The organism is Variovorax sp. Soil_C_39 (genome assembly GCF_057656815.1).
In genome coordinates this window covers 111,710-165,014 of the sequence record NZ_JBDGJQ010000001.1, presented here as the reverse complement: position 1 = coordinate 165,014, position 53,305 = coordinate 111,710, and the positions used below count along the sequence as shown (strand labels likewise).

Here is a 53,305-nt window from a genome sequence, read left to right as displayed (position 1 = left end):
GCTCGCTGATCGTGGCCAACACGCCCGAGCAGTTCGCCGCGCAGATCAAGGCCGAGTACGAGGTGTACAAGCAGGTGGTCGTAAAGCAGAAGCTCAAGCTCGAATGATCCGCCTCGCCTGAAAAAAGGGCCGCCCGCGCACGGGTGGCCCTTTTCTTTTGTTCTTCACCGTTTTCTTTTTGCTATCTTGCCGCCATGACCGAGGCCGCCGCCCCGCCCACTCGTGGAATCGACGACTTTATCGACGCCCTCTGGCTCGAGGACGGGTTGTCGAAGAACACGCTTGCCGCCTACCGGCGTGACCTAGCGCTGTTCGCGCAGTGGCTGCACAAGGAGCGTGCGGGACTCGCGCTCGAGGCGGCGAAGGAGAGCGACCTGCAGGCCTACATGGGTGCGCGCCTGTCCACGCGCGGCAAGGCCACGTCCGCGAACCGGCGGCTCACGGTGTTCAAGCGCTACTACCGCTGGGCCCTGCGCGAGCGGCGCATCGTGGCCGATCCGAGCCTGCGGCTCGCGCCGGCGCGCCAGATGCCGCGCGCGGTGAAGACGCTGTCGGAGAAGCAGGTCGACGACCTGCTCGCCGCGCCCGACGTCGACACGCCGCTCGGGCTGCGCGACCGCGCGATGCTCGAGCTGATGTACGCGAGCGGGCTGCGCGTGAGCGAACTGGTTTCGCTCAAGGTTACCGACCTGAGCCTCAACGACGGCGTGCTGCGCGTGCTCGGCAAGGGCAGCAAGGAGCGGCTCGTGCCCTTCGGCGGCGAGGCGCGGCGCTGGATCGAGCGCTACCTCGAGGAATCGCGGCCCGACATCCTCGGCGGCCAGCAGACGCAGGACCTGTTCGTGACCGCACGCGGTGCGGGCATGACGCGCGTGATGTTCTGGATGATCGTGAAGAAGCAGACCACCGCGGCCGGCATCCATGTGCCGCTGTCGCCGCACACGCTGCGCCATGCGTTCGCCACCCACCTGCTGAACCACGGCGCCGACCTGCGTGCGGTGCAGCTGCTGCTCGGGCATGCCGACATCTCGACCACCACCATCTACACGCACGTGGCGCGCGAGCGGCTCAAGCAGCTGCATGCGCAGCACCATCCGCGCGGCTGATCCACTCGGCCGGGCACGGCGCGTGGGCCGAAGTGAAGATGTCGGCGTCGCTGCACGCCGCGTGCTTACCATGCGGGGATGCTCCAGGCCATTCCCGCCGACCCCGCACGCATCGGCTGCGCAGGCTGGAGCCTGCCGCGCGCGATGTGGCCGCACTTTCCTGCCGAGGGGTCGCACCTTGCGCGCTATGCCCAGCGCTTCGACACCGTCGAGATCGACAGTTCCTTCTACCGCCCGCACCGCGCCGAGACCTACGCGCGCTGGGCCGCCGCCACGCCCGAGGGATTTCGCTTTGCCGTCAAGCTGCCGCAGGCCATCACCCACGAGCGCCGGCTCGCCGGCGCGATGCCGGCTTTCGACGATTTCCTGGCGCAGGTCGAAGGCCTGGGTGCGAAGCTCGGCTGCCTCGTCGTGCAACTGCCGCCGAGCCTGGCATTCGAGCCTCGCACAGTGCAGCGTTTCCTGGCGGCGCTGCGCCGCAGGCATGCCGGCGCCGTGGCACTCGAGCCGCGCCACCGCAGCTGGTTCGCGCCGGCCGTCGACGCCCTGCTCGCGCGCTTTGGCGTAGCGCGTGTGCTGGCCGACCCGGTGCTGTTCGACGAGGCGGCAGCGCCCGGCGGCTGGCCCGCGCTGGTGTACCTGCGGCTGCACGGTTCGCCGCGCCGCTACTGGTCGGCCTACGACGATGCGCTGCTCGCACGCCTCGCCGAGCGATTGCAGCGTGCGCGCGAGGAGGGTGTGCAGTGCTGGTGCATCTTCGACAACACCGCTGGCGGCGAAGCGGTGGGCAACGCGATGACGCTGGCCCGCCGGCTTCGCGTCGCCGATGCGGCAGAATCCCGCGCGACATGACAGAACTTTCTTCTTCCTCCTCCTCCCCTGCGCGGCGCACCGCCGTGCTCGCCCTGCTGGCTGCGGCCGGCACGCTCCTGTCCGGCGCCGCGGTCGCGCAAACCGCGCCCGCACCGCCCAAGACGCTGAAGCTGATCGTCGCCTACCCGGCGGGCGGCGTCAGCGACGTGGTCGCACGTGCGCTCGGCGACCGTCTCGCGGCGCAGATGGGCGTCACCGTGGTGGTCGAGAACCGCGCCGGCGCGAGTGGCGCGATCGGCATGGACGCGGTTGCCAAGGCCGCGCCCGACGGCGCCACGCTGGGCTTCTCGGCCATCAGCCCGCTGGTGCTGAGCCCGCACCTGGGCAAGCTGCCCTTCGATCCGCTGAAGGACGTGGCGCCGGTCGCGAGCGTGATGTATTCGCCCGTGCTGCTGGTCGCCACGCCCGCGAGCAAGGCGCGCGATTTCCGCGCACTGGTCGCCGAGGCCAAGGCGCAGCCCGGCGCGGTGCGCTGGGCCACCTCCGGCCCGGCCTCGCTCGGCCACATCGTGCTCGAGCAGGTGCGCGCCGCGACGGGCGTGGACATCACGCACGTGCCGTACAAGGGCGGCGGCCAACAGCTCAACGACGCACTCGGCGGGCAGTTCGAGATTCTCTCGACCAATGCCAGCCCGACGCTCACCTCGCACATCCAGTCGGGCAAGCTGCGCCCGCTCGCAGTCGGCGCCCCGGCGCGGCTCGACAGCCTGCCGCAGGTGCCCACGCTCGGCGAACTCGGCTTCAACGCGGCCAACATCAGCTCGCAGTTCGGCGTCTTCGCGCCGGGTGCGATGCCGCCCGCCCTCGTGGCCCGCTACAACGCCGAGATCAACAAGGCGCTGGCAAGCCCCGAACTGCGCGCCAAGCTCACCGCCACCGACAACGTGCCGACCGTCGGCACCCCGGCCGCCTTCGCGAAGGAGATCGCGATCGAGTTCGAGAGCAACGCTCGGATCGTCAAGGCGGCAAACATCAAGGCCGATTGACCCTCCGGCTTGCAGGCTCGCCATTCCCTACCTTATAGTAGGTAGATGTCCACCAGAGCTACCGCCCTTGCCGCCGGCAGCACCCGCGAGCAGATCCTCGCGGTGGCACGGTCGCTGATCGAGACGCGCTCGTACCTGGGCTTCAGCTTTCAGGACGTGGCCGACACCATCGGCATTCGCAAGGCGAGCCTGTACCACCACTTTCCGACCAAGGAAGCGCTCGGCATCGCGGTGATCCGCCAGGCGACCCAGCAGTTCAAGGATTGGGACGCAGCGCGGGTGCGTGCGCCGAAGGAGGCGCTCGAATCCTATTTCCGCATGTACCGCAACACGCTCAAGGCGGGTTCGGGCATGTGCCCGGCGGGGGCACTCACGCCGGGCTGGGATTGCATCGAGTCCGAGCTGCGCCAGGCCGTGCAGGACCTGCGCAACACGCAGGTGCTGTGGCTGACAGGCGTGCTCGGCGCGCTGGCGCCGCAGCAGCGGCAGACGCCGGGCGCGCCGTCGGCCGCTTCGCTGGCGGCCTATGTGTTCTCTGTCTGCCAGGGTGCGCTGCTTGCTTCGCGCATGACGGGACGGGCTGAGGACTTCGACGAGGCCATCGCCCAGCTCAGGAGTTCATTGTCCGCCTGAGGCGGGCGAACAGCGGGCGCAGTGCGCCCATTTTTTGGCCCAGAGTGCCTACCGATTGGATGGTAGGTTTGTTGCAACGAAGGAGTCTCCGATGAAAGCCGTGATATCTGCCTATGCCCGCTCGCCATTCCATTTCGCCAAGAAGGGGGCGCTCGCCGAAGTGCGCCCCGACACGCTCGCCGCCGGCGTGGTCCGGGGCCTGCTGCAGCGCACCGACCTCGACCCCGCGCTGCTCGAGGACGTGATCCTGGGCTGCGCCTACCCCGAGGCGTCGCAGGGCAACAACCTCGCGCGCATCGTTGGCCTGCTGGCCGGGCTGCCGCATGAAGTGGGCGGCATGACGGTCAACCGCTTCTGCGGTTCGTCGATGCAGGCCGTGCACATCGCCGCGGCGCAGATCGAGGCCGGCATGGGCGAGGCGTTTCTCTGCGTGGGCGTGGAGTCGATGACGATGGTGCCGCAGGGCGGCTTCAACTTCTCGCCACACCCCGATCTGCAAGCCGGCACCGATGCCTACATCTCGATGGGCGAGACGGCCGAAAACGTCGCCGCGCGCTGGCAGGTGAGCCGCGCCGACCAGGAGGCGTTCGCTGTCGAATCGCACCGCAAGGCCGCCGCCGCGCGCGCCGAGGGTCGGCTCGCGGGCGAGATCGTGCCGGTGCGCCTGGCGTCGGGCGAGCAGGTCGAGGCCGACGGCTGCATCCGCCCGACGACCTCGGCCGAAGCGCTCGCGAGCCTGAAGCCCGCGTTCCGGCCCGACGGCGTGGTGACGGCCGGCACCTCGTCGCCGCTGACCGACGGCGCGGCGGCGGTGCTCGTGACCAGCGACGCCTTCGCCGCCAAGCACGGCCTGACGCCCCTCGCGCGCATCCGTTCGTTCGCGACCGTGGGCGTCGACCCGGCCGTCATGGGCATCGGCCCGATTCCCGCGACCCGCAAGGCACTCGCGCGCGCGGGCCTTGCTGCGGCCGACCTCGACGTGATCGAAATCAACGAGGCGTTCTCGTCGCAGGCGCTGGCCTGCATTCGCGAGCTCGGCCTCGATGCCGCGAAGATCAACCTCGATGGCGGCGGGCTCGCGATCGGCCATCCGCTCGGCGCGACCGGCGCGCGCATCACCGGCAAGGCGGCTTCGCTGCTTGCGCGCGAGCACGGCCGCTATGCGCTCGCCACGCAGTGCATCGGCGGCGGGCAGGGCATCGCGACCATTCTCGAGCGCGCCTGATCGCCCGAGAATGGCGACCATCACCACACGGAGGCCCCATGGCTGCAATTCCTGAAGCGGGCGCGGCGCGCAAGCTCTACCTTGATGACCTGTCGGTCGGCGACCGTTTCCGAAGCGGCGAGCATGCGCTGGATGCCGCGCAGATCAAGGCCTTTGCGTCGCAGTTCGATCCGCAGCCGTTCCATACCGACGAAGAGGCCGCGAAGGCCACCTTCTTCGGTGGCCTTGCGGCGAGCGGATGGCACACCGCGGCGCTGACGATGAAGCTGCTGGTGGAAAGCGGCGTTCCGCTCGCCGACGGCATCATCGGTTCAGGCGGCCAGCTTCAATGGCCGAAGCCGACGCGACCGGGCGACGTGCTGCATGTGGTGAGCGAGGTGGTCGAGATCGCGCCTTCGCGCAGCAAGCCCGGCCGCGCGATGGTGACGATGCACTGCCAGACGTGCAACCAGCACGGCGAGGTGCTGCAGGACTTCAGGCCGAAGCTCGTGGTGCACGCTCGGCCGGCGTAGCGCTTCAGCCCTTGCCCGTGCCCGCAGCCAGCGCGCGCAGTTCCTCGTCGCTGAAGCCGGCGCGGCTGCGCGCCTCGAGGTTGAACGGCGGCTTGTGCCGCGGGGCATCGTAGTGCGCCACGAGCTCGGGATAGCTCGTTTCGGGGTCGCGGCCCGCGCGCTCGCAGAGCCAGCGGTACCAGCGGTTGCCGATCGCGACATGGCCGATCTCGTCGCGCAGGATGATGTCGAGGATCTCGACCGCGCGCAACGCATCGGGCGTGTTCACGCGCCGCAGCTTGGCCTGGATCAGCGGGGTGGCGTCGAGGCCGCGGGCCTCGAGCGTGCGCGGCACCAGCGCCATGCGCGCGAGCACGTCGTCCTTCGTTTTCTCGCACATGTTCCAGAGCCCGTCGTGGCCCGGGAAGTCGCCGTAGCGCCAGCCCATGTCCTGCAGGTGCGCATGCAGCAGCGTGAAGTGCTGCGCTTCCTCATCGGCCACGCGCAGCCAGTCGCGGTAGTAGGACTCGGGCATGCCGTCGTAGCGCCACACCGCATCGAGCGCGAGGTTGATCGCGTTGAACTCGATGTGACAGATCGAATGGACCAGCGCGGCGCGGCCTTCGGGCGTGAAGGGCGAGCGCTTCTGCACCTCGGTCGCGCTGACGCGCAGCGGGCGCTCGGGGCGGCCCGGCACGCCGGTGTCGTCGCCTGCCGTGCGAATGGGTATCGGTGCTATGGATTCGGTAGCTGCGAGCGCAACGGTCGCGCGCGTTGCCGCCACCTTCTGTTCGGGATCGGTGAGGCGCAGCGCGGCCAGGGCGCTCAATCGGGGGTGCATCCCTACAATTCTAGTTTTGGCCCCGGAGACCCCACGATGGCGATTTATGAACTCGACGGCATTGCACCCAAGCTCGGCAGCGGCGCATGGGTCGCCGACAGTGCCGAGGTGATCGGCAACGTGCAGCTGGGCGAGAACGCGAGCATCTGGTTCGGCGCGGTGCTGCGCGGCGACAACGAAACCATGACCATCGGGCGCAACAGCAACGTGCAGGACATGTCGATGCTGCATTCGGACCCGGGCTCGCCGCTCACCATCGGCGAGAACGTCACCATTGGCCACCAGGTCATGCTGCACGGCTGCACCATCGGCGACAACTCGCTGATCGGCATCCAGGCGGTGGTCTTGAATAACGCGAAGATCGGCCGCAACTCGATCGTCGGTGCCGGCAGCGTCGTGACCGAGGGCAAGGAGTTTCCCGACAATTCCCTGATCTTCGGTTCGCCCGCGAAAGTGATGCGCACGATCAGCGACGAGGACGCTGCCCGCCTGCGCCATGGCGCCGACCATTACGTACAGAACGCCGTTCGCTATGCGAAGGGCCTCAAGAAAATCGCCTGACCTGCGCAGGCCCCACAGAAAGAATCCGTTTTGAGCGAGCTGCACAAATTCCTGTTCGATGGCCTGCCGGTGCGCGGCATGATCGTGCGCCTGACGGATGCGTGGCAGGAGATCCTGGCGCGGCGCGCCTCCAACACCGCCACCGGCGCCTACCCGCCGCCCGTGGCCGAGCTGCTCGGCGAAATGACGGCCGCGGCCACGTTGATGCAGGCCAACATCAAGTTCAACGGCGCGCTGATCCTGCAGATCTTCGGCGATGGCCCGGTCAAGGTCGCGGTCGCCGAGGCGATGCCCGACCTGAGCCTGCGCGCCACCGCCAAGGTGATCGGCGACCTGCCGGCCGATGCACGCCTGCCCGAGATGGTCAACGTGGGAAACAAGGGCCGCTGCGCGATCACGCTCGACCCCAAGGACAAGCTGCCCGGCACCACCCCGTACCAAGGCGTGGTGCCGCTGTTCGACGACGAGGGCGAGAAGCTCGGCAGGCTCAGCGACGTGCTGCAGCACTACATGCTGCAAAGCGAGCAGCTCGACACCACGCTGGTGCTCGCGGCCGACGACAAGGTGGCCGCGGGCCTGCTGATCCAGCGCCTGCCGGTGAAGGGCGGGTCCAACCTCGAAGGCACCTCGGGCCGCGACCACGACCAGGCCAACGAAGACCAGATCGGCCGCAACGAGGACTACAACCGCATCGCGATCCTCGCTTCGAGCCTCACGCGCGACGAGCTGCTCACGCTCGATATCGAGACCATCCTGCGGCGCCTGTTCTGGGAAGAGAAGCTGCTGCGCTTCGAGCCGCAGGCCGGCCCGGCGGGCCCGCACTTCGCCTGCACCTGCGGGCGCGAGCGCGTGGCCCAGATGATCCGCGGGCTCGGCGCCAAGGAAGCCGAGGAAATCCTCGCCGAGCGCGGCGACATCGAGGTGGGCTGCGATTTCTGCGGCAAGCAGTACCGCTTCGATGCGGTCGATGCCGCGCAGCTCTTCAAGCCGCCCGGCGACCAGATCCCGGGCAGCTCGGTGGTTCAGTAGCGCCTTTCTTTCTCACGCGGGCTGGCGCAGAACCTTCACCATCGCGGCGAGCCGCTCGTTGGCGAAGCCCGCGTCGAGCGCACGTTCGAACAGCCGCATCAGGAAGTCGGGAAAGCTCGTGTCGAGCTTCGCTTCGCGCGCCTGCTTCACGAACAGGCGGCCCGAGCCGGCGCAGGTGGCCATCGAACTTTCGGGCTCGCCGTAGCGGTTGGCGTGGATGTCCTCGCCCTCGGAGCGGATCATCTCGCCGAGCACCGGCGAAATGGCGCCGATCATGCGCGCGAACTCGTCCACGCGCAGGCCCTCTGATTCGCAGATGCGCGCACCATGGAAGAACCCGCTCATGGCGCCGAACATGCACGAGAGCGTCGCCAGGTCCCACGCGGCCGCATTGCCGATGGGCTCGCCCATGTAGAGGATGTTGCCGGCGATGGTTTCGAGCACCGGCCGCGCCGCCTCGAGCGCGCGGGCTTCGCCCGAGACGAACAGCGGCGTGTCGGCCCGGCCGATCTGGCTCGGCGTGGCGAGCAGGGCGCCGTCGAGGTAGGCGCAGCCGTCGGCCGCGGCCCAGGCATCGCGCGCGTCCTGCGGCGTGCCGGTGCTCAATTGCACCAGCAGTTTGCCGCGCAGCGCCTCGGCCATGCCGGGCGCGGCGAGGATCGCGCGGCTGGCGGCGTAGTCGGCCACGCAGACCAGCACCACCGGGCTTGCCTCGACCGCCGCGCGCGCATCGGGCGCGAGCTGCGTGCCCTGGTTCAAGAGCGGCTGCGCGCGTGCCGCGGTGCGGTTCCACAGCGTGAGGGTGAACTTCGATTGCAGCGCGCGCGCGAGCGCCACGCCCATGGGGCCGAGGCCGATGAGGGAAACGTCTGTCATGTGCATCTTCTTTCTGCGCGTGGACGGGCTCAACCGGCGGCGAGCGTGAGGTTCTGGCCGAGCCCGCCGTCGACGGTGAGCCGCGCGCCCGTGGTGAAGGTGGCCTCGAAGGCGAGGAACAGCACGGCACGCGCCACCTCCTTGGCGCTGCCGTGCCGACGCATCGGCGTGATCTGGTCGCCCAGGTTCATGAATTCCGCCCGCTCCGCGGCGGTGGCGTCGGTCACGCCGAGGGTCGGCGTGTCGATGAAGCCGGGGCTCACCACGTTCACGCGGATGCCCCGCGTCACGAGCTCGGCCGCGAAGCCGGAGGCGAGCGAACGCAGCGCGGCCTTGGTGGCGCTGTAGACGCTCAGGCCGTGCATGCCGCCTTCGTCGGCGATCGACGAGGTGAAGACGATCGCGCTGCCCGCGGGCATCAGCGGCGCCAGGCGCTGCACCGTGAAGAACGGCCCCTTGGTGTTGACCGCGAAAGCCGTGTCGTAGGCGGCTTCGCTCACCTGCTCGAAGGGCTCCAACGCCGAGATGCCCGCGTTGATGTGCAGCAGGTCGATGCGGCCGAGCTTTTCGCGTGCCAGCGCCGCGAGGGCGTCGATGTCGGCCAGCGAGGCTGCATCCGATGCCACCACGTGGGCGCGCGGGCCGAGGGTGCGCCGCGCGGCCTCGAGGTTGTGCGGATTGCGGCCGGTGACGAGCACGTCGGCCCCGCCGTCGAGCAGCGCCTGCGCGGTGGCAAGGCCCATGCCGATGGTGCCGCCGGTGATGAGCGCCTTCTTGCCGGCGTAAGGCGCGAGGGAGGAGGAATGGTTCGTGGAGTTCATGGCTGCGATGATCGGCATCGCGCCGCCGGCCGTCGCGCACGATCAGCCGTGCGCGAGCACAAACGGCCGATGACATGCGGGGTGGCCGCGGCCGATAATGTTTCGATGCGCGATACCGACCTGGAAACCGACTTCCGCGGCGCGGGCCTGGGGTCCGACGTGGTGCTGCCGGACGACGGCTTCGCCGCGCCGCCGCCCTCGGGCGGGCTGCGCGTGGACCTGCGGCAGACGCCCGGCGGCGAGGTCGCGTACGAGGCGCTGCCCGACCATCGCATCAAGTTGCATGCGGGTGCGCCGGTCGCGGGCGCCTGCCAGTACCACCGCTTCGTCTACACGCGCGGCGACCTCGACATCGTGCCGGCCGGCACCAGCGACATCTGGCACGAGGCATCGCCGAGCACCTCGGTCGTGGTGCGCATGGCGCCGGCGCTGCTCGAGCGCACGGCCGAAGAAATGGGGCTGCCGGCCGAACGTGCACGGCTCGGCGAGCGCCACCAGTTCCGCGACCCGCAGATCGAGCACATCGCCTGGGCGCTCGACGCCGAGCGCCGCGCGGGATTTCCGAACGGCCGGCTCTACACCGACAGTCTCGGCACCGCGCTGGCGGTGCAACTGGTCGCGACCGGTCCGGTGCGCTCCGCAAAGTCGGCCGCGCAGGGCCTGACCCGGCTGCAGCTGCAGCGCGTGACGGCCTACATCGAGGACCACCTCGACGGCGACCTGTCACTGGCTGCGCTGGCCGGGGTGGCGGGCCTGAGCGCCTCGCACCTGAAGACGCAGTTCAAGCGCTCCACCGGGCTGCCGGTGCACGAATACGTGGTGCATCGCCGCGTCGATCGCGCGCGCAGCCTGCTGCTGACGAGCGAACTGCCCGTGAGCCTCGTCGCGCTGGAGAGCGGCTTCTCGCACCAGAGCCACATGGCGCGCTGCATGCGCCGCGTGCTCGGCGCCACGCCGGGCGAGGTGCGGCGCGCGCGCTAGCTAAAGGCCGCGCGCCGGCGCTCAGCGCGCGGCGGCGTCGTCGAAGCCGCCGAACAGGATGTCGGGCGCGCTCGTGTTGTGCTTCGAGGGCAGGCTGCGTCCGAAGCGGAACTGCGTGGCGTCCAGCGTCTTCACGTCGGGCAGCGGCAGCGCCTGCTCGGCGGCTTCGGGCGATGCCTGCCAGCGCACTTCGCTCATGTCGGCGTTGTCGGGCGCGACGTACATCGAGCGCAGCACCGCGAACGGGCGCCCCTTCGCGGTCGGCGACGAAAGCCGCACGTCGAGCGCGGTGCGCGTGCGGCTGATCTCGGTGGCCTTGACCACGGCGCTGCCGCCGCGCGTGAAGCGCAGGTGGATCGACAGCGGCTGCGCGACGATGCGGATCGAGGCGATGTCCACCACCGGCCGGCCGGCCTGCTCGACTGGGCCCAGCAGGAACGAAGAGCCGTACACGCCGTCGCCGAAGCGGGCCTCGGGCAGTGGCTTGATGCGCCAGTAGCCGTCGGCCGGGTAGAGCACCATCGCCTCGAGCGCCTTGCCGTCTTCCTTGCGAAACACCTGCAGCAGGTGAAAGCCGCGGTCCTTGCGCGCACCCACGCGCACCGGCACCTGTTGCGGCCGCCAGAAGCTAGCGAGCGTCATGCCGACGATGCGCCACTGTGCGTCCTCGTGCAGCACCACGGTGCGGGGCTCGAACTTGTGCGCGGGATCGGTGGGATGGGCGCCACCATCGAAATTGCAGTTCGAGAAGTCGGGCGCGGTCGTGTCGGTGCGGATGCTGTCGAGATAGGCCGGCTGCAGCGCCTCGATGCGCAGCCGGCGGATGCCTTCGCCGCGCAGCACCAGCGAGACGTTGTCCTCTTCCGCGCAGGCGGTGGGGGTGGTACCGTTTTCCACGGTGGCTGCCACGGGGGCGGCCGTTGCGGCACTCGTGGCCAGCCATGCGGCAAGCAGCAGGACGCGAGAAACGTGGGGGGACATCAGATCTCCGGACTGTGGGGGGTGGTGGATGGCGGGTCGCCGCGGCGTTCGAGCAGTTCGCTGAAGAGGCGGTGCTCGCACGCCGGGTCCGAGCATTTGTCGCAGGCCCACGACCAGCGGGCGGGTGTCGGTTCGGCCTGGCCGCGCAGGCCGGCGGGCGCTTCGTGCCCGGCGCTGGCAAGGATGGCATTCCAGGCACTGGCGAGCCTTTCGCCTCCGCTGCCGTGGACCACCGCGAACGACAGCCCGGCGCCCGACAACGCGGCGCGCAGCAGCCGGTCGGTCGGCTCGCGCGCATGGTCGCCGTCGCGCAGCGCGTCGGCCACCCAGGGAATGTCGAGCGCGGTGAGCAGCGTGATCGCGCAGCGGCGCTGGGCGGCGAGGGCGTCCGGGTAGAGCGAGGTGTCGCCGAACAGCTGTTCGCTGTAGACGGCGGTCATGAGCGCCGTCGTGTCCGCCACCACGACGCCAGACGCTGCCGCGGCCTCGATGCGGCGGGTCTGCTCGTCGGCGATGGCCCGTTGCTCGTCGGGGCGCGGCGTGCGGCCTTCGCGCTCGCACCACTCGCGCAGGTATTCGCCCACGAAGGTGGCGGCCGTGCCGCGGGCCTGCAGCCGCTCGGCGAGCGCTTGTGCGAGTTCGGTCTTGCCGGTGCTTTCGGCGCCCACGAGCGCAATCACGCAGCCGACGGGCAGCACGGGCGTCATGCGCGTGCGGCCCCGCCGTGCAAGCGCATCCGCCAGGCCAGGAAGCCGGCCACGCTGAGCACCGCGAACACGGCGTAGAGCCCGACCGTGAGCCACAGGCCCTTGTGGATGAAGAGGCCCACGCTCACCACATTGACCGCGAGCCAGACCAGCCAGTTTTCAATGAACTTGCGCCCGAGCAGGAACTGGCCCACGAGGCTGAGCCCGGTCGCGAAGCCGTCCCACCAGGGCACGTCGGAATCGGTGAAGCGGCGCAGGAACAGTGCCACCGCGGGCCATGCAATGGCGCAGGCGGCGAGTGCCAGCGCGATGCCGCGCGGCGAAAGCCGGCTCACGCGCAGCGTGCTGCCGTCGGCGCGGTGGCCGCGCAGCCACTGGAACCAGCCCCAGAACGCGACGACCGCGAAGAACACCTGGAGCGAGGCGTCGCCGTAGATGCGTGCCTCGGCGAACACCGCCACATAGAGCAGCGAGCTGACGATCGCGAGCGGCCAGCCCCAGTGGATCTCGCGCATGTTGCAGCCGACCATCGCGAGCGCGAGCACGGTGGCCACGAGTTCGAGCCAGCTGACCGGGGCGCCCCAGATCGCGAAGGCGGGGGCCGAGAAGAACTCCGGCATCGGCAGCGGCCGCGCGTTACCTGGTCACCTGAACGAACACTTCGTTCGGCTTCACCATGCCGAGCTCCTGCCGCGCGCGCTCCTCGACCATCTCGAGGCCGACCTTGAGGTCGTTGACCTCGGAGGCGAGCCGCTCGTTGGTCACGGCGGCCTTGGCGTTCGCATCCTTTTGCGCCGTCAGCTTGTCTTGCAGCTGCGTGACCTCGGGAACGCTTCCGCGCCCGCTCCACAGCTGCCACTGCAGGATGACCAGCAGCAGCAGCAGCACGATGGGTGGAGCGAGTCGCGAGCGCATTGCCGCCGGCTACGGGCGCTACTTGAGGTTGTAGAAGGCGCCGCGGCCCGGGTAGCTTGCGATGTCGCCGAGGTCTTCTTCGATGCGCAGCAGCTGGTTGTACTTGGCAATGCGGTCCGAGCGCGAGAGCGAACCGGTCTTGATCTGGCCCGCGTTGGTGCCCACGGCGATGTCGGCGATGGTGCTGTCCTCGGTTTCGCCCGAGCGGTGCGAGATCACGGCCGTGTAGCCGGCGCGCTTGGCCATCTCGATGGCGGCGAAGGTCTCGGTCAGCGTGCCGATCTGGTTGATCTTGATCAGGATCGAGTTGGCGATGCCCTTCTCGATGCCTTCCTGCAGGATCTTGGTGTTGGTGACGAACAGGTCGTCGCCCACCAGCTGCACGCGCTTGCCGAGGCGATCGGTCAGCAGCTTCCAGCCGTCCCAGTCGCCTTCATGCATGCCGTCCTCGATGCTGATGATCGGGTACTTGTCGACCCAGGTCGCGAGCATGTCGGCCCAGTTGCCGGCCGACAGCGTGAGGTTCTCGCCCGACAGCACGTAGTTGCCGTCCTTGTAGAACTCGCTGGCGGCGCAGTCGAGTCCGAGCGCGATCTGCTCGCCCGCCACGAACCCGGCCTTGTCGATGGCCTCGAGGATCAGCTGGATCGCCGCTTCATGGCTCTCGACGCTGGGGGCGAAACCGCCTTCGTCGCCGACGGCCGTGCTGATGCCGCGGTCGCCCAGGATCTTCTTGAGCGCATGGAACACCTCGGCGCCGTAGCGCACGGCCTCGCGGAAGCTCGGCGCGCCCACGGGGATGATCATGAACTCCTGCAGGTCGAGGCTGTTGTTGGCATGCGCGCCGCCGTTGATGACGTTCATCATCGGCACCGGCAGCTGCATGCCGCCCATGCCGCCGAAATAGCGGTACAGCGGCAGGCCCGACTCTTCGGCCGCGGCACGTGCCACGGCCATCGACACCGCGAGGGTGGCATTGGCGCCCAGGCGGGCCTTGTTGTCGGTGCCGTCGAGGTCGATCATCGTGCGGTCGAGGAAGGCCTGCTCGCTGGCATCGAGGCCGAGCACGGATTCCGAGATCTCGGTGTTGATGTTCTCCACGGCCTTGAGCACGCCCTTGCCGAGATAGCGGTTCTTGTCGCCGTCGCGCAGCTCGATGGCTTCGCGCGAACCGGTCGATGCGCCCGAGGGCACGGCCGCGCGGCCCATGGTGCCCGATTCGAGCAGCACGTCGCATTCAACGGTGGGATTGCCGCGGCTGTCGAGGATTTCTCGGCCGACGATGTCAACGATTGCACTCATGCGTTTTTCTCTTTCCTTGGAGTCTCGAATTCTTCAGGTATAGCTCACAAGCCTTCGACGGCGACCATGCGCATCACGGCCGCGCCGGCACGCGCCTCGCGCGCCTTGAGGTACTCGGGCGTTTCATAAAAGGCCTTGGCCTTCTCGAAGCTCGGGAATTTCAGGATCACGATGCGCGAGGGCGTCCAGTCGCCCTCGAGCACCTCGACCTGGCCGCCGCGCACGCACACTTCGGCGCCGTGCGCCTGCATCGCGGCGCCCGACCATTTCTTGTATTCCTCGTACTGCGTCGGGTTCGTGACCTCGACGTGGGCGATGACGTAACCACTGCTCATGATTGAAAGGTGTCCTCTAGAAAAGCGTTCTTCTTCGTGACCTGGTCGAGCGCCAGCAGCGTTTCGAGCAGGGCCTTCATGTGCTTGAGCGGCACCGCGTTGGGGCCGTCGCTCAGTGCCTTGGCGGGATCGGGGTGCGTCTCCATGAAGAGCCCGGCCACGCCCACGGCCACGGCCGCACGCGACAGCACGGGCACCATCTCGCGTTGGCCGCCCGAGGTCGTGCCCTGGCCGCCCGGCAACTGCACCGAGTGGGTCGCATCGAACACCACGGGCGCGCCGGTCTCGCGCATGATCGCGAGCGAGCGCATGTCGGAGACGAGGTTGTTGTAGCCGAAGCTCGCACCGCGTTCGCAAGCCATGAAGCTGTCTTCGTCGAGGCCGGCTTCCTTGGCTGCCGCGCGCGCCTTGTCGATCACGTTCTTCATGTCGTGCGGCGCGAGGAACTGGCCCTTCTTGATGTTCACGGGCTTGCCCGACTGCGCCACCGCGCGGATGAAGTCGGTCTGGCGGCACAGGAAGGCGGGCGTCTGCAGCACGTCGACCACCTTGGCGGCCTCGGTGATGTCGTCTTCGGTGTGCACGTCGGTCAGCACCGGCAGGCCGAGCTCGCGCTTGACCTTGGCGAGGATCTCCAGGCCCTTGTCGCGGCCCGGGCCGCGAAAGCTCGTGCCCGAGGAACGGTTGGCCTTGTCGAAGCTGCTCTTGAAGATGAACGGAATGCCGAGCGAGGCGGTGATCTCCTTCAGCGTGCCGGCGGTGTCCATCTGCAGCTGCTCGGATTCGACCACGCAGGGTCCCGCGATCAGGAAGAAGGGCTGGTCGAGCCCGATGTCGAATCCGCAAAGTTTCATGCGACGACCTTCAGGTTCGTTGCGCCGCCCGCGCTCTGCGCCTTGTGCTCGAGCGCTGCCTTGATGAAGGCGTTGAAGAGCGGATGGCCGCTCCACGGCGTGGACTTGAACTCGGGGTGGAACTGCACGCCCATGTACCAGGGGTGCACGTCCTGCGGCAGCTCGACGATCTCGGTCAGGTGCTCGCGCTGCGTGAGCGCGGAGATCACCAGGCCCGCGGCGCGCAGCTGGTCGAGGTAGTTGACGTTGGCTTCGTAGCGGTGGCGGTGGCGCTCGGTCACCACGTCGCCGTAGATGCTGTGCGCGAGCGTGCCGGCCGTGACGTCGGAGCTCTGCGCGCCCAGGCGCATCGTGCCGCCGAGGTCGGACTTCTCGTCGCGCGTCTTCACCGTGCCGTCGGCGTCCTTCCACTCGGTGATCAGCGCGATCACGGGGCAGGGCGTCTCGGGGTCGAACTCGGTGCTGTTGGCGTTCTTGAGGCCCGCCACGTGGCGCGCGTATTCGATCGTGGCCACCTGCATGCCCAGGCAGATGCCGAGGTAGGGCACCTTGCTTTCGCGCGCGAAGCGGGCGGCGGCGATCTTGCCTTCGACGCCGCGCTGGCCGAAGCCGCCCGGCACGAGGATCGCGTCGTACTTGGCGAGGCGCGAGACGTCTTGCGCCGAGATGGTCTCGGAATCGATGTAGTCGATCTTCACGCGGGCATGGTTCTTCATGCCGGCATGGCGCAGCGCCTCGTTGAGGGACTTGTAGCTGTCGGACAGGTCGACGTACTTGCCGACCATGGCGATGGTCACTTCCTGCTGCGGATGCTCGACCTCGTAGACCAGGTCGTCCCAGCGCTGCAGCTTGGCCGGCGGGGTGTTGATGCGCAGCTTGTCGCAGATCAGGCCGTCGAGGCCCTGCTCGTGCAGCATGCGCGGCACCTTGTAGATGGTGTCGACGTCCCACATCGAGATCACGCCCCATTCGGGCACGTTCGAGAACAGCGAGATCTTGGCGCGCTCGTCGTCGGGGATCGGGCGGTCGGCGCGACACAGCAGCGCATCGGCCTGGATGCCGATGGCGCGCAGCTCCTTGGCGGTGTGCTGCGTGGGCTTGGTCTTGAGCTCGCCGGCAGCGGCGATCCAGGGCACATAGCTCAGGTGCACGAAGGCCGAGTTGTTCGGGCCCATGCGCAGGCTCATCTGGCGCACGGCCTCGAGGAAGGGAAGCGACTCGATGTCGCCCACGGTGCCGCCGATCTCGACGATGGCCACGTCGACCTCGTGCGCGGTGCCGAGGCCGGCGCCGCGCTTGACGTACTCCTGGATCTCGTTGGTGATGTGCGGGATCACCTGCACCGTCTTGCCGAGGTAGTCGCCGCGGCGTTCCTTCTCGAGCACGGTCTTGTAGATCTGGCCGGTGGTGAAGTTGTTGGCCTTGCGCATCCTCGTGGTGATGAAGCGCTCGTAGTGGCCGAGGTCGAGGTCGGTTTCGGCGCCGTCGTCGGTGACGAACACCTCGCCATGCTGGAACGGCGACATCGTGCCGGGGTCGACATTGATGTACGGATCGAGCTTGATGAGGGTGACCTTGAGGCCGCGCGATTCAAGGATCGCGGCGAGGGAGGCGGATGCGATTCCCTTGCCAAGGGAAGATACGACACCACCGGTGACGAAGACAAATTTGGTCATGCCAGTTCCGGACGCTGTAAATCCGGGCAGTGGGAAATTGCGATTGTATATGCCGGCCCCGTGCTGCCGCGAACCGCAAGCGGCATCTCCTTCGCGGCGGGCCGGGTCATTACACTCCAGCGCTATGCAAGATCTCGCCGGCAAGCACATCGTTCTCGGTCTCACGGGCGGCATCGCCTGCTACAAGTCGGCCGAGCTGTGCCGGCTGTTCGTCAAGGCGGGTGCGACCGTGCAGGTCGTGATGACCGAAGCGGCGGAACAGTTCATCACGCCGGTCACGATGCAGGCGCTCTCGGGGCGCAGCGTCTACACCTCGCAGTGGGACGCGCGCGAGCCCAACAACATGCCCCACATCAACCTGAGCCGCGAGGCCGATGCGATCGTGCTGGCGCCCTGCAGCGCCGATTTCATCGCGCGGCTGGTGCAGGGCAGGGCCGACGACCTGCTGAGCCTGATGTGCCTCGCGCGTCCGGCCGACCGCGTGCCGCTCTTGATCGCGCCGGCCATGAACCGCGAGATGTGGGCTCATCCCGCGACCCAGCGCAACCTGATGCAGGTGGCCGCCGACGGTGCCACGGTGCTCGGCGTCGGCAGCGGCTGGCAGGCCTGCGGCGAGACCGGCGACGGCCGCATGCTCGAAGCGGCGCAGCTGCTCGAGGACGTCACCGCCTTCTTCCAGCCCAAGGTGCTGGCCGGGCAGAAGCTGCTCGTGACCGCGGGGCCGACCTTCGAGGCGCTCGACCCGATCCGCGGCATCACCAACCATTCGTCGGGCAAGATGGGCTTCGCGATTGCGCGCGCGGCGCGCGAGGCCGGCGCGGAGGTCACGCTGGTGGCCGGCCCGGTCCACCTGCCGACGCCGCGCGGCGTGAGCCGCATCGACGTGCTCTCGGCCCAGCAGATGCTCGAAGCGACAATGGCGGCGGCCCAGGCTGCTAGCATTTTCGTAGCAACGGCGGCGGTCGCCGACTGGCGCCCGGCCACCCACAGCGAGCAGAAGATCAAGAAGGACGGCAGCGGCAACACGCCGGTGCTGAACTTCGTCGAGAACGCCGACATCCTGCTCACCGTGGCGAGCAGCGAACGCGCAAAGAGCCGGCAGCTGTTCTGCGTCGGCTTCGCGGCCGAGAGCGAGAACCTCGTCGAACATGCCAAGGCCAAGCGCGCACGCAAGGGCATTCCGCTCCTGGTCGGCAACATCGGCCCGCTGACTTTCGGCCAGGACGACAATGCGCTGCTGCTGGTGGATGCCAACGGCGTGCGCGAGCTGCCACGCGCACCCAAGCTCAGGCTCGCGCGCGAGCTGATGGTCGAAATTGCCGCACGACTTCCTGAATGGAGAGCCTGATGAACACCACGAACAACACCGACTGGAACACGCCGCCCAACGGCGACTTCGCACGCTACGTGGAGCAGCTGTCGGCCCAGGCCGCGCGCCGCGTGGTGGCGCAGGGCAACCCCGAGATGGACGCCGGCATGACGGCAGCGAGTCCGGGCGCGGTGCTCACGCCCGCGCAGCAGCAGCAGCGTCGGCGCACACCGGCCGGGAACGGCGCCGCAGCCGCGAAGACCGCCCTCGGGTCCACGGGTTTCAAGATGCTCGCGGGCATCGGCGCGGTCGTCTTCCTGGTGCTCTGGGCGGCCGGCGTGCCTTTCGGTGCGCTGGCTGTTGCGCTGGCCGTCGTGTTCTGGCTCGGCAGGGGCCTCGTCAAGGGCCTGGCCTCGCCCGGTGTCGCCAAGTGGCAGCAGGTGCTCGAAGAAGCCAACCGCAATCAAAGAGAACAGCCAACCAAGTAAGGCAGCAACGAAGTGAAAGTCGACGTCCGCATCCTCGATCCCCGCATGGTGGATCAATTGCCCACCTACGCCACGCCCGGCAGCGCGGGGCTCGACCTGCGGGCCTGCCTCGATGCACCGCTCACGCTGGCGCCCAATGCCTGGCAGCTGGTGGGCACCGGCATCGCGATCCACCTGGCCGACCCGGGTTTTGCGGCAATGATCCTTCCGCGCTCGGGCCTCGGCCACAAGCACGGCATCGTGCTCGGCAACCTCGTCGGCCTGATCGACAGCGACTACCAGGGCGAGCTCAAGGTCAGCGCATGGAACCGCAGCAGCACGCCCTTCGTGCTCGAGCCGATGGAGCGGCTTGCGCAGCTCGTGATCGTGCCGGTGGTGCAGGCGCAGTTTCAGGTCGTCACCGAATTTTCAGCTTCGCAACGCGGCGAAGGCGGCTACGGGTCGACCGGCAAGCACTGACGAACGCATGGCGGCGGCTTCATGTCGTAGCCGTAAAGACCGGAACCCGAAGCGCGCGGCATGCTCCTACATCGTGCTGTGTGTCGGGCGTCATCTCGCTGGCGGCCAGAACGTTAGACACAGGCTTGGTGCAACGGATGCACCCACCATTTCGAGGAGCCTCCCATGAAAATCTCAACGCGCTTCGTTTCCATTGCCGCCTCGGTGGTGGCCCTGGCCACGCTCACCGCCTGCGTCGCGCCGGCGCCGGTCTATCACACCACGCGCTATCCCTACCAGGCGCCGCCGCAGGCGGTGCCCTACCAGGAAGCGGCCTACGTCGACTACGGCCACGTGGCCAACATCGAGGTGCTGCGCAGCGAAACCGGGGGCACCGGCCCCACGGGCGGCGGCGCCGTCGCGGGTGGCGTGCTGGGCGGCGTCGTGGGCAACCAGTTCGGCCACGGCAGCGGCCGTGCGGCCGCCACGGCGCTCGGCATCGTGGGTGGCGCGCTGCTGGGCAACACCATCGAGTCCCAGAACAACGGCCCGCGCGCCTACGAGAGCTACCGCATCTCGGTGCAGACCGACCGCGGTGGGTATCGTGCCTTCGACGTGCCGCACCCGGGCGACCTGCGCGTCGGCGACCGCGTGCGCATCGACAACGGGCACATCTCGCGCATGTAGGCGCATCCGTCCGCCAGCAGAAAAGCCGGGCGCTGCCCGGCTTTCGCTTGTGTGCCTTCGACGGACGAGGCCCGTCAGTGCAGCAGGTCGTTGCCGGGCGCCGTCGGCGGCACCTTGAAGAAGGCGGTGCCCGCAGTGCCGCTGCCGATCTCTTCCTCGGTCGCTTCGCGCACCGAGCGCACCGTGATGTCGAGCCGCACCGCGATGCCGGCGAGCGGATGGTTGCCGTCGAGCACGAGGTGTTCGGGGTAGATCTCGGCCACGGTGTAGATCACGTCCTTGGGCATCGCCTCGCTCACGCCCTTGGGCAGCGCGGCGCCGTCGAAGGTCATGCCTTCTTCAGTCCCCTCGGGGAACAGCGCGCGCGGCTCCAGGAAGAGCAACTGGTCGTTGAAGTCGCCGAAGCCCTGCTCGGGCTCGAGCTGCAATTGCACGCGTGCGCCGGGCTCGTGGCCCTGCAGCGCCGCTTCGATCACATCGAAGAGGTCGTCGCCGCCGACGAGGAACTCCACCGGCTCGTCAAGCACGTCGAGCACCTCGCCGAGGGTGTCTTTCATGGTCCAGGTCAGGCCGACCACGCATTGTTCAGAGATTTCCATTGCAGAATTCTCCCATGGAGATCACACAACCGCTGCCGCTGCTCGGCGGCCTGAGCGCCGCGCAGTTCATGCGGCGACATTGGCAGAAAAAGCCGCTGCTGGTGCGCCAGGCCGTGCCCGCCATGGTGCCACCGATAGCGCGCAGTGCGCTCTTTGCCCTTGCCGGGCGCGAGGAGGTGGAGTCCCGGCTCATCCGCCATGGCAGGGCCGGCTGGACCCTGCGGCACGGCCCCTTCGGGCGCCGCGCCCTGCCGCCGCTTTCGCAGCCCGCATGGTCGCTGCTGGTGCAGGGCGTCGACCTGCACGATGACGGGGTGCATGCACTGCTTCAGCAGTTCCGCTTTTTGCCCGATGCGCGGCTCGACGACCTGATGATCAGCTATGCGAGCGACCAGGGTGGGGTCGGCCCGCATTTCGACAGCTATGACGTGTTCCTGCTCCAGGCGCAGGGCCGGCGCCGCTGGTCGATCGGCAGGCAGGACGACCTGCGCCTGCAGCCCGGCGTGCCGCTCAAGATCCTCGAGCATTTCGAACCCGAAGAGAGCTTCGTGCTCGAGCCGGGCGACATGCTCTACCTGCCGCCGCGCTATGCGCACGACGGCGTGGCCCTGGGCGACGACTGCATGACCTGCTCGATCGGCTTGCGCTCGCCGGCGGCCGGCGAGTTCGGTGCCGACCTGCTGGCCCGAATGGCGCAGGCTTATTCGGAAGCGCTGGAGGATGCGGGCCCGGCCGAACTGGCGCGCTACCGCGATCCCTCACAGCCCGCGGTCGATGCACCTGCCGCGATGCCGGCGGCAATGCAGGCCTTCGCGCGCAAGGCCATCGACGCGGCGCTGCGCGATCCCGATGCCATCGACCGCGCGCTCGGCGAGTCGCTCACCGAGCCCAAGGCCAATGTCTGGTTCGACGACGGCGGCGAGGTGCCCGACGTGCTGCGGCATGTGGCGCTCGACCGCCGCACCCGCATGCTCTACGACGCGCGGCACCTCTACATCAACGGCGAGAGCTTCCGCGCGGGCGGCGCCGACGCCACGCTGATGCGCCGGCTGGCCGATCGGCGCGCACTCGGTCCGCGCGAACTGGCGCGGGCGAGCGAAGGCGCACTGGCGCTGTTGTCCGAATGGTGCGAGGCGGGGTGGGTCCATGCCGGCTGAAGAAGCGCAGGCCGTGGCTTTGCCTCCGAATCTGCCCGAAGGCCGCTTCGACGGCCGCGAAGCCTTCGACGGCATCGTGCGTGCTGCGCTCGCGAACGCGGCCCGCGAGGGCTGGAACGAACTGGTCTTCAGCGACCCGGATTTTGCCGACTGGCCGCTCGGCGAGCGTGCCTCCGTCGAAGCGCTCACGGCCTGGTCGGCTCCGGGCCGGCGCTTCGTGCTGCTCGCTGAGCGTTTCGACGTGATCGAGCGCGTGCATGCGCGCTTCTTGCCGTGGCGCCGCATGTGGGATCACATCGTCGAATGCCGCAGCTTGCGCGGCGCAGCCGGCGTGCAAATGGTGCCGAGCGCCATCTGGACGCCCGCATGGTTCATGCACCGCATCGACCCCGAGCGCAGCCGCGGCGTCTGCGGCTTCGATCCGCGCGCCCGGCGCGCGCTGCGCGAAACATTCGATGAATCGTGGCGGGCCGGGCGACCGGCATTTCCGGCAACGACATTGGGCTTGTAAGCCAATGCCGCGAATGCGACCGCAAGACACAAAGGGATGACGATGGGGGTCTAGAATTTTTTCGTCCAGACATCCCAATACAAAGGAGTTTCTCTATGAAGAAGTCGTCTTCCGTCTTGCTCGCCTCGCTGATCGCCGTTGCCGCCCTCACGGCCTGCGGAAAGAAAGAGGACGCCGCGCCGGCGGTCGTGACGCCGCCGCCCGCACCGGTGACCGAACCCGCCCCGGCCATGCCGCCCGCATCGAGCCCGTCGACCATGAGCGATCCGGCGGCCGCCACGCCGTCTACGGGCGCATCGTCCGCACTCGACGCGGCCAATGCCGCGACCGACGCTGCCAAGAAGGAAGAAGCGCCCAAGCAGTAATCCGGAGCCTACTGCCGGCGCGTCCTGCGCCTGGCACGACCGCAAAAAAAGCCGCCCTCATCATCGGGCGGCTTTTTTGCGTGGGCTCGTCGAAGCCCGCCGGCCTGTTCAGACCTCGAGCCACGGCGAGCCGTCGAGCGCGTTCGCTGTAAGCATTTCGGCCTCGTGTCCGCCCAGGGCCTCGGCCATGAGCCGGCGCACGATCTCGGGACGGTTGTTCTGCTCGCTCAGGTGCGCTGCAACCACGTGGCGCAGGCCGTCGTGATGCACTGCGCGCGCGATCTCCGCGGCGGCCGCGTTCGACAGATGGCCGTGCCGGCCGCCCACACGCAGCTTCAAAAACGGCGGGTACGAGGAATTCGCCAGCAGGTCGCTGTCGTGGTTGAACTCCAGCAGCAGCGCATGCACGCCGCTGAGCCTCGACAGCACATGGCTCGTGGCATGACCCAGGTCGGTGAGCACACCGAGCGTGCGCGCGCCGTCGGAGCAGCGAAGCTGCAGCGGCTCGCGCGCATCGTGCGGCACGGTGAAGGGCTGTACCGACAGGTCGCCGACCTCGAAGGCCGCATCGTCGCGCGCCAGATGGAGCCGGCCCTCGAAATCGCGCCCGCCCGTAGCGAGCCAAGTGCCTTCGCTCATCCAGACCGGAATGCGCTCGCGGCGCGAGAGTGCATGGGCGCAGCCGATGTGGTCGCCGTGCTCGTGCGTGATGAAGATCGCGTCGATGTCGGCCGCTGCGAGGCCCGCCTTCGCGAGCCGCAGGTCGAGCTGGCGAATGCCGAAGCCGCAGTCGATCAGGAGCCGCGAAGTGCGGCCGCCGCTGGTCGCCTCGACCAGCGCGGCATTGCCCGTGCTGCCGCTGCCGAGGCTTCGGAAGCGGAGCATGCGGCTTACTTCAGGTCGTCGGCAATGACCTTGACGATGCGTTCTGCATTGGCCGAGGCCTCCGGCGCGCCGGCTTCGTTCTGCACGGCGACGGTCGTCATCTCGCCCTGGCCCTTGACCACGATGCGGAACTTGACGGGTGCCTCGTCCTTCTTCGAGCCGCTGAACAGCTTGCCGAAGAAGCCCGATTCCTTCTTGTCGGCGTTCGGGGTCACGTAGCGAACGTAGTAGATGCCGGCGCTGCGGTCGCGGTCTTCGACGGTGAAGCCGGTGCGGTCGAGCGCGAGGCCGACGCGGCGCCAGGCGCGGTCGAAGCCTTCGCTGATCTGGACGACCGGCTGTCCGCCGACGTTGGCGATGGTGGCGGTCTTGGTCGGCGCGGTGGTGGCGGCGAGGATCTTCGACTGCTCCTGCGAGACGCCGAGCTTGACCATCAGGCGGCGCAGGAACTCGGTCTCGAGTTCGGGGTCGCTCGGGCGCGGCTGCCAGACGGTCTGGTCCTGGCGGCTGTTGGTGTAGATCTCTTGCATGCCGCGGTGGCTGATGAAGATCTCGGTGCCGTTGGGCGTGCGCTCCATGCGGGTGCGGAAGCGGTCGAGTTCACCGGTCGAGTAGACCGAGTCGACCAGCTTGCCGAGTGTGCCTCGGATGATGTCCTGCGGCAGCTTGGCGCGGTTCTCGGCCCAGTCGGTTTCCATGATGCCGAGGTTGCGCTGCTCGGTGGTCAGCAGGAAGCCGCTTTCCTGCCAGAAGTCCTTGACGGGATCCCAGAGCTGGTCGGGCGAGCGGTTGATGACGATCCAGCGCTGCGTGCCCGCGCGTTCCATGCGGACGTCGCCGATGTTGGCGACCGCCGTGGGGATGCCCGGCGCATTCGCCGCGCCGGCCTGGTAGGCATTGGCCGTGACCGGGCCGCCCGGCACCGCATAGCGGTTTTCGCGCGACAGTTGCGACAGGTCGGGCGGGACTTCGAGCGTGGGGGCCTTGCCGGCGCTCTTGTAGTCGATCTTGTCGCCCTCGAGGACGGAGCAGGCGGCGAGGCTGACAACGAGGGTGGCCAGCAGTGCAGCTCGCGGGATGTGCGCAATGTTCTTCAACGTCGTCTTCCTTGTTGGAATGGGTTCGGTCAGTCTGTGGTGGGCCGCGATGCCCGCACTCTCAGAGCGCGGTTCAGGCAAAAGGTTGCGTCACCTCTGTGCGGCGGAGAGGAAATGATGGCAGCGGGAGAGCCGCTCAGCCCTTGAGGAGGCCGGTGGCGCGCAGTGCGGCCTCGACCACCGGATGGTGTGCTTCCGAAAGCTCGGTGAGCGGCAGCCGCAGCGTACCGCCGCAGAGCCCGAGTCGGGCCATGGCCCACTTCAGCGGGATGGGGTTGGGTTCGACGAACAGGTGGCGGTGCAGTGGCATCAGCTCGAACTGGATCTGCATCGCGCGGCGCACGTCGCCCGCCAGGGCCGCCACGCACAGTTCGTGCATCTTGCGCGGCGCGATGTTGGCCGTGACGCTGATGTTGCCCTTGCCGCCGCACAGCATCAGTGCCACTGCGCTGGGGTCGTCGCCCGAGTACACGGCGAAATGTGCGGGGAGGTCGCGGATCAGCCATTGCGCGCGCTCGATGTTGCCGGTGGCTTCCTTGATGCCGATGATGCCCGGCACCTGCGCGAGCCGCAGCACGGTCTCGTGCGCCATATCGGCCACGGTGCGGCCCGGCACGTTGTAGAGCACGGTGGGCAGGTCGCCCACGGCCTCGGCAATGGCCTTGAAGTGCTGGTACTGGCCTTCCTGCGTCGGCTTGTTGTAGTAGGGCACGACCTGCAGCTGCGAGTCGGCGCCCACGCCCTTGGCGAAGCGGGCGAGTTCGATCGCTTCCTTGGTGGAGTTGGCGCCGCAGCCGGCCATGATGGGCACGCGGCCCTTGGCCTGCTCGACCGACACGCGGATGATTTCGCAATGCTCTTCCACGTCGACCGTGGGCGATTCGCCCGTGGTGCCGACGATGCCGAGGCAATCCGTGCCTTCGTCGATGTGCCAGTCGATCAGCCGGCGCAGGGCGGGATAGTCGACACTGCCGTCGTCGTGCATTGGCGTGACGAGAGCGACGATGCTGCCTGTCAGTTGCTCCAAGGGGAATCTCTCTGTCGGTGGACGAAAGTGTCGATTCTACTGACTCCGGGGGGCCTGGAAATCCCGGGCCCGGCGGGCTCAGCCGGCCCGCAGCGGATGGCGCACCGGCGCTCCCGGAACGGGCAGGTCCTCCCGGACGGCCGCAATGCGCTGCACGAAGCGGTCGGGCGCGGCCAGAAAGCCGTCTTCATACGCCACCACGCGCAAACCCTGGCAGGCGGCAAGCAGTTCGCCGGGCTGCAGCAGGAAGTCGGGGCGCGAGGGCTTGCCGACGGTTTCGTTGCCGGCCGCGAAGGTTTCGTAGAGCAGCACGCCGCCCGGTGCGACGGCGGCCAAGATGTCGTCCATGCGCGGACGCCAGAGATAGTGGGTGACGACCACCGCGCCGAACGCCTGGCCGGCGAAGGGCCACGGACCGGCCTCGATGTCGGCGGCCAGCACCTTGCCGAAGGCCCCCGCGGCCGCGACGGCTTCGGCGTCGCGGTCCACGCCCGTCGCCGCATGCCCGCGTTCGGCGAACCAGCGCATGTGCCGTCCGCGGCCGCAGGCCACGTCGAGCACCGTGGCGCCCGGTGCGAGCAGGTGCGACCACCGAACGATCCATTCCGACGGCTCGGTGCCGGCGTGCGGAGGCACTGCGTCTTTCATTCTGGGCGATGGGGCGAAAGGTTCAGAAACAGGACCAGACCTGGTCCACCAGCGTGACCAGGAAGCTCGGTTCGACGTAGAGCGCGAACACGCCGCCGAGCACGGCCAGCGCGGCGGCGAGCCAGCCGGCGTGGACGAGTTGGCGGTGCGTTTGCGGCGTCATGGGCCTATTTTCGCTCTCAGCCCGGCACCCCGGCAGGCCGGGCGGCACGCGTGATCGCGCCTTCCTTGACCGGCAGGTTGATCAGCGCAGCGAACACGCCGAGGGCGATCGCGAGGTACCAGACGACGTCGTAGCTGCCCGTGGTGTCGTAGAGATAGCCGCCGAGCCAGACGCCGAGGAACGACCCGACCTGGTGGCTCAGGAACACGAAGCCGCTGAGCATCGACAGGTGGGCCACGCCGAAGATGCCGGCGACGATCGCGTTCGTCGCGGGCACGGTCGAGAGCCACAGGAAGCCCATGGCGGCCGAGAACAGGTAGACGCTCGCGGGCGAGAGCGGCGCCACCAGGAACAGCGCGATTGCGATCGCCCGCGCGAAGTAGATTGCCGCGAGGATCTTGCGCTTGGCGAGCGTCTGGCCCAGCAGCCCCACGGTGTAGGTGCCGAACACGTTGAAAAGCCCGATCAGCGCCAGTGCATAGCCTGCCACCTCGGGCGGCAGGCTGCGGTCGCGCAGGTAGGTGGGCATGTGGATGCCGATGAACGCCAGCTGGAAGCCGCAGACGAAGTAGCCGGCCATCAGCAGCCCGAAGCTCGGGTAGCGGAAGGCCTCGCCCACCGCCTGCAGCACCGACTGATTGCGGTGCCCCGAGAGCGCCGCGGTCTTCGGCTCGCGCAGCCCGAAGGCCAGCGGAATGATCACCAGCACCAGCACCGCGACCACCGCGAGCGCGGTCTGCCAGCCCAGGCTGCCGATCAGCCGGCCCTCGATCGGCGCCATGAGGAACTGCCCGAACGAGCCCGCCGCGGCCGCCACGCCCATGGCCCACGAACGCCGATCGGCCGGGATCTGCCGCCCGATCACGCCGTAGATCACCGCATAGGTGGTGCCCGCCTGGGCCGCGCCGATCAAGATGCCCGCGCTCAGCGTGAAGAGCAGCGGCGTTGGCGAATGCGCCATGCCGAAGAGGCCCAGCGCGTAGAACACGGCACCGCCGATCAGCACGCGGAAGGCGCCGAAGCGGTCGGCCAGCATGCCCGCGAACACGCCGAAGATGCCCCAAGAGAGGTTCTGGATGGCCAGGGCGAACGAAAAGGTCTGCCGGCTCCAGTCCTGCGCCTGGGTGATCGGCTGCAGCCACAGACCGAAGCCGTGCCGGATGCCCATCGACAGCGTGACGATCATGGCCCCGCAGAACAGGACTTGCTTGACCGAGAGGGCGGGCGCGGACGTTGACATGGCGTCGAATGTAGCGATTTGCCCGTCCCCGCGCCGGCGTGCGGGCCTTCGCGATTGATGATTTATCCGCGGCAATGCAATGCGCCGGACGCATCAACGGCGCCGGCGGCAGGGCGGCTGTACGGGCATCCAGTTGTTTGGTGGCGACTGACTACAATCCGCCCCCATGGCGACTCCCCCCAAGACTTCTCCCGCTTCAGCGTCCGCTGCCTCCGGCTATTCGGAAGGTTCCATCCGCGTGCTCAAGGGCCTCGAGCCCGTGAAGCAGCGCCCGGGCATGTACACCCGCACCGACAACCCCCTGCACATCATCCAGGAGGTGCTCGACAACGCCGCCGACGAGGCGCTCGCGGGGCACGGCAAGAAGATCAAGGTCACGCTGCATGCCGACGGCTCGGTCAGCGTCGAGGACGACGGCCGCGGCATCCCTTTCGGTCTGCATCCCGAGGAGAACGCCCCCGTGATCGAGCTGGTCTACACCCGGCTGCACGCGGGCGGCAAGTTCGACAAGGGCTCGGGCGGCGCCTACAGCTTCTCGGGCGGCCTGCATGGCGTGGGCGTGTCGGTGACGAATGCGCTGTCGAAGCGGCTCGAGGTCAGCTCGCACCGCGAGGGCTCGGTGGCGAAGCTGGCCTTCGGCGGCGGCGACGTGATCGAGGCGCTCGAGGTACGCAAGCTCGAGGCCGGCGAGCGCAAGCAGGGCACCACGGTGCGCGCCTGGCCCGACGCGAAGTATTTCGAGAGCGCCGTGCTGCCCATGGCCGAACTCACCCACCTGCTGCGCAGCAAGGCGGTGCTGATGCCCGGCGTGAGCGTCACGCTCGCGAACGAGAAGACCAAGGAAACGCAGCAGTGGCTCTACAAGGGCGGCCTCAGCGACTACCTGATGCAGACGCTCAACGGCGATCCCGTGATCCCGCTGTTCGAGGGCGCCGGCCATGCCGACCGCAATGCCGACAACTTCGCCGAAGGCGAGGGCGCCGAGTGGTGCGTGGCTTTCACCGAAGACGGCCAGCCGGTGCGCGAGAGTTACGTCAACCTGATTCCCACCAGCGCCGGCGGCACGCACGAAAGCGGCCTGCGCGACGGCCTCTTCACGGCCGTGAAGGGCTTCATCGAGCTGCATTCGCTGTTGCCCAAGGGCGTGAAGCTGCTGCCCGAGGACGTGTTCGCACGCGCCTCGTACGTGCTCAGCGCCAAGGTGCTCGACCCGCAGTTCCAAGGCCAGATCAAGGAGCGCCTGAACTCGCGCGACGCGGTGCGCCTGGTGTCGAGCTTCGTGCGCCCCGCGCTCGAACTCTGGCTCAACCAGCACGTCGACTACGGCAAGAAGCTCGCCGAACTCGCCATCAAGGCGGCGCAGACGCGCCAGCGCGCCGGCCAGAAGGTCGAGAAGCGCAAGGGCTCGGGCGTGGCCGTGCTGCCCGGCAAGCTGACCGATTGCGAAAGCAAGGACATCAGCCACAACGAGGTCTTCCTGGTCGAGGGCGATTCCGCCGGCGGCAGCGCCAAGATGGGCCGCGACAAGGAAAGCCAGGCCATCCTGCCGCTGCGCGGCAAGGTGCTCAACACCTGGGAAGTGGAGCGCGACCGCCTGTTCGCCAACACCGAGATCCACGACATCTCGGTGGCCGTGGGCGTCGATCCGCACGGGCCGAACGACACGCCCGACCTGAGCGGCCTGCGCTACGGCAAGATCTGCATCCTGTCGGACGCCGACGTCGACGGCTCGCACATCCAGGTGCTGCTGCTCACGCTGTTTTTCCGCCATTTCCCGAAGCTCATTGAAACCGGTCACGTCTATGTGGCAAAGCCGCCACTGTTCCGGGTCGATGCACCGGCGCGCGGCAAGAAGCCGGCCTCCAAGGTCTATGCGCTCGACGAGGGCGAGCTGACGGCCACGCTCGACAAGCTGCGCAAGGACGGGGTCCGCGAGGGCGCCTGGAACATCAGCCGCTTCAAGGGCTTGGGCGAAATGAGCGCGGAACAATTGTGGGAAACCACGCTCAATCCGGACACCCGGCGCCTGATGAAGGTCCAATTGGGCAGGTTCGACTTCACCGCCACCCAGGGCGAGATCACCAAGCTCATGGGCAAGGGCGAAGCGGCGGCGCGGCGCGAGCTGATGGAGCTGCGCGCCGACGATGTCGACATCGATGTTTGACCCCCCTCTGCCCACTCTGCCCATCCCGCATGTCTGCCTTCAAGCGTTCGCTGCTCCTCGCTCTCGTGCTGCTCGCACAGCAGGGGCTTGCGCGCGCGGCTGACGTCTACGGCTACATCGACAGCAAGGGCGTGGCGCACTTCGCCGCCGAAAAGCTCGACGAGCGCTACCAGATCTTCTTTCGCCGCGGCCAGAGCTTCGACACCGCGAAGGGCCTCCCGTCCGCCGGCACGCGCGGCAAACGCGGCGGCGACGGCAAGGTCTCGCCCGCGGCCCAGACGCTGCTGGCGCTGTTCGAGTCGTCGCCGAGCCACAAGGCCGCCAAGGCGGCGCTGCGCGATGCGTCGAGCAAGCATTCGATCGACTACGAGCTGCTGCAGGCGCTGATCGCCACCGAATCGGGCTTCGATGCCGAGGCCGTGTCGCCCAAGGGCGCGCGTGGCCTCATGCAGCTGATGCCCGCCACCGCGCAGCGCTATGGCGTGGCGGCCGACAAGCGCGGCAGCATCGAGAAAAAGCTGGCCGACCCGCGCGTCAACATCGCGGCCGGCTCGCGCTACCTGCGCGACCTGATCGCGATGTTCCCGGGCCAGCTCGAACTGGCGCTGGCGGCCTACAACGCGGGCGAGGGCGCGGTGCAGCGCGCGGGCAACAAGATCCCGAACTACAAGGAAACGCAGAACTACGTGCGCACCGTGCTGCAGCTGTATGCCTACCTCAAGCCTTCGGCGGGGCTCGGCGGTGGTGGTGTGCGCGGCGGCAAGGCGCCGGGGCGTGTCCGCATGGAGCTCACTGTGAAGGGCGGCGCCTTCGGGCGTGGCAACATGCCGTCCAAATCGCCCGCGGCCCTGCCGGCCCTGCCCGAGGTGTCGGAGGCGCCCGAGTCGCCGGCCGTACCTGCCGCCGGCGCCGATGCGCCCGCGTCCTGACGGGGCACGCGCGCGGCGCGCCGGGCCCACGGCGGACAACGACAACCCACATCAACGAACAACGACGGTTTCTCTTCTTTCTTCTCCATGGACGACTCCCAACCCCCGCTTGATCTCATCGGTCCTACCGACGGCGACACCACCCTCACGCTGGCCGACTACGCCCAGACCGCCTACCTCGAGTACGCGCTGAGCGTGGTCAAGGGCCGTGCGCTGCCCGATGTGTGCGACGGCCAGAAGCCGGTGCAGCGGCGCATCCTGTACTCGATGTCGCGCATGGGCCTGGGCTTCGGCGGCACCAATGGCAACGTGGGCGCCAAGCCGGTCAAGAGCGCGCGCGTGGTCGGCGACGTGCTCGGCCGCTTCCATCCGCACAGCGACCAGGCCGCCTACGACGCGCTGGTGCGCATGGCGCAAGACTTTTCGCAGCGCTATCCGCTGGTCGACGGCCAGGGCAACTTCGGCAGCCGCGACGGCGACGGCGCCGCGGCCATGCGCTACACCGAGGCGCGGCTCGCGCGCATCACCAGCCTGCTGCTCGACGAGATCGACGAAGGCACGGTCGACTTCATTCCCAACTACGACGGCAGCACCGAGGAGCCGCGCCTTTTGCCCGCGCGGCTGCCGTTCACGCTGCTCAACGGCGCGAGCGGCATCGCAGTGGGCCTGGCGACCGAGATCCCGAGCCACAACCTGCGCGAGATCGCCGACGCCTGCGTCGCGCTGATCAAGTCGAACGGCAAGCTCAGCGAGGAAGAACTCGTCGCCATCGTGCCCGGCCCCGACTATCCGGGCGGCGCGCAGATCATCAGCGGCGCGAGCGACATCGCCGACGCCTACCGCACCGGCCGCGGCTCGCTCAAGGTGCGCGCGCGCTGGAAGATCGAGGACCTCGCCCGCGGCCAGTGGCAGCTCGTAGTCAATGAGCTGCCGCCGGGCGTCAGCACGCAGCGGGTGCTCGAGGAGATCGAGGAAATCACCAACCCGAAGGTCAAGGCCGGCAAGAAGGCGCTGACCGCCGATCAGACCCAGCTCAAGGCCGCGATGCTTTCGGTGCTCGACGTCGTGCGCGACGAGTCGAGCAAGGATGCTGCCGTGCGCCTGGTGTTCGAGCCCAAGACCTCGCGCATCAGCCAGGAAGACTTCATCACCACGCTGCTCGCGCAGACCTCGCTCGAGACCTCGTCGCCGATCAATCTCACGATGGTCGGCATCGACGGCAAGCCCACGCAGAAGTCGCTGCGCCAGATGCTCAACGAGTGGATCGCATTCCGCGAGATCACCGTCGAGAAGCGCTCGCGCCACCGCCTGGGCAAGGTGCAGGACCGCATCCACATCCTCGAGGGCCGGCAGCTGGTGCTGCTGAACATCGACGAAGTGATCGCGATCATCCGCGCGGCCGACGAGCCGAAGGCCGCGCTGATCGCGCGCTTCAACCTCAGCGAACGGCAGGCCGAGGACATTCTTGAAATCCGCCTGCGCCAACTCGCGCGGCTGGAAGCCATCAAGATCGAGCAGGAGCTCAAGGGCCTGCGCGACGAGCAGAAGAAGCTCGAGGACATCCTCGCCAGCCCGGCCGCGCTGCGCCGCCTGCTGGTGAAGGAGATCGAGGCCGATGCCAAGACCTTCGAAGACCCCCGCCGCACGCTGATCCAGGCCGAGAAGCGCGCCGTGGCCGAGGTCAAGGTGGTCGACGAGCCGGTCACGGTGATCGTCTCGCAGAAGGGCTGGGTGCGCGCGCAGAAGGGCTGGCCCGCGGCGGCTGGCGCCAATGGCGAGAAGGCAGCGCCCGAGTACAGCTTCAAGTCGGGCGATGCGCTCTACGGCGCCTTCGAATGCCGCACCGTCGACACGCTGCTGGTGTTCGGCTCGGCCAAGGACAAGACCGTGCGCGTCTACACCGTGCCCGTGGCCTCGCTGCCCGGCGCCCGCGGCGACGGCCAGCCGGTCACCACGCTCATCGAGCTCGAGGCCGGCACGCACGTCACGCACTTCTTCGCGGGGCCGGTGGGCGCCAGCCTGCTGCTGGCCAACACCGGCGGCTACGGCTTCATCGCCACGGTCGAGAACATGATGTCGCGCCAGCGCGGCGGCAAGGCTTTCATCGACGTGGGCGAAGGCGAGGCGCTGTGCCGTCCGTCGCTCGTCGGCGGCGCCAGCGGCGCCGAGCCGATGCCGGCCGCCACGCACGTGGCCTGCGCTTCGACCGGCGGACGCATCCTGACGTTCGAGATCGCCGAGCTCAAGAGCCTGCCGAAGGGCGGCCGCGGCCTCACGCTGATCGACCTGGAGGCCAAGGACACGCTCGCGGGCGCCGCGGCCTACACGCGCAGCGTGCGCATCGAGGGCATCGGCCGTGGCGGCAAGGAACGCGACGAGACGCTCGAGATCCGCACGCTCAACAACGCGCGCGGCACCCGCGCGCGCAAGGGCAAGGCGGCCGACCTGGGCTTCAAGCCGGCAACCATCGTGCGCGTGCTGTGATGGGCGGCCTCGACTTCAGCACCATCGGCCTGTTGCTTGCGGTGGTGACCGGCATCGGCAGCTTCGCGGTCGGCCGCTACCTGCGCACGAAGCACGTGGCGAAGAAGCGGGCCAAGGACCGCATCGCGGCCCAGGCCAGCGAGACCCGCCAGCAGCGCCGGGCGCGCGAGCGGCGCGAGCGGGGCTAGCTAGCGCGCCAGCCCGAGCACGCCCAGGATCTCCTTCTCGCGCTTCATCGCGTCGAGGGCGAATGCGCGGTAGTCCTTCGGGCTCTTGTAGTCCGGCTCCATCTCGTAGCGCGCGAGCACGTCCTTGAACGCCTTCGTCTGCATCGCCTCTTTGAACGCGTCGTGCAGGCGGACGGCGATGGCCGGGTCCAGCCCGCGCGGGCCCACCAGCCCCCAGGGCGAGGTCTGCACGATGTCGACGCCGCTTTCCTTGAGCGTGGGCACGTCGGGGTAGCGCGCCATGCGCTTGTCGCCCCAGACTGCGATCAGGCGCAGTTTCCCGGCGTCCACGTAGGGAACGAATGCCGAAGTCTCCGCCGCCGAATCGACCTGACCGCTCACGATCGCCTGCAGCGATTCGGCGCTGCCCTTGTACGGAATGTGGTTGAGCTGGATGCCGAACTGCCGCGAGACCTGCTCCATCGTCAGGTGGTTGGTGGTGGCGACGCCGGGCGTGCTGTAGGTCAGCGTGCCGGGCTTGGCGCGCGCCTGTGCGACGTAGTCCTTCAGCGTCCCGATGGGCGAGCTCGCGGGCACGACGATGCCGAAGGCGTAGCCGGTCAGGCCAATGATGTAGCTCAGGTCCTTGGCGGGATCCCACTTGATGTCGTTGGTGTAGGGCAGGCGATACACGCCGGCCGGCGCGATCGCGAGCGTGTAGCCGTCGGGCGCGGCCGACTGCAGGCTCTGCACCGGGATCGTGCCGCCGACGCCGGGCTTGTTCTCGATGACGATGGGCTGCTTGAGGATGGCGCCCGCCTTTTCCGCAAGCACGCGCATCGGCGCGTCGGTCGAGCCGCCGGGCGCGAAGCCGATCATGATCTTGATCGGGCGGGAAGGATAGGCGTCGGGCTTCTCCTGCGCATGGGCCGGCGCTGCGGCAGCAAGCATTGCGGCGGCAAGTAGCGCGGTGGCCAGGCGGCCGAGGTTTCGAGCGGACATGGTGTCTCCTTGGGGCATGAAATGCCCTGTCGTTGGTGGAAAAAATCGGGATACCGCGCCGGCTACGTGCCGACGTCGTTTGGAACTTGCGCGAGCGCCCTCAGCACGCCCTTCTGCACCTTGCCGTTCGGCGCCGACGGCAGCGTGGCCATCGTGCGGATCTCGCTGGGCTGCTTGTAGGGCGACAGGTGCTCGCGCAAGTACGCGCGCAGGCGGTCGAGGTCGATCGCCACGCCTTCGCCGGTTTCGAGAAAGGCCACGATCTCCTCGTTGTCGCCGGCCTCGCGCCCGACGACGGCCGACTGCACGACGCCGGGGTAGGTGTTGAGCACCTGTTCGACCTCGAGCGGATAGACGTTGAAGCCCGAGCGGATGATGAGCTCCTTGGTGCGCCCACAGATGACCAGCGCGCCATCGGCCTCCTGGCGCGCGAGGTCGCCGGTGTCGAACCAGCCGGCGCCGTCGATGGCCGCCGCCGTGAGCTCGGGGCTGCGGTAGTAGCCCTTCATCACGCCGGGGCCGCGCACCCAGAGCGCGCCTGCCTCGCCGGGAAGCACGTCGCGGCCGTCGGCCGCGCGGATGCGCACCTCGACCTGCGGGATCGGCGGCCCGACCGCGCAGTCGCCGCGTGGCGATGCGAGCCGCGTTTGCGCGACCGTCGGGCCGGTCTCGGTCAGTCCGTAGCCGTTGTGCAGCGGCTGGCCGAAGGTGCGCTCCACCTCGGCCTTGAGGCTCGGTGTGAGCGGCGAGCCGGCCACGCTGATGAGCCGCAGCCGCGGGGCCGACAGTGCCGTGCCAGCCTGGCGCGACCATTCGAGCAGCCGTGCGAAGAGGGCCGGTACGCCGGTGAAGATCGTGATGCCGTCCTCGCGCAGCGCGCGGGCCGTGCCCTCGGCCGAGAAGCGCGGCTCGAGCACCAGCGTGGCGCCGGCGCTCATCGCGCCGAGGAACTGGGTCGACAGCCCCACCACATGCGCCATCGGCAGCACGCCGTAGACCACGTCGCCCGGGCCCATGGCGCGCAGCTCGCGTGCGGCGGTGGCGACGAAGATCAGGTTGGCATGCGTCAGCATCACGGCCTTGGGCGCGCCCGTGGTGCCCGAGGTATAGACCATGGCGGCGACCTGCCGGCGCGGATCGGCTTCGCCCGGTTCGGGCACGGCGCCCTCGGCCAGTGGCCCGATCGCGAGTTCGCCGCCGAGCGCGCTGGCGAGTTCGCTGGCAAAAGGCTCGGCGCCGTGCCGCCGTGCATGCGCGCCCGCCTCGGGCGAGACATGGCACAGGTAGAGCACGCGGCGCGCGCCCGAATGGTCGATGAACGCATCGATCTCGCGCGGCGACAGCCGCGCATTCACCACGACGGCCCAGGCGTCGAGCTGGCTGAGCGCGAGGAACGCGACGCACAGCGCGGCGCTGTTCTCGCCCACGATCAGCACGCGGTCGCCTACGCGCACGCCGGCGGCGGCGAGCTGGGCGGCCATCGATTCGGTCTCTCGGCCGAGTGCACCATAGCTCAGCGCCACAAAGGCATCGCGCAGCGCCAGGGCCTCGGGACGCTGCGCGATCCAGCGCGCGGGCAGCTCGTGGACCCGTTGCGGCGGCGGGTAGGTCTCGGCAGTCATCGTTCAGTCGGTCTCCTGTGCGTTGTCGGGGGCGAGTCTAGGCAACAGGACGCCAAGGCGGCAGATCCTCAAGACTGCATTGCGGAACACCAAGGCAGGCATTCTTCGCAAAGGAGGGCGCACTCCTCAGGTGAGAAGCAGGGTCCAGCGCCACTCGCATGTGAGACGCAAATTCTGCAGTGCAGTTTTGTCTATCGCCTCGATGACACCGCGGCGCCAGACTGCATCCCAGAATGGCAGGCCGCGCACCGAATCCGGCGCGCACTTGACCGACGAAAGAACCGCATGACCGACAAGAAAGCCATCCTCGTGATCGGTGCCGGGGACGCCACCGGCGGCGCGATCGCCCGCAGATTCGCCCGCGAGGGCTACATCGCCTGCGTGACCCGGCGCAGCGCCGACAAGCTGCAGCCGCTGGTCGACGAGATCCGCGCCGCGGGCGGCGAGGCCCATGGCTTCGGCAGCGACGCGCGCAAGGAAGAGGAGATGGCGGCGCTCGTGGAAAACATCGAGACCAACATCGCACCGATCGAGGTGGCCGTGTTCAACATCGGCGCCAACGTGCGCTTCGGCATCACCGAGACCACGGCGCGCGTGTACTTCAAGGTCTGGGAGATGGCCTGCTTCGGCGGCTTCCTCATGGGCCGCGAGGTGGCCAAGCGCATGCTCGAACGCGAGCGCGGCACCATCATCTTCACCGGCGCGACCGCGAGCCTGCGCGGGCGCGAGGGCTTTGCCGCCTTCGCGGGCGCCAAGCATGCGCTGCGCGCGCTGGCCCAGAGCATGGCGCGCGAGCTGTGGCCCAAGGGCATCCACGTGGCGCATCCGGTGATCGACGGCGCCATCGACACCGAGTTCATCCGCACCAATTTTCCCGAGCGCTATGCGCTGCTCGAGCAAGGCGGCATCGTCTCGCCCGAGAGCATCGGCGAGGCCTACTGGCAGATCCACCAGCAGCCGCGCAACGCCTGGACGCATGAGACGGAGTTGCGCCCCTGGATGGAGGCATGGTGAGCATGCGCCCGGCGAAGGTCGAGTTCCTGTTCGATTTCGGCAGCCCCAATGCCTACCTGTGCCACAAGGTGCTGCCCGCGATGGCGGCGCGCACCGGCGTGGCGGTGGCTTACGAGCCGATCCTGCTGGGCGGGCTGTTCAAGCTCACCAACAACCGATCGCCAGCCGAAGCCTTTGCCGACATTCCGAACAAGCGCGCCTATGACGCGCTCGAGGTCCAGCGCTTCATCGCGAAGCACGGCATCACGGCCTACCGCCGCAACGCCTTCTTTCCCGTGAACACGCTCACCATCATGCGCGGCGCCGTGGCGGCGCAGCGGCTCGGCTGCTTCGAGCGCTACCTCGACACGGTGTTCGCCTGCATGTGGGAGCGCAGCCTCGACATGGCCGACCCGCAGGTGGTGGCCGCTGCGCTGGCCGAAGCCGGCCTGCCCGCGGCGGAGCTGCTGGCCGCCACGCAGGCCGCCGAAGTGAAGCAGGCGCTGCTCGCGAACACGCAGCGGTCCTTCGAGCGCGGCGCGTTCGGCTCGCCGACCTTCTTCGTCGACGACCAGATATTCTTCGGCAAGGACCGGCTGCGCGAGGTCGAGGAAGCGATCGTCCTTGCATCGACAACATCCCAGGAATCCACCCCCTCATCATGAAGACCAGAATCACCCAACTCTTCGGCATCGAGCACCCCATCATCCAGGGCGGCATGCATTTCGTCGGCCTGGCCGAACTGGCCTCGGCGGTCTCGAACGCGGGCGGGCTCGGCATCATCACCGGCCTCACGCAGAAGACGCCCGAGCTGCTCGCGCGCGAGATCGCGCGCTGCAGGGAGATGACCGACAAGCCCTTCGGCGTGAACCTCACCTTCCTGCCGACCTTCGCCGCGCCGCCGTACCCGGAGTACATCCAGGCCCTCATCGAAGGCGGCGTGCGCATCGTCGAGACCGCCGGCCGCAGCCCCGAGCAGTACATGCCGCAGCTCAAGCAGGCCGGCGTCAAGGTGATCCACAAGTGCACGTCGGTACGACATTCGCTGAAGGCGCAGGCCATCGGCTGCGATGCGGTGAGCGTCGACGGCTTCGAGTGCGGCGGCCATCCGGGCGAGGACGACGTGCCCAACTTCATCCTGCTGCCGCGCGCGGCCGAGGCGCTCGACATTCCGTTCGTCGCATCGGGCGGCATGGCCGACGGCCGCAGCCTGGTGGCCGCGCTGGCGCTCGGCGCCGAGGGCATCAACATGGGCACGCGCTTCATCGCCACGCGCGAGGCGCCGGTGCACGACAACGTGAAGGCGGCGATCGTCGCGGCCTCGGAGCTCGATACGCGGCTCGTGATGCGGCCGCTGCGCAACACCGAGCGCGTGCTAAAGAACGCGGGCGTCGAGGCGCTGCTGGCCATCGAGAAGGAGAAGGGCGCCCAGACCACGATCGACGACATCCGCGAATTCGTCGGCGGCGTCTACCCCAAGGTGATGGTGGACGGCGACATGGAAGCCGGCGCGTGGAGCTGCGGCATGGTCGCGGGCCTGATCCACGACGTGCCGACGGTCGGCGAGCTGGTGTCGCGCATCATGCGCGAGGCCGAGGACATCGTCTCCCAGCGCCTCGCGCGGCTGCTCTGAGCAGCCGCGCAGAGAGCAGCGTGAAGCGCGCAGAAGTCCATTCGAAGCGGGCGCTCGGCGAATACCAGGACGTCGAGCACAAGCCGCATGCCAAGGAGGACCGGCACTTCGTGACGGCGCTCGCGCGCGGACTGCAGGTGCTGCAGTGCTTCTCGTCGGGCGAGGAGCGGCTGGGCAACCAGGAGTTGTCCGAGCGCTGCGCGCTGCCGAAGTCCACGGTCACGCGCCTGACCTACACCTTGACCAAGCTCGGCTTCCTGCACCATGTGCCCGAAGCGGGCCGCTACCGGCTCGGCATGGCGACGCTGCGGCTCGGCGGCACCACGCTGTCGCGGCTCGACGCCAAGGAAGTGAGCCGGCCGCTGATGCAGCAACTCGCCAACGAGACCGGCTGCCTGGTGTCGCTCGGCATGCGCGACGGCATGTCGATGCTCTACGTGGAGACCTGCCGCAGCGATTCGATCGTCACCATCCGCCTGAACATCGGCTCGCGCATTCCGCTCGCCACCACCGCGATGGGGCGCGCCTACCTCGCGGGCGCCAAGCCGGCCGCGCGCCGCGGGCTCGAGGAACGCATCCGCACGCTCGATGCGGAGAACTGGCCACGCATCGAACGCGGCATCCGGCAGTCGGTCGAGGACATCGAGCGCCATGGCTGCTGCAGCTCCTTCGGCGACTGGCGTGGCGAGGTCAACGCCATCGCGTCCCCGCTGCGCGTCGGCAAGGGCATGCCGCTCATGGTGCTGAGCGCGGCGGGCCCGCGATCGATGGCACCCGACTTCTTCATGCAGGACGTTCGCCCCAAGCTGTGCGAGACCGTCGAGGCCATCGAGCGGCATTTCCGCCAGCCCGAGCGCTGAGGCGCTGGCGCAAACAAAAAAAGGCCCGCACGAGGCGGGCCTGAAAAGGATCGGTTGGAAGACCCTCGGAGAAAGCGTTGTCGGTCGAGGATCAGAACGTGTGGCGAATGCCGAACTCGTAGCCGGTCGAGGTCTTGGGACGCAGCGCCACGGCATTGGCGCTGGTCAGGTACGACGGACCGGCACCGATCGTGAGGTTCGCGCCGTTCTTGTTCGAGACGCGGGCGATCGTTCCGTAGAGCGCAGTGCGCTTCGACAGGTTGTGCACGTAGCCGAGCGCCAGCTTGTCGGCCTTCGGATCGGCCGTCGTCAGGCCGAACAGGTCCTGGCGGTTGAAGTCGTACTTGACGCGCGAGTACGACGCGCGGATCACGCCTGCGCCCACCGGCACGGACACGCCGAGCAGGTAGCCCGTCAGGTCGAGGTCGGGCGTCTGCGTGAAGATGTTGAGCGGATCGCGTTCGTCGGTCGAGCGCGAGACGATGCCGAACACCTTCGCAACGCCGAAGTCGTAGGTCGAGCCGATGTTGAAGGTCTTGATCTTGCCTGGCCGCGCCACGGCGGCAGCGCCGCTGCCCGTGGTGAACGTGGTGTCGTTCTGCGCGTAGCTGGCCGAGATGTCGAACGGACCGTTGGCATAGCCGATGCGGCCGGCAACGTGGCGTCCGGCGTTCGAGCGGTCGGCGCCGGGGAAGGTGTCGGGCGAGGTGCGCGTGCGTTCGTGCAGCGCGTACTCGAAGCTGCCGTAGACGCCGCCGAGCTTCGGGGGCAGGAAGTACTGCACCATGTTGCCGCTGCGCTTGTAGCTGCTGTTGGAGCCGAAGCCCGTGCCGCTCACGCCGGTCTCGTTGGCGTCGATGATCAGCGAGCCGCCGATGCCGGTGTCGCCGAACGGGTCGTACTGCTCTTCGGTGTACACCGTGGCGGTCTTGTCGCGGCCGATGCGGAATTCGCCGAAGGCGCCCGACAGGCTCACGGTGGAGCGGCGCGTGAACGACGAGACGCCTGTGGCGCCGTCGTCGTTGGTGATCGGTGCCTCGAGCCAGAAGCCGGCTGCGAGGCCGCCGCCGAGGTCTTCGACGCCGCGGAAGCCGAGGCGGCTGGAGCTGAGGCCCGAGTTGGCCAGTTCGGTGCGGCTGGCCTTGGCCGAGAAGGACGGGCCGAAGACGGTGGCGGACTCGCTCTTGTTCGAGACATTGCGCACGGCGGCATCGACGACGCCGAACAGCGTCACGGTGGACTGCGCCGACGCTGCGCCGCACGCGGCGAGCGCGGCCAGGACGACCAGGGATTTCTTCATTCGTATCACTCCATGATGGGGAATCGCCGCTCGGTCGATCAACGACGAAGCGGGCATCGGGTGCCTCGGGCTTTTCATCGCCCCGAGACAGTCATGGAGTGTGGGTCGCCAACAAGACAGTCAGGTTGCGAACCAAAGTTGTCCGGGTGTGGGCGAGGGCTGTCATGCCCGTGCCTCAAAACGGCGCTAACCAGCTAGCGCAGCCTCGTCCACCACCGCGTGTTGGTGCGCGCCTTGCCGACGGTGAGCACTTCGCCGATCACCGGCGTCGCGAGCTCGATCTTCTTTTCTGCCGCGAGATTGGCGATGCGCTCGAGCGGGTCGCGCCATCCGTGGAACGCCAGGTCGAAGGTGCTGTTGTGCACCGAATAGAGCACCTTGCCGCGCAGGTCTTCGAAGGCCTTGATGCTCTGCTCGGGCGTCATGTGCACGCCGGGCCAGTAGCTGTCGTAGGCGCCGTTCTCCATCAGCGCCAGGTCGAAGCCGCCGAAGCGTTCGCCGATCTGCCGAAAGCCCTGGAAGTAGCCCGAGTCGCCGCTGTAGAAGATGCGCTCGGCGCCGCTTTGCAGCACCCACGAGGCCCACAGCGTGCGGTCGCGGTCGGCCAGCGTGCGGCCCGAGAAATGCTGCGCGGGCGTGGCCGTGAGCTTCACGCCCGCATGTTCGGTGCCCTCCCACCAGTCGAGTTCCGTCACGCGCTCGGCGGGAACGCCCATGGCGACGAGCCGCGCACGCACGCCCAGCGGCACGAAGTAGCGCTGCACGCGGGCCGCGAGGTATTCGATCGTCGGCACGTCGAGATGGTCGTAGTGGTCGTGCGAGAGGATCACGGCCTCGATCGGCGGCAGCTCCTCGAGCGTGATCGGCGGTTTGTGGAAGCGCCGCGGGCCGGCCCAGGTGAACGGCGATGCGCGCTCGCCGAACATCGGGTCGATCAGCCAGTATTTGCCCTGCAGCTTGAGCAGGTGCGATGAGTGGCCGAGCCGCACCACATGGCTGGTGTTGGCGTCGAGCGCCTCCAGGTCGGCGCGGGCCAGCGGCTGCACGGGGATCGGGTCGACCGGCACGGTGTCGACCTTCTTGGCAACGATGAAGCGCGACCAGATGCGCCATGCGCTCGCTGAGGGCAGCGTCTCGGGGTTCTCCATGTTGCGGAACACGCCGTCCTTGAACTGCGGCGAGCTGTCGTAGCGGGTCTCGCCACCGCCTGCGGCGCTGCAACCCGCGAGCAGGGCGCAGCAGCCCGCGGCCGCGAACGCGCTGCCGCGGCGCAGCAGGCGTGGCAGGCGTGGCAGGTAGGAGTCTGGTTGCGGATCGGGATGGTCGGGCATCGAAAAACCTCGTGTCTGTGTATCAGTGCTGGGGCGCGAGGCTAACGGCTTGTGGCGCGCCGATGGTTTCAGGCGCAGAAACATTCGAGGCGCGAGGGGATTTCGGACGGGCGGAGGCCCGCGCCGGCGCTGCAGATGCGCGCCATACTTGCTTGCACCGGCGCGACTTCCTCTTCGATTCACCACCACCAACCACCCCCATCGAACCATGAAAACTGCCGTTCTCGTCATCGACATGCAGCGTGGCCTTTGCGACGATCCGCCTCGCCCCCACGAGGCCGAAGCCGTGGTCGAACGCATCAATGCGCTCACCGCACGCGCGCGTGCCGCGCGTGTGCCGGTGGCTTTCGTGCAGCACGAGAACGCGGTTGACCTTGAATTCGATTCCGAGCGTTGGCAGCTCGCGGGCGGGCTCGAAGTGGACGCCGCCGACACGAAGATCCGCAAGACCACGCCCGACGCGTTCCTGCGCACACCGCTCGAAGCGTGGCTCATGGAGCAGGGCGTGCGCCGCCTCGCGATCTGCGGCTATTCGTCGGAGTTCTGTGTCGACACCACCACGCGGCGCGCCGCTGCGCTGGGCTACGAAGTGGTGCTTGCGGCCGATGCGCACACCGCGCACGACAAGGCGCATGCCACGGGCGCCTTCATCCGTGCGCACCACAATGCCACCTTGTCGGACATCCAAAGCTTCGGGGTGCCGATTCGCGCGGTGGACAGCGCAGACATCGGGTTCTGAGCGCGCCTCGGCCGCCTCGACCGGTCCTCAGGGAGGACAGCAGGCGCATCCGCCGCCATGCCGCAGCCGCCGATAGCCCTCGGCCTCCTGCGTGCCGGGCGATGCCGCCGCGCTCGCGTTGCCTCGGCGTGGCATCGCCCATGCCGCGGGGACGCTGAGCGCCCGCGCCGACGGCGCACCGCAGGTGGGGCAGGGCACCGGCCGGTCGAACAGCGCGAGCGGCTGCCGCGCCGTGAAGCCGCCGCAGCCTTCGCAGCGATAGTCGTAGATCGGCACGGGCTGCTTGCCGCTACCAGCCGCCCGACTCGCCGCGCGGCACGTAGGCGCCGCGGCCAGCGCGGCCCAGCCACCGGTCGCCGTCGACGATGAGCTCGCCGCGCAGCAGCACCTTCTGCACCTTGCCGGCCACCTTGCGGCCCTCGAACAGCGTGAAGTCGCAGTTGCCGTGCTGCGTCTCGGCCGAGATCACGTGGCTGCCGTCAGGGTCGAACAGCACCAGGTCGGCGTCGCTGCCGACCGCGATCGTGCCTTTGCGCGGAAACAGGCCGAACAGCTTGGAAGGCGCCGTCGAGGTCAGCTCGACGAAGCGGTTGAGCGAGATGCGGCCGGCCCGCACACCGCCGTCGTACAGCGTTGCCATGCGCGTCTCCACGCCCGGCACGCCGTTGGGGATCTTCGAGAAGTCATTGCGGCCATAGGGCTTCTGGTTGACCCGGCCCAGGTGGCCTTCCTTCATGCAGAACGGGCAATGGTCGGTCGACACCAGCTGCAGGTCGTCGGTGCGCAGCGCCGTCCACAGTGCGTTCTGCGATTCCTTCGAGCGCAGCGGCGGGCTCATCACGTAGCGCGCGAGGTCGAAGTCCTCGCTGTCGTAGGCGCTGTCGTCGAAGAACAGGTAGTGCGGGCACGTCTCGGCGAACACCGGCACCCCCATGTCGCGCGCCTCGATCACGTGCTTGAGCGCCTCCTTGGCCGACAGGTGCACGAAGTACACCGGCGCGTCCGCCAGTTCCGCCAGCTTGATGCCGCGGTGCGTGGCTTCGCCCTCCATGATGGCCGGGCGCGTGAGAGCGTGGTACTTGGGGGCGGTGTGGCCCTGGGCCAGCGCTTCCTGGATCAGCAGTTCGATGATGGTGCCGTTCTCGGCGTGCAGCGCGATCATGCCGCCGTGCTGGCCGACCATGCGCATGGCCCGGAAGATGGCCGCGTCGTCCACCATGACCGAGCCCGGATAGGCCATGAACATCTTGAAGCTCGACACGCCTTCGTGGCGGATGGCCTGCTGCATGTCGGCCAGCGCCTGGTCGTCCACGCCGGTCACGATCACGTGGAAGCCGTAGTCGATGCAGGCGCCGGCCTCGCCCTTGGCGCGCGCGCGTTCGATCGCCTCCAGCACGCCCACGCCCTGGCGCTGGAACGCGAAGTCGACGATCGTGGTCGTGCCGCCGAAGGCCGCCGAGCGCGTGCCCGATTCGAAGCTGTCGCAGGTGGTCGAGTCGCCGAAGGTGTTGTCCATGTGGGTGTGGCAGTCGACGCCGCCCGGCAGCACGAGCAGGCCGGTGGCGTCGATGACTTCCACGTCGGGGCCGACGTCGAGTGCCAGGCCGATGGCGGCGATGCGGCCATCGGCCACCAGCAGGTCGGCGGTGTAGTCGTCCACGGCCGTGACGATGCGGCCGTTGCGGATGAGCGTTCGGTTCATGGCGGTTGCTTCCTTGTTGCGCTGGAATGGGGTGGCGGCTTCAGGCGCTCACGCCGGCTTCGGCGAGCGCGCGTTCGAGCATGGCGACCTCGCTGGCGGCGAGCGGCCCGATCGGGGGGCGCATCGTGTCGCGCGGAATGCGGCCGAGCAGCTTCAGGCAGGTCTTGAGCCGTGCGTTCGCATGGCCGCCGGGGGCTGTGCCGTAGATGGCCTTGGCGAGCGGATAGACGCGCTCGTTCAGTTCGCGCGCCTTGGCCAGGTCGCCCGCGCGCACGGCGGCGTCGAGCGCGATCACGAGCTCGGGCACCACGGCGGCCAGGCTCACGAGGCTGCCTTCGGAGCCGACGGCAAAGCAGGTCAGCAGGTGCTCGTCGCCCGAGGCCATCATCGCCACGTGGGGGGCCAGGCGCCGCACGAGGCGACGGTTGCCTTCGTAGGCGGCGGCTTCCCAGCTGCCTTCCTTGACGCCGACCACGTGCGGCAACTGCGCAAGCCCGGCCAGCACCTCGGGCGTGTAGGCCATGGTGCCCGCATTGACCCCGGCCTGGTAGAGCATGAGCGGCATCTGCGCCCGGGCATTGGCGATCGTGTGGTGCGCGAGCGCCATGTCGGCGTCTTGCGAGAGCGCCCACGAGAACGGCGGAAAGACGAGCACCGCGTCGGCGCCCGCCGCCTTCGCGTCGTCGACGTGGCGTTGGGCCTCCAGGCTGTCTTCGGCGTTGATGCCGCAGACCAGCACCGACTTCCGGCCGCAGACCTCGAAGGCGATCTCGGTGACGCGCCGCTTCTCTTCGCGCGACAGCATGAAGTTCTCGCCGGCGTGCCCGTTGATGAGCAGGCCCTTCATGCCGGCGACGGTGGCGTTCGCCTCCAGGTGGCGCGCGAGCGTGGGCTCGTCGATGCGGCCATCGTCGAGCAGGGGGCACACGGTGGCGGCGTAGATGCCGTGGAAGGCGTCGGGTTGTTGGGTAATCATCGAAATGGAAGTGGAAAAGGAGTTCAGGCGCCTGGCATGGGCATGCCCAGCAGGCGCGCGGGATCGAAAAGCGGAAGCTCGGGCTGCTGCCCGAGCATGTGCTGCGCAAGGATCCGGCCCATGAACGGGCCGCTGGTGTAGCCCGAGTGGGCGCTGCCCACCACGTAGGCCTCGGGCACGCCCGGCACCTCGCCGATGATGGGCATCGCGTCGGCCGTCTCGGCTTCCAGGCCGAGCCAGATGCGCGCGATGCGGGCCTCGGCCAGTGCGGGCACGGCATAGGCGGCCAGCCGCATGTTGCCCACGAGGTTCTCGGGCCGGGCCTCGACGCCGCCGCGCTCGCGGTCGCCGACGCCCTGCCAGCCGCCACCGATCAGCACCGTGCCGTTGGCGAACTGCTTGAGCGAGAGCAGGCCGTTGGCCACGCTGAGCACGGTGCCCATCACCGGCCGGACGCGCTCGGTGACGATGAGCTGGTTGACCAGCACCTTGATGGGAATCTGCACGCCGAGCCAGCCGAGCATCTGCTCGATCCAGACGCCGCCGGCAAGCACCACGCGGCGGGCATGCAACGGGGCGCGGCCGCCATCGGCGAAGTGCACCGCGTGGCCGCCATCGCCCGAGTCGATGCCGTCGACCGCAGCGTTCTCGATCACGTCCACGCCGGCCTTCAGCAGCGCATGGCGAAAGGCGCGGCCGGTGAGATAGGCGCTCGCGAAGCCGTCGATCTCGCAGTAGCCCGCTTTCAGCAGGCCCGGGTGCAGGCCCGGCTCGATCTGGCGCGCGCGCTCGGGCCCGATGACCTCGATCGGCGCGCCGTATTCGCGGCGCGCCCGGGCGCGCAGCTCGACGAGTTCGCATTCGGCCTCGGTGAAGGCCAGCGTGAGGCCTGGCACCGCGGTGGCGAGCACGCCCATGCCGAGCCATCGTTCGGCGTCCATCCACATCTGCCAGGCGCGCATGGCATAGGGGACCAGCGCGGCCCGCGTCATGTGCAGCGTGAGCGTGCCGGCATTCACGCCGGAGGCTTCGCGGCACAAAGGGCCGCGGTCGACGATGGCGCAGCGCATGCCGCCCGCGGCGAGGTGCAGCGCGGTGGCGCAGCCCATGACGCCGCCGCCGATCACCACGGCGTCGTAGCGCAGGTTGGAGCCGGCCGGGGTCATAGTGGTGCCGCCTTCGGTATCGGGATGTCGGCGTAGCTGTAGTCGCCCGCCACCTCGGCCAGCGACACCGGCCGCAGCGGCGCGCGCGCGGTGAAGCAGCCTGCGGCCTCGCGGCTGCCGACGTGGGCCGACAGCAGCTGGCCCGCCACGTCGCCGCAGGTGCGGCCCTGGCATGGGCCCATGCCACAGCGGGTCCAGGCCTTGAGCTGGTTCATGTCGCGTGCGCCGTCGCGCGCCGCGGCATCGATCTCGGCGCGCGTCACGTCTTCGCAGCGGCAGACCACGGTGTCCGGCGCGATGTCGGCGACCGCGCCCTCGCGCAGCGCCATCAGCCTTGCCATCGCCTGGCCGAAGCGCGCGGGTCCGCGCCATTGCGCCTGCAAGGTGCCGCTGGCCGCCGCGCAGGCTTGCGCGTCGATCAGGCCGAGGTCCTGCGCACAGGCCAGAGCGGCGAGCTCGCCGTGGAAGCCCGCGGCCGCAGCGCCCGAGATGCCCGCGCCGTCGCCGGCCACGTACAGGCCCGGCACCGAGGTGCGGCCGGCCGCATCGGTCTCGGCGATCCAGCCGCCGCGCTCCGCCACATGGCGGTGGCGCGCACGCAGCAGCCGAGTGATGTCGGTGCCGGGCACGAGGCCGTGGCCGACGGCCACCGCGTCGGCCTCGAAGACGGGCCCGGCTGCGGCATCCGCGGCGCGGCGCCCGCTGGCGTCGACGGCGGTGGTGCGCACCGTGAACGTGCCTTGCGCCGCGTCGGCGACCTCGACGGCTTCGATGCCGTGGCGGTAGAGCAGGGGCACGCCCGCGGCGCGCAGCTGCAGCTGCCATTTCATGCCTTGCCAGAGCAGGTCGGGCCGGCCGCGCAGCGAGGGCAGGGTGCGCAGCCATTCGCCGCGCCCCGCAAGGTCGACCACCGCGGCCACTTCGCCGCCCGCCTTGAGGATGCCCGCGGCCACCGCGAGCAGCAGCGGGCCGCTGCCGGCCACCAGCGTGCGCCGGCCGGGCAGCATGTTCTGCGACTTCAAGAGGATCGTGGCCGCGGCCAGGCCGATCACGCCGGGCAGCGTCCAGCCGGGGAAAGGCACCACGCGCTCGGTGGTGCCGGTGGCCACGAGCAGCGCGCGCGGCTGGATGCTCTGCACGCCCACGGGGCCGACCAGGTCGGTGCGAAGGTTGGTGCCGATGTTCCAAGCCTTGTGGCCGAACAGGCACGGCACATTCGCGCGGCGCAGTTCTGCGCGCAGCGCGTCGCCGTCGCGGGCTTCGGGCGTGGGCGCGGCGTTCGGCATGCGCGAGAACCCGGCGGGCAGCGGCCGCCAGACCTGGCCGCCGGCATCGGGGTTCTCGTCGACCAGCAGCACGCGAAGGCCGCAGGCCTGGGCGCGCAGCGCCGCCCGCGCGCCGGCCGGGCCGGCGCCGAGGATCAGCAGGTCCACTGTCGACGGGGCGTTGTCATTCACCAAGGCCACGCTCCCGGAACGCGAGCGATTCCACCACCAGGCCCTCGGCCACCGGCACCTGGCAGGACGGCAGCTTGCGCGCCCCGACCCAGACCAGGCATTCCTGGCACGAGCCCATGAGGCAAAACATGCCACGCGGCGCGCCCGCACGCGGGCTGCGCCGGAGTTCGCGGCAGCCGGCCGCGAACAGCGCCGCGGCCACGCTCTCGCCCTCGAAGGCCTCGATCGTTCCGCCGTCGGCTGAAAAGCGCACCGCGCGCCCGCGCCGCACCGCGCGGTCGCTGCGCAGCGGCTTTGCTTTCGAAGAAACAGAAGGATCGCTCATGGAAGTAAAGGATCGGGAAGAAAAAAACGCTGATCTGCCGGACTGCGGCGCCTGGTGCCCGCGTGCGTGCTGGACCTCAGGGTTTTTATTGTATACATTGCATATATTGTTGTCATATAGTTTGAAGACATTCTGCGTTCTGGCATCGGTCTTGCGTTCGCTTTCCTCGTGCCCGGCCCGCATCCGCGACCGGGTTCCATGCAACCTTCAGGAGTTTTTTTGATGAAGCAAACAACGAACGCCGTGCGCCGCGGCCTTCTCATGGCCGGCTCGCTCGCCCTCGGCTCGACGCTGCTGGGCCTTTCGGCGTCCGCCGCCGCGCGCACGCTCGACGAGATCCTGGCAAGCAAGAAGCTCGTCATCGGCGTCAACCCGACGCTGCCGCCGCTGGGCATCTTCAACGACAAGAACGAGATCGACGGCTTCGACGTGGACGTGGCGCGCAAGCTCGGCGAACTGCTCGGCGTGAAGACCGAGATCGTCCAGGTCGGCTCGCCCGACCGCATTCCCTTCGTGAGCAGCGGCAAGATCGACGCCGTGCTCGGCGCGATGACCATCACCGCGGAGCGCCAGAAGGTGATCGACTTCACCGTGCCGCTGCACACCGAGGTGCTGGGCGTTCTGACGACCAAGTCCAAGCCCTACAAGGACTGGATGGAGCTCAACGATCCCTCGGTCAAGCTGGTCGAGGTGCGCGGCGCCACGCCGGTGAAGCTGGTGCAGGAGAAGCTGCCCAAGGCGCAACTGCTGCTGCTCGACAACTACCCCGACGCGGTGCGCGCCATTGCGCAGGGGCGCGCCGACGCGATGATCGACGTGATGGACTTCATGACCGAGCACACGTCCCGGCACAAGATCGACTGGCGCATCGTGGACGCGCCGATCGAGGTCTACTTCTGCGCCATCGGCGTTCGCAAGGGCAACGACGCACTGCGCGAGAAGCTCAACGGGGCCATCAAGGAGCTGCACCGCAACGGCTACGTGGACGAGCGCTGGAAGAAGTGGTTCGGCGGCCCGATGCTGCACGACCCGCGCACCGCGCCGACCTACAAGTAAGGCATGCAGTTCGACTTCACGCCGATCCTGGAGCGCCTGCCCTATCTGGCGGGCGGCGCCTGGCTGAGCCTGCAGATCGCGTTTCTCGCGTTTGCGTTCGGCATGCTGATCGGCCTGGGCGGCGCATCGGTGCGCGCCTACGGCCCCGGCTGGGCCCGGCGCATCGTCGGCGCCTACGTGGTGTTCTTCACCAACACGCCGCAGCTGATCCAGATCTTCTTCATCTTCTTTGCGCTGCCCGATGCGGGCATCCTGCTGTCGCCGTACCAGGCGGTGCTGATCGGCATGACGCTCAATGCGGGTGCATACCTCACCGAAATACAGCGTGCGGGCTTCGAATCGGTGCGCCTGCCCGAACTCGAGGCCGCCGAAACGCTGGGCTTCTCGCGCATGCAGACCATTCGCTACGTGATCCTGCCGCACATCGTGCGCGTGCTTTTTCCGCCGCTGTCGAACCAGTACATCCTGATGACGCTCGGCACCTCGATGGCCGCGGTCTTCGGTGTCGAGGAGCTCACCGGGCGCGCCTACAACATCAACGCCGAGACCTTCCGCTCGATCGAGGTGTTCACCGTGGCCGCGGGCCTCTACATCGTGATCACGCTGATCGCCACGCTGTCGCTCGCCTTCGTCGGACGCCGCGTGTTCCGCGCCAAGATGAGGTGGTTCTGATGTGGGGCCAGATCGTCGAGGAGCTGCCGCGCTTCTTCAGCTACTACAACCTGCTGTTCTTCGCGAAGGCGCTGGGCGCGACCTTCGCGCTCTCGGCCATCGGCTGCGTGGCCGGCTTCACGCTGGGCTTCGGCCTCGCGGCGGTGCGGTTGAGCACGCTGCGCGCGCTCTGGCCGCTGCGGCTCGCGGCGCAGCTCTTCATCGAGCTGTTCCGGCGCATCCCGTTCCTGGTCACGCTGATGCTGGTGTTCTTCATCTTCCAGGCGCTGAACGCCGACCTGTCGATGTTCTCGGTGGCGCTCATCAGCGTGTGCCTGATCGCCACCGCCTACATCGCGGAGATCGTGCGCAGCGGCCTCGAGTCGGTGCACCAGAACCAGTGGGATGCGGCCGTCACGATGAATTTCGGCTACCTGCAGACGCTGCGCCTGGTGATCGTGCCGCAGGCCTGGAAGATCATCCTGCCGCCGGTGTTCGGCTTCTTCGTGCTGTTCATCAAGGACACCGCGCTCGCATCGCAGATCGGCGTGGTGGAGCTGGCCTTTGCCGGCAAGACGATGAACAACAAGGGCTTCTCGGCCGCGCTCGTCTACGGCACGGTCCTCGTCCTTTATTTCATGCTGTCCTATCCGCTCTCGCGGTTCGGCCTCTATTTGGAGAGAAAACTTGCCCCTGCTCGAAATCGTTGACCTGAAGGCCAACTACGGCGCCCACACGGTGCTCGAAAGCGTGAACCTCAGTGTCGAGAAAGGCGAGATCGTCAGCCTCATCGGCCCCTCGGGGTCGGGCAAGAGCACCTTGCTGCGGGTGCTGGTGGGCCTGCTGCCGCCGATCGGCGGCAGGGTGCGCATCGACGGCGAGGTGCTCGACCATCGCGACCGGGCCCAGCTCAAGCGCATCCGCTCGCGCATGGCCATCGTGTTCCAGCAGTACAACCTGTTCCAGAACATGACCGTGCTCGACAACGTGACCGTGGCCCCGGTGAAGGTGAAGGGCCGGCCGCGCAAGCAGGTCGAGGACTACGCCATCGGCCTGCTCGAGAAGGTCGGCCTCGGCGAGAAGCTCAAGTCGTACCCCGACCAGCTCTCGGGCGGCCAGCAGCAGCGCGTGGCAATCGCACGCGCGCTCGCGCTGCAGCCCGACATCGTGTTGCTCGACGAGGTGACCGCCGCGCTCGACCCCGAGCTGGTCAACGAGGTGCTCGACACGGTGCGCATGCTCGCGGCCGAAGGCATGACCATGTTCATCGTCTCGCACGAGATGGGCTTTGTGCGCGAGGTGTCGAGCAAGGTGGTGTTCATGGACGGCGGCCGCGTTGTCGAGGCCGGAACGCCGCAGCAGATCTTCGACGACCCGCGCGAGGCGCGCACGCGCGAGTTCGTGGGGAAGATCCTGCGGCACTGAGTTGCGGGGCGAAGCGGCTGCGCGGCCGCTTCGCTCAGGGCTTTCTCAGATCACGAGCCCATTGCTGAGCCGCGACAGCGTGTAGCGCGCGAGGTTGCGCAGGTGCGCCACCACCGCATCTTCGGCGGCGCGCGCGTCGCCCGCCACGTAGGCGTCGAGGATCGCGAGATGCTCCACGCGGTCTTCCTCGATGCGGTTGAACGGGTCGACGACCTCGAACAGGCGGCACAGCACGCGCAGGTGGGCAATGGTCTCCGCGAGCATCTCGTTGCCCGATGCCCGCGCGAAGAGCCCGTGGATCTGGTCGTCGGCCTGCCAGTGGCCGGAGCCCTGGTGGCCCGGCTCGAGCGACACGATCGCCGCACGCAGTGCCTCGATGTCCTTCACCGGCACGCGGCCCAGGGCCAGCGACACGGCCTGCGACTCGAGGCGCTCGCGCACCTGCAGGCACTGGAAGTAGTGCGACGCGGTGATGCGGCGCACCGCATACGAACGTGCGTTGGCGCGCACCAGCAGGCCCTCGCCCTCGAGCCGCAGCAGCGCTTCGCGCAACGGCGTGCGCGACATCCGCAGGCGCTCCGCCAGCCGGCCTTCGACCAGCACTTCCCCGCCCGTGAGTTCGCGCTGCAGAATCAGGCGGCGAACCACTTCATAGGCGCGGTCGGTGAGGTTCTTGGGAGAATTCGTGTCCGCCCCGAGGTGGGCTGCTTCATCGGTCGGCGCGGGGCGCGGTGCGGCAGCACGTCCACGCAACACCATCTTCTTGGGTGCGCCGGGCTTCTTCGCCGTCGCTTTTGCCGTGGACTTGGTTGCGACCGTGGATTTCATATGTTTTGTCTACAAACTGTGTGCAATCGCCGGAGCAGAGCATACGACAGCCGCGCGGCTGCGGGGCGCGACCTGATGAAAGCCCACGGGGACTGCGCACCGAACGTGATGTACGGGAAATCCCTAACGTGAACTGAAACCGGTTTCATATAAGCTGCAAGCATTGCTTTCGAGGCCCCGCACGGTCCCCCGTGCACCGCCGCCGACATGAATTACCAGTTCCAATTCGACGCCGTCTTCGCCGCCTGGCCGTTGTTGCTCAAGGGCACCTGGATCACGGTCCAGCTCTCGCTCTCGGCCACGCTGCTGGGCTTGGTGGTCGCCATCTTTTGCGCCTGGGGCAAGACCTCGGGGCCGGGCTGGCTGCGCTTCATCATCAATGCCTACATCGAGGTGATCCGCAACACGCCGTTCCTCGTGCAGCTGTTCTTCTTCTTCTTTGCGCTGCCTGCCATCGGCCTGCGCTGGTCGCCGCAGACGGCCGCGCTGGTTGCGATGGTGGTGAACCTCGGCGCCTATGCGACCGAGATCATCCGCGCGGGCATCGAGTCGATCCCCAAGGGGCAGATCGAGGCCGGCAGGGCGCTGAACCTCAAGCCGTGGGAGATCTTCCGCTTCGTGATCATCAAGCCCGCGCTGAAGGCGATCTATCCGGCGCTGACGAGCCAGTTCATCCTGCTGATGCTGA

60 protein-coding genes (2 of these 60 cut by a window edge) are annotated in these 53,305 nt (G+C 68.5%); 31 read left to right on the top strand and 29 right to left on the bottom strand.

Translation table 11 applies throughout. The features are described 5' to 3' along the window. From AC3A6J_RS00820 to AC3A6J_RS00790, 7 genes are all read left to right on the top strand, one after another. Positions 1-107, top strand: the final stretch of a protein-coding gene (locus AC3A6J_RS00820; protein ID WP_487857998.1) for a tripartite tricarboxylate transporter substrate binding protein BugE. The gene continues 868 nt to the left of window position 1, outside the view; only the last 107 of its 975 coding nucleotides appear in the window; its start codon lies beyond the left edge, outside the window; its stop codon occupies positions 105-107. A gap of 87 nt (positions 108-194) precedes the next feature. After that, positions 195-1,106, top strand: coding sequence for a site-specific tyrosine recombinase XerD (gene xerD, locus AC3A6J_RS00815; protein WP_487857997.1), 912 nt, complete (start codon positions 195-197; stop codon positions 1,104-1,106). Positions 1,107-1,184: 78 nt separating this feature from the next. After that, on the top strand, positions 1,185-1,958 hold the full coding sequence (locus AC3A6J_RS00810) for a DUF72 domain-containing protein (RefSeq protein WP_487857996.1): 774 nt from the start codon (positions 1,185-1,187) through the stop codon (positions 1,956-1,958). Next, entirely contained in the window at positions 1,955-2,965 is a 1,011-nt protein-coding gene (locus AC3A6J_RS00805) for a Bug family tripartite tricarboxylate transporter substrate binding protein (protein WP_487857995.1), read from the top strand. The genes AC3A6J_RS00810 and AC3A6J_RS00805 overlap by 4 nt, the downstream gene beginning before the upstream one ends. A gap of 45 nt (positions 2,966-3,010) precedes the next feature. Continuing rightward, positions 3,011-3,598, top strand: a complete 588-nt coding sequence (locus tag AC3A6J_RS00800) for a TetR/AcrR family transcriptional regulator (RefSeq protein ID WP_487857994.1) — start codon at positions 3,011-3,013, stop codon at positions 3,596-3,598. Positions 3,599-3,689: 91 nt separating this feature from the next. Beyond that, positions 3,690-4,823, top strand: coding sequence for a thiolase family protein (locus AC3A6J_RS00795; protein WP_487857993.1), 1,134 nt, complete (start codon positions 3,690-3,692; stop codon positions 4,821-4,823). Positions 4,824-4,861: 38 nt separating this feature from the next. Next, positions 4,862-5,335: a MaoC family dehydratase gene (locus tag AC3A6J_RS00790; protein ID WP_487857992.1), complete on the top strand. Its 474-nt coding sequence runs from the start codon at positions 4,862-4,864 to the stop codon at positions 5,333-5,335. Between the two features lie 4 nt (positions 5,336-5,339). Here the strand turns inward: AC3A6J_RS00790 and AC3A6J_RS00785 are convergent, their stop codons facing one another. After that, positions 5,340-6,155: a ferritin-like domain-containing protein gene (locus tag AC3A6J_RS00785; RefSeq protein ID WP_487857991.1), complete on the bottom strand. Its 816-nt coding sequence runs from the start codon at positions 6,153-6,155 to the stop codon at positions 5,340-5,342. 36 nt (positions 6,156-6,191) lie between these two features. On the opposite strand from AC3A6J_RS00785, the gene AC3A6J_RS00780 reads away from it, so the two are divergent. Then, positions 6,192-6,716: a gamma carbonic anhydrase family protein gene (locus AC3A6J_RS00780; protein ID WP_487857990.1), complete on the top strand. Its 525-nt coding sequence runs from the start codon at positions 6,192-6,194 to the stop codon at positions 6,714-6,716. A gap of 30 nt (positions 6,717-6,746) precedes the next feature. Continuing rightward, positions 6,747-7,745: an Hsp33 family molecular chaperone HslO gene (gene hslO / locus AC3A6J_RS00775; protein ID WP_487857989.1), complete on the top strand. Its 999-nt coding sequence runs from the start codon at positions 6,747-6,749 to the stop codon at positions 7,743-7,745. 12 nt (positions 7,746-7,757) lie between these two features. On the opposite strand, the gene AC3A6J_RS00770 is transcribed toward hslO, so the two are convergent. Together AC3A6J_RS00770 and AC3A6J_RS00765 are read right to left on the bottom strand one after the other, a co-directional pair. Next, positions 7,758-8,621 carry an NAD(P)-dependent oxidoreductase gene (locus tag AC3A6J_RS00770; RefSeq protein WP_487857988.1) on the bottom strand — a complete coding sequence of 288 codons (864 nt, stop codon included), beginning with the start codon at positions 8,619-8,621 and terminating at the stop codon, positions 7,758-7,760. A gap of 29 nt (positions 8,622-8,650) precedes the next feature. Further along, positions 8,651-9,442, bottom strand: coding sequence for an SDR family oxidoreductase (locus tag AC3A6J_RS00765; protein ID WP_487857987.1), 792 nt, complete (start codon positions 9,440-9,442; stop codon positions 8,651-8,653). Positions 9,443-9,547: 105 nt separating this feature from the next. On the opposite strand from AC3A6J_RS00765, the gene AC3A6J_RS00760 reads away from it, so the two are divergent. Beyond that, positions 9,548-10,423, top strand: a complete 876-nt coding sequence (locus tag AC3A6J_RS00760; RefSeq protein ID WP_487857986.1) for a helix-turn-helix domain-containing protein — start codon at positions 9,548-9,550, stop codon at positions 10,421-10,423. A gap of 21 nt (positions 10,424-10,444) precedes the next feature. Here AC3A6J_RS00760 and AC3A6J_RS00755 read toward each other — a convergent pair whose 3' ends face one another. The 8 genes from AC3A6J_RS00755 to pyrG are packed head-to-tail and all read right to left on the bottom strand — an operon-like array spanning position 10,445 to position 17,193. Then, positions 10,445-11,404: a hypothetical protein gene (locus tag AC3A6J_RS00755; RefSeq protein ID WP_487857985.1), complete on the bottom strand. Its 960-nt coding sequence runs from the start codon at positions 11,402-11,404 to the stop codon at positions 10,445-10,447. Next, entirely contained in the window at positions 11,404-12,111 is a 708-nt protein-coding gene (locus AC3A6J_RS00750; RefSeq protein ID WP_487857984.1) for an AAA family ATPase, read from the bottom strand. Before AC3A6J_RS00750 ends, AC3A6J_RS00755 begins: the two co-directional genes overlap by 1 nt. Next, the gene (gene pnuC / locus AC3A6J_RS00745; protein WP_487857983.1) at positions 12,108-12,731 is read right to left on the bottom strand and encodes a nicotinamide riboside transporter PnuC; all 624 of its coding nucleotides are present in this window, start codon (positions 12,729-12,731) and stop codon (positions 12,108-12,110) included. Before pnuC ends, AC3A6J_RS00750 begins: the two co-directional genes overlap by 4 nt. A gap of 16 nt (positions 12,732-12,747) precedes the next feature. Beyond that, on the bottom strand, positions 12,748-13,026 hold the full coding sequence (gene ftsB / locus AC3A6J_RS00740) for a cell division protein FtsB (protein WP_487857982.1): 279 nt from the start codon (positions 13,024-13,026) through the stop codon (positions 12,748-12,750). 18 nt (positions 13,027-13,044) lie between these two features. Beyond that, a complete protein-coding gene (gene eno / locus AC3A6J_RS00735; protein ID WP_487857981.1) occupies positions 13,045-14,328 on the bottom strand; it encodes a phosphopyruvate hydratase in 1,284 nt (427 codons plus the stop codon). 44 nt (positions 14,329-14,372) lie between these two features. Then, on the bottom strand, positions 14,373-14,663 hold the full coding sequence (locus AC3A6J_RS00730; RefSeq protein WP_487857980.1) for a DUF1330 domain-containing protein: 291 nt from the start codon (positions 14,661-14,663) through the stop codon (positions 14,373-14,375). Continuing rightward, entirely contained in the window at positions 14,660-15,517 is an 858-nt protein-coding gene (gene kdsA / locus AC3A6J_RS00725) for a 3-deoxy-8-phosphooctulonate synthase (protein ID WP_487857979.1), read from the bottom strand. The genes AC3A6J_RS00730 and kdsA overlap by 4 nt, the downstream gene beginning before the upstream one ends. Further along, on the bottom strand, positions 15,514-17,193 hold the full coding sequence (pyrG, locus tag AC3A6J_RS00720) for a CTP synthase (RefSeq protein WP_487857978.1): 1,680 nt from the start codon (positions 17,191-17,193) through the stop codon (positions 15,514-15,516). The genes kdsA and pyrG overlap by 4 nt, the downstream gene beginning before the upstream one ends. A 124-nt stretch (positions 17,194-17,317) precedes the next feature. Between pyrG and coaBC the strand changes: the two genes are divergently transcribed. From coaBC to AC3A6J_RS00700, 4 genes are all read left to right on the top strand, one after another. Beyond that, entirely contained in the window at positions 17,318-18,541 is a 1,224-nt protein-coding gene (coaBC, locus tag AC3A6J_RS00715) for a bifunctional phosphopantothenoylcysteine decarboxylase/phosphopantothenate--cysteine ligase CoaBC (RefSeq protein WP_487857977.1), read from the top strand. Continuing rightward, positions 18,541-18,990, top strand: a complete 450-nt coding sequence (locus tag AC3A6J_RS00710) for a hypothetical protein (RefSeq protein ID WP_487857976.1) — start codon at positions 18,541-18,543, stop codon at positions 18,988-18,990. Before coaBC ends, AC3A6J_RS00710 begins: the two co-directional genes overlap by 1 nt. Positions 18,991-19,002: 12 nt before the next feature. Then, entirely contained in the window at positions 19,003-19,449 is a 447-nt protein-coding gene (gene dut, locus AC3A6J_RS00705; protein WP_487857975.1) for a dUTP diphosphatase, read from the top strand. A 165-nt stretch (positions 19,450-19,614) separates the two neighbouring features. Next, positions 19,615-20,115, top strand: coding sequence for an outer membrane lipoprotein (locus AC3A6J_RS00700; protein ID WP_487857974.1), 501 nt, complete (start codon positions 19,615-19,617; stop codon positions 20,113-20,115). A gap of 74 nt (positions 20,116-20,189) precedes the next feature. Here the strand turns inward: AC3A6J_RS00700 and AC3A6J_RS00695 are convergent, their stop codons facing one another. Beyond that, positions 20,190-20,714 carry an FKBP-type peptidyl-prolyl cis-trans isomerase gene (locus AC3A6J_RS00695; protein WP_487857973.1) on the bottom strand — a complete coding sequence of 175 codons (525 nt, stop codon included), beginning with the start codon at positions 20,712-20,714 and terminating at the stop codon, positions 20,190-20,192. 14 nt (positions 20,715-20,728) lie between these two features. Between AC3A6J_RS00695 and AC3A6J_RS00690 the strand changes: the two genes are divergently transcribed. From AC3A6J_RS00690 to AC3A6J_RS00680, 3 genes are all read left to right on the top strand, one after another. Then, positions 20,729-21,871 (top strand): JmjC domain-containing protein, encoded by a 1,143-nt coding sequence (locus tag AC3A6J_RS00690; RefSeq protein ID WP_487857972.1) that lies wholly within the window; start codon positions 20,729-20,731, stop codon positions 21,869-21,871. Next, positions 21,861-22,382: a hypothetical protein gene (locus tag AC3A6J_RS00685; protein ID WP_487857971.1), complete on the top strand. Its 522-nt coding sequence runs from the start codon at positions 21,861-21,863 to the stop codon at positions 22,380-22,382. The genes AC3A6J_RS00690 and AC3A6J_RS00685 overlap by 11 nt, the downstream gene beginning before the upstream one ends. A gap of 95 nt (positions 22,383-22,477) precedes the next feature. Then, positions 22,478-22,747: a hypothetical protein gene (locus AC3A6J_RS00680; protein ID WP_487857970.1), complete on the top strand. Its 270-nt coding sequence runs from the start codon at positions 22,478-22,480 to the stop codon at positions 22,745-22,747. 108 nt (positions 22,748-22,855) lie between these two features. On the opposite strand, the gene AC3A6J_RS00675 is transcribed toward AC3A6J_RS00680, so the two are convergent. The 6 genes from AC3A6J_RS00675 to AC3A6J_RS00650 form a co-directional block, all read right to left on the bottom strand. Then, positions 22,856-23,632, bottom strand: coding sequence for an MBL fold metallo-hydrolase (locus tag AC3A6J_RS00675; RefSeq protein ID WP_487857969.1), 777 nt, complete (start codon positions 23,630-23,632; stop codon positions 22,856-22,858). Between the two features lie 5 nt (positions 23,633-23,637). Then, complete coding sequence (gene bamC / locus AC3A6J_RS00670; protein ID WP_487857968.1) at positions 23,638-24,729, bottom strand: NlpB/DapX family lipoprotein; 1,092 nt, start codon at positions 24,727-24,729, stop codon at positions 23,638-23,640. A gap of 136 nt (positions 24,730-24,865) precedes the next feature. Further along, positions 24,866-25,756 carry a 4-hydroxy-tetrahydrodipicolinate synthase gene (gene dapA, locus AC3A6J_RS00665; protein WP_487857967.1) on the bottom strand — a complete coding sequence of 297 codons (891 nt, stop codon included), beginning with the start codon at positions 25,754-25,756 and terminating at the stop codon, positions 24,866-24,868. Positions 25,757-25,834: 78 nt separating this feature from the next. Continuing rightward, entirely contained in the window at positions 25,835-26,404 is a 570-nt protein-coding gene (locus AC3A6J_RS00660) for a class I SAM-dependent methyltransferase (protein ID WP_487857966.1), read from the bottom strand. Positions 26,405-26,426: 22 nt separating this feature from the next. Further along, entirely contained in the window at positions 26,427-26,567 is a 141-nt protein-coding gene (locus AC3A6J_RS00655) for a hypothetical protein (protein WP_487857965.1), read from the bottom strand. Between the two features lie 16 nt (positions 26,568-26,583). Beyond that, positions 26,584-27,807 carry an MFS transporter gene (locus tag AC3A6J_RS00650; RefSeq protein ID WP_487857964.1) on the bottom strand — a complete coding sequence of 408 codons (1,224 nt, stop codon included), beginning with the start codon at positions 27,805-27,807 and terminating at the stop codon, positions 26,584-26,586. Positions 27,808-27,973: 166 nt separating this feature from the next. Here AC3A6J_RS00650 and AC3A6J_RS00645 point away from each other — a divergent pair, with 166 nt between their 5' ends. The 4 genes from AC3A6J_RS00645 (at position 27,974) to AC3A6J_RS00630 (ending at position 33,572) form a co-directional block, all read left to right on the top strand. Continuing rightward, positions 27,974-29,971 carry a DNA topoisomerase IV subunit B gene (locus AC3A6J_RS00645; protein WP_487857963.1) on the top strand — a complete coding sequence of 666 codons (1,998 nt, stop codon included), beginning with the start codon at positions 27,974-27,976 and terminating at the stop codon, positions 29,969-29,971. 29 nt (positions 29,972-30,000) lie between these two features. Continuing rightward, the gene (locus AC3A6J_RS00640) at positions 30,001-30,900 is read left to right on the top strand and encodes a lytic transglycosylase domain-containing protein (protein WP_487857962.1); all 900 of its coding nucleotides are present in this window, start codon (positions 30,001-30,003) and stop codon (positions 30,898-30,900) included. A gap of 87 nt (positions 30,901-30,987) precedes the next feature. Continuing rightward, positions 30,988-33,384: a DNA topoisomerase IV subunit A gene (parC, locus tag AC3A6J_RS00635; protein WP_487857961.1), complete on the top strand. Its 2,397-nt coding sequence runs from the start codon at positions 30,988-30,990 to the stop codon at positions 33,382-33,384. Continuing rightward, complete coding sequence (locus AC3A6J_RS00630) at positions 33,384-33,572, top strand: hypothetical protein (RefSeq protein WP_487857960.1); 189 nt, start codon at positions 33,384-33,386, stop codon at positions 33,570-33,572. The genes parC and AC3A6J_RS00630 overlap by 1 nt, the downstream gene beginning before the upstream one ends. On the opposite strand, the gene AC3A6J_RS00625 is transcribed toward AC3A6J_RS00630, so the two are convergent. Continuing rightward, positions 33,573-34,553, bottom strand: coding sequence for a tripartite tricarboxylate transporter substrate binding protein (locus AC3A6J_RS00625; protein ID WP_487857959.1), 981 nt, complete (start codon positions 34,551-34,553; stop codon positions 33,573-33,575). It lies immediately after the preceding gene. Positions 34,554-34,615: 62 nt separating this feature from the next. Next, complete coding sequence (locus tag AC3A6J_RS00620) at positions 34,616-36,175, bottom strand: class I adenylate-forming enzyme family protein (protein ID WP_487857958.1); 1,560 nt, start codon at positions 36,173-36,175, stop codon at positions 34,616-34,618. Between the two features lie 285 nt (positions 36,176-36,460). Between AC3A6J_RS00620 and AC3A6J_RS00615 the strand changes: the two genes are divergently transcribed. The 4 genes from AC3A6J_RS00615 to AC3A6J_RS00600 are packed head-to-tail and all read left to right on the top strand — an operon-like array spanning position 36,461 to position 39,661. Continuing rightward, positions 36,461-37,189 (top strand): SDR family oxidoreductase, encoded by a 729-nt coding sequence (locus AC3A6J_RS00615; protein ID WP_487857957.1) that lies wholly within the window; start codon positions 36,461-36,463, stop codon positions 37,187-37,189. A gap of 2 nt (positions 37,190-37,191) precedes the next feature. Further along, complete coding sequence (locus AC3A6J_RS00610) at positions 37,192-37,833, top strand: DsbA family protein (RefSeq protein WP_487857956.1); 642 nt, start codon at positions 37,192-37,194, stop codon at positions 37,831-37,833. Beyond that, positions 37,830-38,801 carry an NAD(P)H-dependent flavin oxidoreductase gene (locus AC3A6J_RS00605; protein ID WP_487857955.1) on the top strand — a complete coding sequence of 324 codons (972 nt, stop codon included), beginning with the start codon at positions 37,830-37,832 and terminating at the stop codon, positions 38,799-38,801. Before AC3A6J_RS00610 ends, AC3A6J_RS00605 begins: the two co-directional genes overlap by 4 nt. 20 nt (positions 38,802-38,821) lie before the next feature. After that, a complete protein-coding gene (locus AC3A6J_RS00600) occupies positions 38,822-39,661 on the top strand; it encodes an IclR family transcriptional regulator (protein ID WP_487857954.1) in 840 nt (279 codons plus the stop codon). A gap of 91 nt (positions 39,662-39,752) precedes the next feature. Here the strand turns inward: AC3A6J_RS00600 and AC3A6J_RS00595 are convergent, their stop codons facing one another. Both AC3A6J_RS00595 and AC3A6J_RS00590 read right to left on the bottom strand, forming a co-directional pair. Continuing rightward, complete coding sequence (locus tag AC3A6J_RS00595) at positions 39,753-40,961, bottom strand: porin (RefSeq protein WP_487857953.1); 1,209 nt, start codon at positions 40,959-40,961, stop codon at positions 39,753-39,755. A gap of 194 nt (positions 40,962-41,155) precedes the next feature. Further along, complete coding sequence (locus AC3A6J_RS00590) at positions 41,156-42,292, bottom strand: MBL fold metallo-hydrolase (RefSeq protein ID WP_487857952.1); 1,137 nt, start codon at positions 42,290-42,292, stop codon at positions 41,156-41,158. A 208-nt stretch (positions 42,293-42,500) separates the two neighbouring features. Here AC3A6J_RS00590 and AC3A6J_RS00585 point away from each other — a divergent pair, with 208 nt between their 5' ends. Next, a complete protein-coding gene (locus tag AC3A6J_RS00585; RefSeq protein WP_487857951.1) occupies positions 42,501-43,031 on the top strand; it encodes an isochorismatase family protein in 531 nt (176 codons plus the stop codon). A gap of 27 nt (positions 43,032-43,058) precedes the next feature. Here AC3A6J_RS00585 and AC3A6J_RS00580 read toward each other — a convergent pair whose 3' ends face one another. The 6 genes from AC3A6J_RS00580 to AC3A6J_RS00555 are packed head-to-tail and all read right to left on the bottom strand — an operon-like array spanning position 43,059 to position 48,657. Continuing rightward, entirely contained in the window at positions 43,059-43,307 is a 249-nt protein-coding gene (locus tag AC3A6J_RS00580) for an FmdB family zinc ribbon protein (RefSeq protein ID WP_487857950.1), read from the bottom strand. A 13-nt stretch (positions 43,308-43,320) separates the two neighbouring features. Continuing rightward, the gene (hydA, locus tag AC3A6J_RS00575) at positions 43,321-44,733 is read right to left on the bottom strand and encodes a dihydropyrimidinase (protein WP_487857949.1); all 1,413 of its coding nucleotides are present in this window, start codon (positions 44,731-44,733) and stop codon (positions 43,321-43,323) included. Between the two features lie 40 nt (positions 44,734-44,773). After that, positions 44,774-45,709, bottom strand: coding sequence for a dihydrodipicolinate synthase family protein (locus tag AC3A6J_RS00570; RefSeq protein WP_487857948.1), 936 nt, complete (start codon positions 45,707-45,709; stop codon positions 44,774-44,776). Between the two features lie 23 nt (positions 45,710-45,732). Continuing rightward, entirely contained in the window at positions 45,733-46,875 is a 1,143-nt protein-coding gene (locus tag AC3A6J_RS00565; protein ID WP_487857947.1) for an NAD(P)/FAD-dependent oxidoreductase, read from the bottom strand. Beyond that, the gene (locus tag AC3A6J_RS00560) at positions 46,872-48,332 is read right to left on the bottom strand and encodes an FAD/NAD(P)-dependent oxidoreductase (protein ID WP_487857946.1); all 1,461 of its coding nucleotides are present in this window, start codon (positions 48,330-48,332) and stop codon (positions 46,872-46,874) included. Before AC3A6J_RS00560 ends, AC3A6J_RS00565 begins: the two co-directional genes overlap by 4 nt. Further along, positions 48,325-48,657 (bottom strand): (2Fe-2S)-binding protein, encoded by a 333-nt coding sequence (locus AC3A6J_RS00555; RefSeq protein WP_487857945.1) that lies wholly within the window; start codon positions 48,655-48,657, stop codon positions 48,325-48,327. The genes AC3A6J_RS00560 and AC3A6J_RS00555 overlap by 8 nt, the downstream gene beginning before the upstream one ends. 222 nt (positions 48,658-48,879) lie before the next feature. On the opposite strand from AC3A6J_RS00555, the gene AC3A6J_RS00550 reads away from it, so the two are divergent. From AC3A6J_RS00550 to AC3A6J_RS00535, 4 genes are read left to right on the top strand one after another with little or no spacing between them, the layout of a single operon-like run. Further along, on the top strand, positions 48,880-49,713 hold the full coding sequence (locus AC3A6J_RS00550) for a transporter substrate-binding domain-containing protein (RefSeq protein WP_487857944.1): 834 nt from the start codon (positions 48,880-48,882) through the stop codon (positions 49,711-49,713). A 3-nt stretch (positions 49,714-49,716) separates the two neighbouring features. After that, positions 49,717-50,385, top strand: a complete 669-nt coding sequence (locus AC3A6J_RS00545; protein ID WP_487857943.1) for an amino acid ABC transporter permease — start codon at positions 49,717-49,719, stop codon at positions 50,383-50,385. Beyond that, entirely contained in the window at positions 50,385-51,074 is a 690-nt protein-coding gene (locus AC3A6J_RS00540; protein ID WP_487857942.1) for an amino acid ABC transporter permease, read from the top strand. Before AC3A6J_RS00545 ends, AC3A6J_RS00540 begins: the two co-directional genes overlap by 1 nt. Further along, positions 51,052-51,789 (top strand): amino acid ABC transporter ATP-binding protein, encoded by a 738-nt coding sequence (locus AC3A6J_RS00535; protein WP_487857941.1) that lies wholly within the window; start codon positions 51,052-51,054, stop codon positions 51,787-51,789. Before AC3A6J_RS00540 ends, AC3A6J_RS00535 begins: the two co-directional genes overlap by 23 nt. A gap of 45 nt (positions 51,790-51,834) precedes the next feature. Here AC3A6J_RS00535 and AC3A6J_RS00530 read toward each other — a convergent pair whose 3' ends face one another. Then, positions 51,835-52,617: a GntR family transcriptional regulator gene (locus AC3A6J_RS00530; RefSeq protein WP_487857940.1), complete on the bottom strand. Its 783-nt coding sequence runs from the start codon at positions 52,615-52,617 to the stop codon at positions 51,835-51,837. 207 nt (positions 52,618-52,824) lie between these two features. On the opposite strand from AC3A6J_RS00530, the gene AC3A6J_RS00525 reads away from it, so the two are divergent. Further along, positions 52,825-53,305: the 5' portion of an amino acid ABC transporter permease gene (locus AC3A6J_RS00525; protein WP_487857939.1), read on the top strand. The gene runs 191 nt beyond the window's last position; only the first 481 of its 672 coding nucleotides appear in the window; its start codon is at positions 52,825-52,827; the stop codon falls past the right edge of the window.

What these genes read in the sequence shown, in the direction of transcription:
- AC3A6J_RS00780 (WP_487857990.1), top strand. Translation starts at nt 6,192, where the DNA reads ATGGCGATTTATGAACTCGACGGCATTGCACCCAAGCTCGGCAGCGGC.
- AC3A6J_RS00790 (WP_487857992.1), top strand. Translation starts at nt 4,862, where the DNA reads ATGGCTGCAATTCCTGAAGCGGGCGCGGCGCGCAAGCTCTACCTTGAT.
- AC3A6J_RS00765 (WP_487857987.1), bottom strand. Translation starts at nt 9,442, where the DNA reads ATGAACTCCACGAACCATTCCTCCTCCCTCGCGCCTTACGCCGGCAAG.
- AC3A6J_RS00805 (WP_487857995.1), top strand. Translation starts at nt 1,955, where the DNA reads ATGACAGAACTTTCTTCTTCCTCCTCCTCCCCTGCGCGGCGCACCGCC.
- parC (WP_487857961.1), top strand. Translation starts at nt 30,988, where the DNA reads ATGGACGACTCCCAACCCCCGCTTGATCTCATCGGTCCTACCGACGGC.
- AC3A6J_RS00595 (WP_487857953.1), bottom strand. Translation starts at nt 40,961, where the DNA reads ATGAAGAAATCCCTGGTCGTCCTGGCCGCGCTCGCCGCGTGCGGCGCA.
- AC3A6J_RS00675 (WP_487857969.1), bottom strand. Translation starts at nt 23,632, where the DNA reads ATGCTCCGCTTCCGAAGCCTCGGCAGCGGCAGCACGGGCAATGCCGCG.
- AC3A6J_RS00810 (WP_487857996.1), top strand. Translation starts at nt 1,185, where the DNA reads ATGCTCCAGGCCATTCCCGCCGACCCCGCACGCATCGGCTGCGCAGGC.
- pnuC (WP_487857983.1), bottom strand. Translation starts at nt 12,731, where the DNA reads ATGCCGGAGTTCTTCTCGGCCCCCGCCTTCGCGATCTGGGGCGCCCCG.
- AC3A6J_RS00690 (WP_487857972.1), top strand. Translation starts at nt 20,729, where the DNA reads ATGGAGATCACACAACCGCTGCCGCTGCTCGGCGGCCTGAGCGCCGCG.
- AC3A6J_RS00800 (WP_487857994.1), top strand. Translation starts at nt 3,011, where the DNA reads ATGTCCACCAGAGCTACCGCCCTTGCCGCCGGCAGCACCCGCGAGCAG.
- AC3A6J_RS00750 (WP_487857984.1), bottom strand. Translation starts at nt 12,111, where the DNA reads ATGACGCCCGTGCTGCCCGTCGGCTGCGTGATTGCGCTCGTGGGCGCC.
- pyrG (WP_487857978.1), bottom strand. Translation starts at nt 17,193, where the DNA reads ATGACCAAATTTGTCTTCGTCACCGGTGGTGTCGTATCTTCCCTTGGC.
- AC3A6J_RS00610 (WP_487857956.1), top strand. Translation starts at nt 37,192, where the DNA reads ATGCGCCCGGCGAAGGTCGAGTTCCTGTTCGATTTCGGCAGCCCCAAT.
- AC3A6J_RS00565 (WP_487857947.1), bottom strand. Translation starts at nt 46,875, where the DNA reads ATGACCCCGGCCGGCTCCAACCTGCGCTACGACGCCGTGGTGATCGGC.
- hydA (WP_487857949.1), bottom strand. Translation starts at nt 44,733, where the DNA reads ATGAACCGAACGCTCATCCGCAACGGCCGCATCGTCACGGCCGTGGAC.
- AC3A6J_RS00785 (WP_487857991.1), bottom strand. Translation starts at nt 6,155, where the DNA reads ATGCACCCCCGATTGAGCGCCCTGGCCGCGCTGCGCCTCACCGATCCC.
- AC3A6J_RS00795 (WP_487857993.1), top strand. Translation starts at nt 3,690, where the DNA reads ATGAAAGCCGTGATATCTGCCTATGCCCGCTCGCCATTCCATTTCGCC.
- eno (WP_487857981.1), bottom strand. Translation starts at nt 14,328, where the DNA reads ATGAGTGCAATCGTTGACATCGTCGGCCGAGAAATCCTCGACAGCCGC.
- xerD (WP_487857997.1), top strand. Translation starts at nt 195, where the DNA reads ATGACCGAGGCCGCCGCCCCGCCCACTCGTGGAATCGACGACTTTATC.
- coaBC (WP_487857977.1), top strand. Translation starts at nt 17,318, where the DNA reads ATGCAAGATCTCGCCGGCAAGCACATCGTTCTCGGTCTCACGGGCGGC.
- AC3A6J_RS00695 (WP_487857973.1), bottom strand. Translation starts at nt 20,714, where the DNA reads ATGGAAATCTCTGAACAATGCGTGGTCGGCCTGACCTGGACCATGAAA.
- AC3A6J_RS00530 (WP_487857940.1), bottom strand. Translation starts at nt 52,617, where the DNA reads ATGAAATCCACGGTCGCAACCAAGTCCACGGCAAAAGCGACGGCGAAG.
- AC3A6J_RS00700 (WP_487857974.1), top strand. Translation starts at nt 19,615, where the DNA reads ATGAAAATCTCAACGCGCTTCGTTTCCATTGCCGCCTCGGTGGTGGCC.
- AC3A6J_RS00685 (WP_487857971.1), top strand. Translation starts at nt 21,861, where the DNA reads ATGCCGGCTGAAGAAGCGCAGGCCGTGGCTTTGCCTCCGAATCTGCCC.
- AC3A6J_RS00630 (WP_487857960.1), top strand. Translation starts at nt 33,384, where the DNA reads ATGGGCGGCCTCGACTTCAGCACCATCGGCCTGTTGCTTGCGGTGGTG.
- AC3A6J_RS00755 (WP_487857985.1), bottom strand. Translation starts at nt 11,404, where the DNA reads ATGTCCCCCCACGTTTCTCGCGTCCTGCTGCTTGCCGCATGGCTGGCC.
- ftsB (WP_487857982.1), bottom strand. Translation starts at nt 13,026, where the DNA reads ATGCGCTCGCGACTCGCTCCACCCATCGTGCTGCTGCTGCTGCTGGTC.
- AC3A6J_RS00640 (WP_487857962.1), top strand. Translation starts at nt 30,001, where the DNA reads ATGTCTGCCTTCAAGCGTTCGCTGCTCCTCGCTCTCGTGCTGCTCGCA.
- AC3A6J_RS00645 (WP_487857963.1), top strand. Translation starts at nt 27,974, where the DNA reads ATGGCGACTCCCCCCAAGACTTCTCCCGCTTCAGCGTCCGCTGCCTCC.
- AC3A6J_RS00570 (WP_487857948.1), bottom strand. Translation starts at nt 45,709, where the DNA reads ATGATTACCCAACAACCCGACGCCTTCCACGGCATCTACGCCGCCACC.
- AC3A6J_RS00605 (WP_487857955.1), top strand. Translation starts at nt 37,830, where the DNA reads ATGAAGACCAGAATCACCCAACTCTTCGGCATCGAGCACCCCATCATC.
- AC3A6J_RS00660 (WP_487857966.1), bottom strand. Translation starts at nt 26,404, where the DNA reads ATGAAAGACGCAGTGCCTCCGCACGCCGGCACCGAGCCGTCGGAATGG.
- AC3A6J_RS00655 (WP_487857965.1), bottom strand. Translation starts at nt 26,567, where the DNA reads ATGACGCCGCAAACGCACCGCCAACTCGTCCACGCCGGCTGGCTCGCC.
- AC3A6J_RS00550 (WP_487857944.1), top strand. Translation starts at nt 48,880, where the DNA reads ATGAAGCAAACAACGAACGCCGTGCGCCGCGGCCTTCTCATGGCCGGC.
- AC3A6J_RS00770 (WP_487857988.1), bottom strand. Translation starts at nt 8,621, where the DNA reads ATGACAGACGTTTCCCTCATCGGCCTCGGCCCCATGGGCGTGGCGCTC.
- AC3A6J_RS00615 (WP_487857957.1), top strand. Translation starts at nt 36,461, where the DNA reads ATGACCGACAAGAAAGCCATCCTCGTGATCGGTGCCGGGGACGCCACC.
- AC3A6J_RS00650 (WP_487857964.1), bottom strand. Translation starts at nt 27,807, where the DNA reads ATGTCAACGTCCGCGCCCGCCCTCTCGGTCAAGCAAGTCCTGTTCTGC.
- kdsA (WP_487857979.1), bottom strand. Translation starts at nt 15,517, where the DNA reads ATGAAACTTTGCGGATTCGACATCGGGCTCGACCAGCCCTTCTTCCTG.
- AC3A6J_RS00545 (WP_487857943.1), top strand. Translation starts at nt 49,717, where the DNA reads ATGCAGTTCGACTTCACGCCGATCCTGGAGCGCCTGCCCTATCTGGCG.
- AC3A6J_RS00625 (WP_487857959.1), bottom strand. Translation starts at nt 34,553, where the DNA reads ATGTCCGCTCGAAACCTCGGCCGCCTGGCCACCGCGCTACTTGCCGCC.
- AC3A6J_RS00710 (WP_487857976.1), top strand. Translation starts at nt 18,541, where the DNA reads ATGAACACCACGAACAACACCGACTGGAACACGCCGCCCAACGGCGAC.
- AC3A6J_RS00590 (WP_487857952.1), bottom strand. Translation starts at nt 42,292, where the DNA reads ATGCCCGACCATCCCGATCCGCAACCAGACTCCTACCTGCCACGCCTG.
- AC3A6J_RS00730 (WP_487857980.1), bottom strand. Translation starts at nt 14,663, where the DNA reads ATGAGCAGTGGTTACGTCATCGCCCACGTCGAGGTCACGAACCCGACG.
- AC3A6J_RS00620 (WP_487857958.1), bottom strand. Translation starts at nt 36,175, where the DNA reads ATGACTGCCGAGACCTACCCGCCGCCGCAACGGGTCCACGAGCTGCCC.
- AC3A6J_RS00540 (WP_487857942.1), top strand. Translation starts at nt 50,385, where the DNA reads ATGTGGGGCCAGATCGTCGAGGAGCTGCCGCGCTTCTTCAGCTACTAC.
- AC3A6J_RS00680 (WP_487857970.1), top strand. Translation starts at nt 22,478, where the DNA reads ATGAAGAAGTCGTCTTCCGTCTTGCTCGCCTCGCTGATCGCCGTTGCC.
- AC3A6J_RS00555 (WP_487857945.1), bottom strand. Translation starts at nt 48,657, where the DNA reads ATGAGCGATCCTTCTGTTTCTTCGAAAGCAAAGCCGCTGCGCAGCGAC.
- AC3A6J_RS00585 (WP_487857951.1), top strand. Translation starts at nt 42,501, where the DNA reads ATGAAAACTGCCGTTCTCGTCATCGACATGCAGCGTGGCCTTTGCGAC.
- AC3A6J_RS00760 (WP_487857986.1), top strand. Translation starts at nt 9,548, where the DNA reads ATGCGCGATACCGACCTGGAAACCGACTTCCGCGGCGCGGGCCTGGGG.